Origin of the sequence: Rubripirellula tenax (assembly GCF_007860125.1) — a bacterium.
Taxonomy (GTDB): domain Bacteria; phylum Planctomycetota; class Planctomycetia; order Pirellulales; family Pirellulaceae; genus Rubripirellula; species Rubripirellula tenax.
Genome location: NZ_SJPW01000002.1, coordinates 1307139 through 1364809, shown reverse-complemented (window position 1 = coordinate 1364809; position 57671 = coordinate 1307139). Strand labels below are relative to the sequence as shown.

The window sequence follows — 57671 nt, the reverse complement described above, 5'->3', positions numbered from 1 at the left end:
CATCACCGATTCAAAATCGCCTTCGGCAAACCCGGTTCCTTCGAGCCAATAGATGCGACTAACCAAGTTGCTTTCGGCGGCCTCTTGCGTTGTCACGCTCAGGGTCTCGCCGTTGACTTGATACGTCAGGTCCAGGTCTCGCAACATCAGTCGCAGGAGCGTTCGCAGCTTGACATTGCCAAGAGTCAGCGTGACTGGCTGATCAGCGGTGATACCGATTTCCTCCAGTGCTCTGCGGTCGATCAGAATCGGGACCTGATGTTGTTCCGACAGTGTTGCGACTGCCTCGTCCATCGGTAAGTCAATAAATTCTGCCTCCGCTTTCGTATTTAGAATCTCCGATATTTTCTTTTCCGCTTCGGTGTCAACGTTGACCCATTGGTCTGTTCCGATTCCGCGATGAACCAGTACCGAAGGATCAGCCGTAATCATCAGCCCCTCGTCCTCGATCACGGCCTTCAAACCATACGGACTGAGCAGTCGTCGCAAGGCCGTGCGAAGTGGCATCCCACTGACCTCTAGGTCCACGTCGACATTCGCCAGATCCTGTTCCGCAAACTCGACTCCGCGAACATCCATCAAGACAGGCATGCCGATTGCTTCGGAAATAGCCTCCGGCAAAGCGACCAGTGCGGTGTGGATCTTAAAATCGATCTCTTCATCCAGGGTTTCGCTGAGTTTCAAGGCGATGCGACTGGTGACCGGTGGCGGGACCGTTTTTTGAGTCCATATCATTCCGTCTTTTGATGGCGGGCGACTTGGCTGCGGCGCTTCCAAGCCCCCGCCGCCCATCCCACTCCCTCCTGCGGCACCAAACTGCGCCGCGACGGGGGCCGATGAGCCTGCCGGTAAATTCACTTCCACTTTGCCGGTCGCTCCTTGTCCAGGGCTTTCACCCGCCATGATGGCAAGTGTAAGCAGCGTTGATCCAGCGAGAACTCCAGCGGCGGTGTACAGCGTGGGCATCAGACGAGTTCCTTGAGAGAGAAGAGAGTCGAGAAGACGAGGTTCGATCGGCGGGTTGGGCAGTTGAGGAGCGTTGGCAATTTCAACCATGGCCGATGCGGCGACCGATGCTTGTGATGTCGACACGATCCATGCGGAGGCAGATGCAAATGCGAAAGCGGGAATAATGCCACGATGTCGCAGTCGGCGAGCGAGCATTTGTTTTCCGCGTTGAAGCCGGCCACGGATCGATCCGATCGAAGTTCCAAAGTGGTCCGCCAACATTTGCAGCGGGCAATCATCAAAAAGATGCATCGCAATTGCGGCACGGTAGTGCTCGGGAAGCTCCGCCAATTCTTCATCGAGCACGATCGCTTCATGCCGCTGTGTGAGTCGATCGAGTGGATCGTCCGGTTCGACGGCGGGTTCAATCATCGGATCGGTTTGACGTTTTTCGGAAGGTAGGGTCGCCACCGCGGACCGCTGAGCGACTCGGTGCAGCCATCCAACCAATCGCTCGGGTTGACGGATCTTGTGACCATTTCGCGCGAGATACAAAAACGTAGTTTGATAGGCATCTTCGGCATCCGCTTCGGTGCGACATCGCCTTCGACAGACGCTCAACACCATGCGACTGTACCGGTCGATCAAAGCGGCCAGCGCGGCTCGCTGTTGATCGCGACACCAGGCATCCAACAGGTCGGCGTCGGAGACAGTACCCAACGCAATCTGCCGGGTGAGGCCGTCCGATGGAGGCGATTCGATAGATTTCGTGACAAATTTCATGGCTTCTACCAGGGTAGTGCGACGAAATCTGTCGGTGGCGCGCTGAAACTGAACTTTTTCGGAAAGAACTTTTTACGGCGAGCGAAAATTAAAGTCGGCGTGCAGTTCTCCGCTCGATCCTTACCGCGAATCCGGTCCAGGAAGTCCTTTCGATATCGCCGATTCATCGGTCGTTCCGATCGCCTGGTACAACTCCCATGCTCGCTTGCGCTGGCCATGCGGATAATCCTCCGTCGGCAGGGTTCGTAGTCAGGTAGGGTGCGTGCTCGTCACGCACCATCGAAACACCTCCCGCACACAAGTAGGCACGAGAAGCAAAGTCCCCGTGGGTGGTGCGTGGCAAGCACGCACCCTACTTGGCTTATTTTGTTCAGCCAGGCTCTACGAACCTGCCGTTCGACGTTTGATGAAGTCGACGACTTTGGCAACCTCGTCACTAAGCGGTTTGACCATCTGGGTCAACTCGGCTTTGCCAATGTCTTTCCCGATCTCCTGCAGAGCTTGACCTGCCTCTGCCACCCGATCCGCCCCCACGCTGCGCGACGCACCACATACGGTATGGGCAGCCCGACGCACCGCTTCGAGGTCACCTTCGTCGATAGCGGTGTCGATTTCGTTTAGCCGAACTCGGGTTTCGTCGACATAAATCGCTAAGAGTTCGTCAAGCAGGCTTTCGTCCCCGCGCACCAGTTCCAAAGCGTAGTCGAGGTTGTAGGCTTCGGTTTTCGCGTCAGCAGCATCACCGTTTTCAATCTCATCCATCTTAAAGTCGTCATCCTTCGGATGGACGTTGGCGGTTTCGTCGGCCACGGTGTCGGGTCTATCCCGAGCATCGACGTCAGGTCGGGCTTTCGACGATGTGGCTTTTGCCACCGCAGCTTTCGGAACTGCAGCTTTGGGAACTGGGATTTCCTCTCGAGCCAGGACGGAACCGTCCGGGTGCGGCTCGGCCTCGTCGTCGAAGATTGACGATGCGTTGTCGTCCATTGGCTCAATCAACGGATTTTCAATTTTGACTTCGACGTTGGCCTGAGCAGCCAAGTCGGCTCGTGGGTCTTTTGAAGGTGATTTGCGTTTTTTCGCGGAATTGTCCCTTCGTTCACCAGCATCGGTTTCGTTGGTTCCATCCTTAACGCCCATCGATTGCTCGGACAATTCGCGGTCTCGTCGCGTTGTCAAATACGACGAGTCCTCGAGGCCACCGAGCTGACTTTCGTCGCCCATGTCCAGTGGGGCGACGGAATCATTCTCATGCTCCTCGGCACGAGCGACTCCCATGACCAATTGCAGTTTTTCTTTCAGAGCAGCGATTCGGATCGGCTTGGGGACATATTCATCCATGCCAGCTTCCAGGCATCGTTCGCGATCGCCTTTCATGGCGTTTGCCGTCATCGCAATGATCGGGACGTGTCGTCCGGTACCGAGTTCGGCTTCTCGAATCTTCTGCGTCGCGATCAATCCATCCATCTCGGGCATTTGTACGTCCATCAACACGATGTCGTATGGGTGCTCGTTGAGTTTCTCGACAGCTTCTCTTCCGTTGTTGGCGATCGTGACCTTGTGCCCGCCACCGGACAACACGCCAACGGCCAGTTTCTGATTGATCAGGTTGTCTTCGGCCAACAGAATATCCAGATGCCCCAACGAGTCCTCTTCGTGATCGAACTGATCGGCCGAATGGGCATCTTCGACCGTGTTGACGCCCAGGCAGCGGGTGATCGAATCGAACAGTTCGGATTGCTTGATCGGTTTCATCAACCGCTCGTCGATGTTCAACTTCCTTCGCAATCCGTCTTCACCATCAAGGGTGCCGCTGGTCAGGATGATGACGGGTGTTTTCGAAATGGAAGTTTCATCATTGCGAATCTGCTCCACGAATTCGTATCCGCTTACCTGTGGCATGTGGACGTCGCTGACGATCAATTGAATGGGCTGGCCCATTTCATGCAAGTGACGCAACGACTCCAAGCCCGCTTCCGCTGAATCCGCTTGTCGCGGATCCATGCCCCAGTTGCCGAGCATGTCCTGCAAAATTTCTCGATTCGTTGCGTTGTCATCCACGACCAGCACGCGCGTTCCGCCGATGATCGTTGCACCATGCGCCGCGTGTGCCTGGGAATCACGATCGGCATGCGTAAGTCGTGCCGTGAACGTGAACGTGCTTCCTTCGCCCACTTCGCTATCTAATTCAATGTCGCCGCCCATCAACTGGACTAATCGCAACGAGATGGCCAAGCCAAGACCGGTGCCGCCGAACTTCCGCGTCGTCGATGTATCGGCTTGCTCGAATTCTTCGAATACCGCTTTGCAACGTTCCGGTGGGATTCCGATGCCGGTATCGCTAACCGCGAACTTCAGCACGATTTCATCTTCGGACTGTTCGACCACATCGACCGAGACGACGACCTCGCCGTTCTCGGTGAACTTGATGGCGTTGCCGACAAGGTTGATCAAGATCTGACGAAGCCGGCCGGCATCGCCGATCACGTAATAGGGGACGTCGCGACCGACCCGGAATGCGACTTCCAGGTTCTTAGCATGCGCTTTCATGCCGATCGTCTTCATCGTATCGCCGAGGTTTTCACGAAGCTCAAACGTTCTCGTTTCAAGCTCGAACTTGCCTGCTTCGATTTTGGAGAAATCCAAAATGTCGTTGATGATTGATAGCAGCGACTCGCCGGATTCTTGGACCATCGCCAAAAAGTTTCGCTGACTGTCGTCCAGTTGCGTGTCCAGCACCAAGTCCGTCATTCCGATGATCGCGTTCATCGGCGTCCGAATTTCGTGACTCATGTTTGCCAAGAAATCGCTCTTTGCTTGGTTGGCTTTGTCGGCCAGTTCTTTCGCTTGGACGATGTCCCTCAAGAAGTTCTTTCGCTCGGTGATGTCATGGCCGATGCCGACAATCCCGATCACCTCCTCATTGACATCTCGCAGCGGTACCTTGGTGGTCAGGATCCAGCGTTGGTTGCCAGTCTCGTCGACGAACGATTCTTCGTTGTCCACCAATGGTGATCCGCTACGCATCACGATTTGATCATCCGTGACGAAATTGCACGCCATTTCGGCCGGAAAAAAGTCATAGTCGGTCTTGCCGCGAATCTCGTCAAACGAATCCGCGGACAACATGTTCACGACCGCGGTGTTCGCGGTAATGAACCGGCCACTTCGATCCTTCACAAAGATCTGACTTGGCACATTGTTCATGATCGTCTGAAGCAGATCCCGCTCGCGTTCAAGCTCCTGCTCGGCTCGCATTTGCGACGAGACATCTCGCGAGATTCCGAACATGCCAATGATCTCGCCGGTACGATCGCGCAGAGGTACTTTCGTCGTGCTGCACCAAAGCGATTCGCGATTAGCGAACGCTTGCAGTTCGATCTTCGCTAGGCTCATTTCGCCAGAGGCCAAAATTTTCAAATCCTCGGCAATGGAATCCTTGGCGAACTGGCGCTCGAAGAAGTCCAGGTCGCTCTTTCCAATGCAATTGCGAGGATCGTCGACGCCCAGTCGTTCCGCGAAACTGCGGGACGTCCGGATAAAGCGACACTCGGTGTCCTTGAAGTAGATTCCGTCGGGAACGGTATCCAACAGGATCGAGAACAGGACGTGTTCAAAGTCATTCGTGTGACCATTCGTTTCCGATTGCGTCACATCCCAGAACATGATCTGGATCCCGATCGTTTCTCCGCTCTTTTCACGCAGCGGCGTCTTCCAAACTTCGACATGCGTTTCCTTGCCGTCCGCGTTGTGATGCCGTTCGACGTAGTGGTGAAGTTGGCCTTCCGTGATCACTCTCTGGTCGTCGGCGTAGTACTTTTTGGCGAGCGGAGCAGGGAATAGGTCGAAGTCTGTCTTTCCCAGCACAGCACTTTGCGCCAATTTCATAACATCGCAGGCCAGCGAGTTCGCATACGTGATGCGACCTCGCATGTCTTTCCGAAGCACGCACAACGGCAAGCTTTCAACCAATGAAGTCAACGCGGCATCCGAACTATCCAGCGACTCTTTGATCAAACTAGTTTTCGAAACGTCCCGGCTGACACCGCAAAGCCGGTTTTCCGATTCGCTGGTCTTCGTCAACGTGCAGCGATCAAGAATCTGACGCTCGCCGAATTCGCCCTGAATCCTGTATTCAATCTCTACCGATTCATTCGGGGTCATTCCACGAACCCTATTCAACACAGCGTCACGATCGTCCGGATGAATCAGCGAAACTCGTGATTCCGGATCAGAAATGAGCGTATTGGCGTCGATGCCGAACACGATTTCCGCCTCGGTATCGACCCACTGCCAAACCTCTCCGTCCGCTCGACAGACCCAAGCGCACTCCGATCGAAGCCCAGCTAGTGATTTACGCAGTATGGACTGCTCTGTCGCATCGGAAGAGTTGTTCATCGCGAAGTGGTGTCAATTGAGAAATGCGAGTAGAGGCGAGGATTCCGAAATGGAAAATCCAATGCTGGACGGCCGGCTGAATTCAAAACGGGCGGTGTCACGCACCCCCCAATGATACCTGCGGCTCGCCCCCGTTCCATCGAAACGACTTTAAGAACGAGGGTGCAGTCCAGTTTTGGCGTAAGAACACTTGGTATCCTGGTCGATTCGACATTTTGGCCATTCAAACGCCAAAAACGCCGCAATTTAGACCGAATGCACCCGCCTTTCGGCGGAAAGTAGGATTCGGTTCACTCCAGCTTGGCGCTCGTCTTGCGGCTCAGCCCCCAGTCGCGGTATGTCAGAGTGATGAGTCTTGCGTTAGCCGTGTACCGAGTGTTCCTACTATCCCTCGCCGGGATTTTCGTGAGCGTGGGATCCGTGCGCGCAGCGCGACCCTATGGCGAAATGGGTGATCCGGCTCTCGCGATGGTCGAGAGCGGGGAACTGGAGAATAGGGAACTCGAGAACGGGGAACTTGCGAGCGAGGAACTCGAGAATAGGGAACTCGGCGAGCACGTCGAAGATTGGTTTTCGGCAACCGACAACGACCATGAATACTTCGTTGACCCTTTCGCGATCGACATTCCGTTGATTTTGGAGTCCGATCGGTCGATCCTCGGAAGCAGGAATACCGACGATGAGTTCACGGATCGCGATCGGCCAAACAGCGGTCGTTTTGTGATCGGGGTGGAGTTCTTGCTTTGCGATCGCAGCGGTGACCTAGCTGACCAATCTAGCGATACGTTCGGTGAAACCTACAGCGGATGGAAGGGACGAATACTGGAGGCTGGCGGTCTTAAAGTCTCAATGAATCGAGTGGATCGACTCGACAGTCCGACTTCGTGGGGCTGGGGCGGTTCAGTGGCTCTCATCAAATCTAGGCAAGAGGTAACAGCAACAAGTACGCGTTTTTACCTCTCTTACGCTCCTTTCGGATCCGCCCCGAGTGAAGTGATTCAATCGGATAGCGATCACTGGAAATACAACGCCAGTCTTCTGCATCTATCGCTGCATCGCTTCTACCGCGAGCAAAGCGAACTTGGTGCTCTGGACTACTGGGCAGGCATAGCAAGCGTCCAAAATATCGAAACCGTACGCGTCACAAGTTCGGGTTGGTCGGAGACTGATGGAGCGCGCGTCGACCGTAGAGTTCTTAATTTGTCGGGTTCAGCGTCGCGCGACGCGGATATCGAGAATCTGCTGTTTGGTCCCGAAATTGGGATTCGGCAAGCATCTTTGTTTGCGAATCGCATCGAGTTTGGTGCGTTCTTCAAAGCCGCAGCCCTGTACAACCGCGCAACGCTCGCTCGGAATCCCGAGGGTGTAGCACGCCTCGTCATCCCGAGTGAATTGAACTCGATTTCATTGCAGGATGGTCCTTCCACCTTTCATGAGTTCTCGCCGATGTTCGAAATCGGTGCGAGCACGCGACTGCATCTGACTCGCTTTGCCAGCGCGTACGCCGGAATCCAGCACGCTCGATACTACTGGCAACATACCTACCAAAGCGGCGAAGACACGGCCACGACCCAGTTCGCAACGCTTTCGTTGGGGCTAGCCGCGTCGTTCTAGCGACAGCGTCGCACCAAGATCGTAGAACGACTCGCTTGCTAGCGGTTGAAGAGGGAGCTACCCAAATTTTGGTTACTAAAATAGTCGACTGAGGAACCAGACAAGGGGGCAGGGCAGAGAACTACTCAGTGTAGATTGACGACGCCTTCAAGCAATGTGACAACTTGATGTTTAGCGTTCACATTGAAAGGCGGCTTGAGTGGTTTCTATGATCAGCACATCAATCCAGAACATCATCCGCCAGTCGCTCGCCGCCTTGGGGTGAAACCAAGGCGCGGAACACGGCCGGGTCGATCGTGTCGGCGATGAAGTGACCGCGACCGTCTGTGGTGACAACGGTGACGCCGCCGGTCGATAGTCCGCCGGGTTCGTTGCCCAGATTGGTCGAAATGTTTCCCTGCATCCGCGTGACATCCAAGTCGATCGGTTCGGTCCACATCTGAGACGTGACGACCGCTTCGGTTACCAAAATCGTTTGCGACAGGTCATCCGTTACGTCCGCCGGGCCGAGCGAACCGCGACTTGGGAAAAGCGTACCCGGGCCTGTGATCAAGTAATAACTTGATTGGCCGTAGAGGCCGTTCGCGTTTCCAGAGGGGTGTTGATAGACCGAGGGAGCACCGTAGCCGGCCGCCTCGATGTTGATGGGATGATCCCAAGCAAGATTTAAATCGAACCGGTTGTAAAGATCGTCTTCGCCCAGGTAGGGCAGCAAGAGAACTCGCCAAGAGTGCAGGGCGGCCTGTTTGGAATCGCGAAGGATCGCGGGCGGATAGGTACCCTGGTCGGCTGCGTAAGCGTTGATCGCCGACGCGATCCGTTCCAGATTTCGAATCGATGCCGTTTGCTCGCGGTTGCTCGCCAGTGTCGACATCGTTTGACCGCCGAAGCGAATCATGGCGAACAGCAGGCTTCCAATCAAAAGGAACGCGACAACGATGGCTGCGATCCAACCGACGGATTTCGTTTTGCTATTGGACGGGGGCGCCGACGGGGCAGGGGAGGGCGTCGAAAAACTTGGCATCTGGATCTTGGCGCCGCATGTCACGCATTGACCCGCCAAACCGCTGTAGCGATCATCGACTTGTGTTTTCGTTTGACACTCGGGGCAAGTAAACAAAAAGGGCATATTCAAGGTCCGCGTCAGTGATTCGTTGCCGGCGAGTCTATTTTAGCAAAGTACTGCTGGCGTTGTCGCTCGCCATCGGGGCTGCCAGGGTCAATGGAGGCATCGGGGAGCGAATCACATGCGGGCGCCGCGTGTTGAAAACCATCGTCCAGTCCAACCTTCAACCAAGACGATCGATAAATGCGAGTTGTGATCCAAAGAGTCACCCAGGCAAGCGTCCATGTCGATGGCACCGTGGTCGGCGAGGTCCAGGGTGGATTGTTGGTGCTTGTCGGGATAGGGCAGGGCGATACGCAATCGGAAGTGCGTTGGCTTGCTGAGAAAACCGCGTCACTACGAATTTTTTCCGACGGCGATGGCAAGATGAACCTATCGATCAAAGACATCGGCGGATCGGCATTGGTTGTTAGCCAGTTCACACTGTTGGCCGATTGCCAAAAGGGACGACGCCCGGCTTTCACCGATGCGGCCGATCCGGATATCGCGAAACGCTTGTATCAGCAATTTGCCGAAGAACTCGCCATCCTTGGCGTTCCTGTCGAGCGAGGTGTCTTCGCCGCAGATATGAAAGTCTCACTGGTCAATGATGGGCCGGTAACGATCGTCATTGATCGACACCCCAGTGCTCAAGTTGGTGCGTCAGCGCCACGGGGGCCAGCTTAAACCCTGGTTCATCGCCGGATCGGGCTGTGCGATGTAGTGACGTTCCAGCAAAGTACGCGAACGAATTCGTTCAACGATTCCGTGGTCGCCAATCGCCAAGTAGATCAACAGTCCCAGCTGAGCATAGACCGCCGTGTTCGCGACCATGTTAGGGCCGATGAACTTTAAAGCCGTGCCAAACGATTTCTTCAATCGAAACCCACGACGAACATCGATCGCCCAAATCTCATCCATGACCAAGTGGGTGACGAAGCCAAGGACGACGGCGATTGACTTGTATACGCGAATGGATTCACTAGGGCAGGGCATCACCAAGTAAGCCAACATGCCAGCGACCATTGCTGCCGGGATACTGTGCCACATCCCGCGATGCACCGTGTAGCGTTTAAAGAACTCGACGGCAACGAAACGAATGGCAATGTAGATCAGCATCGCCGCCAGCGCCATCGACTCGTGCGAGATTCCCAAATCACGAAATCGATCAATCATCAGCATCGGCGCGACCGCTGCCACGAACATGCTGGTTTCGCGAAGCGGCACTCCGGAATCGCTATCCAGGTCAGGAAGCATGCCGCTGACCGCGCAGAGTCCACCGGCCAATAGTCCGCTTTCGATGGACATGGATTGCGAGACAACACCCCAGTAGCCGTATCCGACTCCGACGAGCGTGCTTCCGGTTATGTGCGATTTAAAATCTGCCACTCGGTTGGCCAGGGCAGGGTAGTGGACGAAAAATTTCCAGCCCTTCGTAAATACTCAATTTAGGGTGGCCAACGCCAGCGCAACCCAGATTGATCTTCGAGCATTCGACGCCGATCGCTATGATCCGGTCACGGTGAGCCCGAAGGTTTTTGCTATCAACGCCCTTCCCTTGTTTTCACCCTGTCGTTTCGTTCGCATTTTCTCCCCGTCGCATGGATGTGTTTGATGGAGATTTATGACATCGTGATGTTGGTCGTGCTTATCAGCGCGACGCTTTACGGCGCTGTCAAAGGATTCGCATGGCAACTGGCTTCGATCGCATCGATCTTGGGCAGCTACATCGTCGCATTGAAGTTGCGTGAACCGTTCGCGCAATCGATCAGTGTCGAGGCGCCGTGGAATCGTTTTCTGGCGATGCTGATCCTTTACGTTGGAACGTCGCTGCTAATTTGGGTCGCGTTTCGAATGGTCAGCGGATCAATCGATCGGATGAAACTTCGCGAGTTCGACAACCACATCGGCGCGGTTTTCGGGCTGTTCAAAGGCGGCCTGTGCTGCATCCTGGTCACGATGTTTGCGGTCACGCTTTCTGGTGAGCGGGTTCGCGAAGCGGTCGTCAGCAGCAAAAGTGGGATTTACATCGCAAAAGTTCTTGACCGCAGCCAATCTGTGACCCCGCCCGAAATCCACGACATCATCGGTCCGTACATCGAGCGTTTCGAAAGTCAGTTCGCAGCCGGATCGACAGACGCGGGTGGGACCAGTCCCGGTGGTGGTGCGATCGAATCCGCCGCGTCCTGGTTGGCGTCCGGGCCAGTTTCACCAAGTACCCAATCGGGGCCCCAATCGAACTCTAGCTCGATCCCGTGGCAACCGTCGGCCGTCACGTCGGAGGACGCCCGAAATTGGGCCGCCCAGCAGGCTCGCCAAGCTGTCGAATCGACCTTTCAAAGATGACGCGTTAGCGTGCTTGGCGATCGGTCGCGATGATGTTTTGAAGCGTTGTTTCGAAGCCATGTTCGGAGTCGAAATCCGAGTCGAAATTTTGACGGTTGTCGGCGAGAGTTTCTGCACGAAATTCTGCCCGCTGACGAACGAAGCAAACGATCTAGGGCATGGCTATCGCACGTACCGTTGGGACACAGCGATCCGATGCAGGGTACGGTTCACGGGTACGGTTCACGGGAATGGTACGTCCCGGCACGGGAAAGAGCAGAAACGCGTCATACATGGGGATTTCGATACCTCGAATACAACATAAGAGGCATTATCGGACGTTGCGGGGCGGTCGCGATTGCTCGGTAATTGCCGCTCTTCCCACCTGCTGGTCTATGCCGGCAGTTCCATGAAGACGCCGATGCGACGGAACTTTTCGTAGCGGCTATCAACCAGTTCCTGGCCCGTTTTCGTTTCCAATTCGGTGAGCGTTCGCGACAGATAAGTCTTCAGCCGCGATGCCATTTGGTGGTGATCGCGATGCGCGCCGCCGAGCGGTTCTTCGAGCACGTCATCGACGACTCCAAGCTTCTTCAAATCGCGGCTGGTGAAGCGCAGTGCGGCGGCGGCTTTGGGTGCATGTTCATGACTCTTCCAGAGGATTCCGGCGCAGCCTTCGGGGCTGATCACGCTGTAGTAGGCATGCTCCAAAACCGCCACTTTGTCGCCGACGCCGATCCCCAGTGCACCGCCTGATCCGCCTTCGCCGATGACGACACAGATGACCGGCGTCTTCAGCCGGCTCATCATGAACATGCTCTCGGCGATGACTTGGGCCTGGCCGCGCTCTTCCGCACCGATTCCAGGGTAAGCGCCGGGTGTATCGATAAAACAAATTAGCGGCAGTCGGTACTTTTCGGCCAATCGCATTTTGACCATCGCCTTGCGATAGCCTTCGGGGTGCGCACAACCGAAGTGGCACGCGGCGCGCTCTTTGTACGTTCGCCCCTTTTGGTGTCCGAGCACCATCACCTTGAAGCGGTCCAGTTTGGCGAAACCCGAAAGCATCGCGCGATCGTCGCCAAAGTGTTTGTCGCCGTGCAGTTCGACAAACTCATCGAATGCCAAGTTCAAGTAGTCTCGCGTGTAGGGACGGTTCTTATGGCGAGACACTTGAACGGTCTGCCACGCGTTCAACGTGCTGTACGTTTCGCGAAGTTGTTTGACCAACTCGAGCCGCAGCGATCGCATTTCCGTTTCGACTTCGTCGGTCCGATCGGTCTGACGTTCAAGCGTTGCGATACGTTCTTCCAGAATCGCAATGTTCGATTCAAATTCTAGTCCAGGGCCGCCACTCATTATCGTCCTCCCGTTGCTTGTTGACCGCTGCCGTCGTCGTCATCATCCAGTAGTCCCTGGTCCTTCATCAACATGTCCTCGGCACCTCGGATGCCCGGCATGCTGTCAAAGACACTGATCTTCGGTTTGCGAGGCCGTTTGTTGAAGATTTCAATACCGCGCAATACCTTCAGAAACTCCCACATCGACGGCGGGCGACTGTCTGGTTTCTTGGCCATCATGCTTTTGACCAAGTCTGCAAACTCGCGGCTGACGTTGTCGTTGTGAACGATGGGGCTGGGGACCGATGCGGTCAAGTGTTTGTTTAGCAAGTCGTTGGGCGTATCGCCCGTATACGGCGGTTTGCCGGTTACCAATTCATAGAGGACGCAGCCGAACGCGTAGATATCCGTTCGCTCATCGCACACCTTACGACGAATTTGTTCGGGGGCCATGTAACTGCGTGTACCCCGAGCGACCTTCGAACTGTAGAGCAGCTTGCTCAAGCCCGTTTTCTTTTTTTCAGAAATCGTAAAGTCAATCAGCTTCACAACCCCTTCGCGGCTGACCAGAAAATTATCCGGCTTGATATCGAGGTGAATCCAATTCTTGGTGTGCATGTAATACAAACCCTCGGCTGCTTGTTCGACGATCTTGTCAAGCATGAAGGCGAGTGATTCAGGTCCGCGACGGAGCGCCTGCTTCATGTTCAGTTCGCTGAACAATTCGAGCACCAGGTAGACGCGTCCATTGTCTTCGCGATAGTCGATGACCTTGATGATCCGCGGACTGGCCAAATCCTTGGCGACGTTGTACTCGTGCTTCAGCAGCGCGATCTCTGCCTTGTCGGCCTTGTTCTCACGCAGCATTTTCAACGCAAAGCGGTCTTGCGTGTTTTCGTCAATCGCTTCCCAGATATCCGCTGTACTGCCTTGACGGATCAAACGGGCAAGTCGGTACGGGCCAAGGAAGTCGCGTGATTTCGACATGGATCAGATGGCTGGGAACGGAAGATGAAGGGCGATGCAATCAATATTGTCGGTCAGGTAATTCGACATGATAACGCAAGCTTTCACCACCCGGGTAGTTCGCCCGCCGACGCCCCTGGATTACGTTTGGGCCAATACCTGCTGGTAAAGACGGCGAATTTCGCGTGTCATGGTCTGGTGGCGGAATTGGTCGGTAAAACGCGACTGCCCTTCCCCGCCCATCCGACGTCGCATCGCTTCGTCCGCGGCCAAGGAAACCATCGCCTGGGCTAATCCGGAAATGTCCTGGGGATCGACCAAGAATCCCGTCTCGCCGTTGATCGCAACCTCACGGGCCCCGTCGACGTCGTAGCTAATGATCGGTTTGCCAGCGATCAAAGCTTGGGGAAGCGCGCGGGCAAGCCCCTCTCGATAGGACGTGTGGGCAAGCACATCCATTGCACCAATCAGCGACGGCACTTCTGCTGGCGGCACCAGTCCGGCAAACACAAAGTGATCGCCCAGGCCCATGGATGCGATCTGCTGCTGAAGTTCGGAGCGTAGGATCCCATCGCCGACCAGCAAGAATCGAACGTTCGGATTCTGGCGAACAACGTCTGCCGATGCCTCCACCAAATCTTTGTGCCCTTTCAGGTGAAAGAGTCTGGCAATCTTCCCGATCACGACATGGTCATCGGTGAAGCCAAAACGATTTCGTATCTCCGTTCGATGGTCATTCGCGTTGACGAACGGTTCCACGTCCATGCCGCTGTAGATGGTTTGAAACTTTTCTCGTGGTGCAACGCCCGCGTCGACCATCAGGTCGGTCATCGCATCGGCAACGCTGACCATGCGATGGCAACGACGGGCGGCCCAGCGTTCGCATCGTTTAAAAAACTCTCGCGCAGCAAATGATTGATAGGGATGAAAGGGGGCACCATGAACCGAGTGAATGACCGCTGGAACATGCTCGCCCCAAGCGACGGCGCGTCCAAGGAGTCCGCCTTTGGCGCTGTGGGTGTGAACGACATCGGGGCGGAAATCGCGAATCGCTGCTCGAATGTCTCGACTTGCTTTCCAGTCACGCGCCGGATGGATCGAACGACGCAAACTGTCCAACATGCGAATCGGCAACTCCCCTGCCCTACCCTCGCTTAACAGGTCTCCTTCGGGGCCCACCGCCGGCCCCGTGATCAAGAGCACGTCGTCCGCGTGATCGCGGATCAAGTCCAAGCAATTCAGTAGCGTATTCTCTTGCGCACCACCGATGATCATACGTGTGATGACGTGAGCAATTCGCACGACAAGTTACTCTTGCGACGAGTTTGAAAATGGCAATCCGTTAGAACGCTGTCTTAAAGCGCTCGGATGCGACGGATCAGTGCCATCGCCTCTTGAGCCTTGTCGATGCCGCCAGCCAAGCGAACGAACTCGACGGCTGCTTCCAAGAGTTCGATTCCCACAACCGCATCGGAATCGTTTGTGGGCGATGTGGCACGCGAACGTCGCGCCGAACGGATTGATGTTGTAGAGGAATCCAGCGACGCAGTGTTGTCGTCGCCAACAACTTTCGTTGCTTTCGTCTTCGACTTTGTCGATCCTTTGGGGCGGCCACGTCGCTTGGCGACGGGTTTTCCCGCTTGCTTGCGTTGCTTCACTTTGACGCTGGCGACGTCACCGACTTTGACTCCGTATCCGGACAAGGCGGCGACCACATCGATATTTCGGGCGCCCGGATTCGCTTCGAGGTAGTCACGAATACGCTGGCTCTTGCTGATCATCGGGTTCCCCTTGCCTGCTGACTTGTGCCGACCCGTCGAGCCTGATTCGACAACCGTTTGGTCATTTGAATCATCCAGTTGTTCCGATTCGTCATCGGGCTGAGGTGCTGAGTCAAACATAGTGCAGTTAAAAAAGATGCGAGTTTTCACTTTCGGCCAAGATCCGAAACAATCGACATAAGTTTAGGTCTTTGCCAGAAGAGTCGCGACCGTGTCCGACCGGGGCTTCGCTTAAGAGTCTTATTTCCAACGCCTTCTTTGGCTTTACGGCAGTATTATCTACAATCGCCACATGACCGAGCCTGCCGAGAACTACCCCAATCCGCCCTTCCCCGCCGCGATGGCACCTTTGCCGTCCGAGAGGTTGGCGATGGATCGATTGCCCAGTGTCGTTAACAGTGTCGTTACGGGGGCGATCGAGACCTGTGTTGTTATGTCGCCGGGACGTGGTCAAGCGGGAGCGATGGTCAAAGCGATGTCGCCCGACGCCACCGTGATCCAGTGGTACGTCGATTCATTTCGAGCCGCTCAATCGACAGCGATCGTTGCCCAAGGCGACATCAAGATCGACGTGGTTTGTTCTTCCGATCTGCCCGAGATTGCCGTCGATTTGGCCGTCCTGCCAGTGCTGAAAAACGGCGAAGCGGAAATGAATCGTGACCTGTTGCAACAGGCTTACCAGCGGCTTCGCGTCGGCGGGCACTTGATTGCCGCGGTCAATGCGCCGCGCGACAAGTGGTTGCTCACCCAGATGCAATCGATGTTTTCCAAGGTCCACTGCCACAGCGATCAAGACGGCTGGGCGTACGTTGGGAAGAAGCAGGGTGAGCTGAAAAAAGTGCGTTCGTTTGATGCGGAGATCGAGTTTCTTGTCGATGGTCGTGTCATGAAAACCTTCTCACGTCCATCGGTGTTTTCGCACCGATCAATCGACACGGCGGCGAGGGTGATGATCCGTGAAGTCGCGATACCGTCGGGCGCGAACGTGTTGGAATTGGGTTGTGGCAACGGCGCCGTCGCGATGGCCGCAGCCGTCCGGTCCGTGACCGGCCATGCGTATGCCGTCGACTGCAACGCTCGCGCGATCGAGTGCGTCACGCGTGCGATGGACGCCAACGAGATACGCAACATGACGCCAATCCTAAACCATGACGGTGTGTTGCCTGATGTTCCACCTTGCGACATTGCGCTGCTGAATCCACCCTACTATGGTGATTTCGCGATCGCCGCCCATTTCATTCGGACCGCATCGGCCAAGCTAAAGCCCGGTGGTGATGTTTGGGTCGTCACCAAACAGACCGACAAGTACGAAAACCAATCTTGGCCGGGACTCGTTTGGCACTCGGTCATCCAGGCACAAGGTTATGACTTGATCAACTATCGGAAGCCGGTTGCGTCTTAGACGAAAGCTCTTGGTAACAACGAAAAACGGCGGCTCCGTTTGGAGTCGCCGCTTTCGATTTTCAAGTGAGTTGATGCCTGGTTAGGCGCCGAATTCCAAGCGTCGATAGCCCAGTTGCTGCTGCAAGCGGTTCACGATCGACGTGTGCATTTGGCTGACTCGCGATTCCGACAGATCCAATGTCGCGCCGATTTCCTTCATTGTCAATTCTTCGTAGTAGTAAAGAATGATGATCAGGCGTTCGTTTCGGTTCAGACCCTTGGTGACCAATCGCATCAGGTCATTCTTCTGTACGCGAATCGTCGGGTCTTCACCCTTCTTATCTTCGAGTACGTCGATCTCGCGGACGTCTTTGTAGCTGTCGGTTTCGTACCACTTTTTATTCAGCGATACGACACCAACGGCGTTGGCATCCGATTGCATTTTCTCGATCTCGGCGATCGGAAGTTCCATGTGCTCGGACAATTCGGCGACGGTCGGAGCGCGGCCGTGTTTGGTCTCGAGCGCCTTTTTCGCAGCAGCCAACTTGCTGGCTTTGCTGCGAACCAAGCGAGGAACCCAGTCCATCGTGCGAAGTTCGTCCAACATCGCACCGCGAATTCGCGGCACACAGTAGGTTTCGAACTTGACGCCACGATCCATGTCGTACGCATCGATTGCGTCCATCAAGCCGAAGATGCCAGCGCTGATCAGGTCGTCAAGCTCGACACCGTCGGGGAGACGTTGCCAAATTCGCTCGCCGTTGTAGCGGACCAAGGGCATGTAACGCTCAACCAACCGATTTCGGAGGTCCTCATAATCGAGAGCATCCTTTTCCAGCTTCTTGAACTCTTGCCAGACTTGTAGGATCTCGTCGTCGGCTGTGGCTGTCGCTGCCATCCAATCCTCCGTGAAAGTTTATGTATCGCAGCGTCGTGCTGCACTGGCTTCGGCCAAGAGAAGTGTCTTCGCCGAAACCCACCGTTAATCCAACTGATTGTTCACCGAAAGTGAATCCGCTGAACAATCTCACATCCTTCGCAACGAGAATCCGTCGGCGTTCATGCCAGCATGGATCTTCGTCTCAACTTCATCCTCACTCGCCGATCGAGAAGACAGCCTTGTCATCTCATTCGCCACGCGATTCTGTACTCTTTGTTGCCGCGTCGGTCATTCCGCTGCGGTACCATTCCACTCGAGCCCGAAAACTTCTCTCGATCGAATCACGGACCAAATAGTCGGTGATCCAACCCGCGACGTATCCGAACGCTGCAAACGCGATCATTGCCACAATGGCTTCGCTTGTGACGTGTCCCGCTAGTTCGCCGTTGACTGCACCCCGCAGGACCACCAGGGCCATGGCGAGAGCACCAAGTGATGCGGCAAAACTTCGTGACACGTTACTGTTCGTTTCGTCAAAGTCGTCGTGTTAAGTGTTCTGGGTTGGTTCGTCCCGGCAAAAAAAGAATTGCTCAAGTCAATTTTGTTTTTCGCGAAACGCCTCAGTTTCAGTATCGGATGTTCCGGGGCGGATCATCAGTCTTTCTTTTTTAATTCTTTCACGCAGCTTCGATGCGATCGAGCGTCATGCGGGCTGGCAACAGCCGTGACAATAAATATTCACGTTCGGCCGTCGCAATGTCGTCGGGCACCTGTTGTCCGTTGGTGACATAGCTAAGTGGAATCCCTGCGAAGCCATCGTTCGCGGCGATCGCGGACAGCACACCGGCGGTGTGCGGTGTCTCGTCAAGCTTTGTCAGGATTGCCGATGTGGGTTGAACGGGCGCAAAGCCGTCCAGGGTTGTCTTGATGACGCTTGCCGAACTATTGCTGCTCAAGACTAAGTGAGTCTCGTCGGGCTGAGCGCTGTGTAGCATTTCAACCAGTTGATCGATGCGTGCATCGCTTCGCGGGCTGCGACCGGCTGTGTCAATCAGAATCAGGTCCACGTCGCCGAGTCGATCGAGGGCTGGACGCATCTGGTTCGCTGTCTCGACGACCTCCATCGGCAGATCCATGATTTCGGCGTAGGCCTTTAATTGTTGGACCGCTGCGATTCGGAACGTATCGATGGTCAGCAATCCGACGCGGCGGCGGGCTTCGATTCGAAAGCCTGCGGCTAGCTTTGCAACGGTCGTCGTTTTACCGACTCCGGTCGGGCCAACCAGGGCAACGATGCGTCGATCGCCAGGTTGAGTCAAAATCGGGTTTCCGATCCGCAGTTCTCGTCCGATCGTTCGCTGCAAGTGTTCGAGCCAGGGTGTGCCGGAGACAAAGTTCCCGCCCGGCGCGTCACCCAAACCGGCGGCAAAGCTGGCCGTCGCAGTCAACCATCGATCGGCGGTTCGCTGTGCGACACCTGCGCTAAGCAGTTCTTCGCGAAAGGCTTGCAGTGGGATCGGCAACGACGAGGTGCTGCTTGGTTGTTCACCAAAGTACCCTTCCCTGCCCTGATCCAGATTGGCCGGCGCGTGGCGGACTGGCGAGTTGTGGGTTGGCACATGCTGTGTCATGCGAATCGAAGCAACGTCCATTGCCGGGGCGGCAAGTTTCGTTTTGGTGGTGGCCACGGATTTTTCGTTGTCTTTCAAGCCCGCGGTAACTTCGACATAGGTTCGCCCGAGCCAGCCCATCCATCCGTCGCGGACCTGCCGCGTGTGCAGCACGGAGGCATCCGGACCCATCTGGTGACGGATCTGTTCCAAAGCGTCTTGCAAACTTGCCGCTCGAAAGGTGCGAATATGCATGGGGGGAACGTCGGAAAAATGGAAATGGAAAGTAAACCGTGGCGGCATCAGTCGATCCGCCATGGAAAAGGACTCTGGCGATCGAGCGTTATTGGTCGCTGATCACGCCGTGAGATTCGATTTTTGTGTCTTGTGTGATTTCGTTGTACGAAAGGACTCGCAGTCGCGGCAATGCCGACGCAGCAATTTGTCGGAGCCCCGGTCGAATTCGAGGACTGACCAGAACGATCGGTGGCCGACCCGCCGTGACTAGCTTCTTAACGCCTTCGCGAATCTTGTCGCAAGTCGTATCGATGGCCGCAGGACTCATTCGGATAAACAATCCGCGTTCGTTGTGTTCGATTCCGGCGGCAATGCGATCTTCCATCGCCGGATCAAGCGCCAGGACGTGCAGTCGGCTCTGCTCGTCGCGATACCGAGAGCTGATGGTTCTTGCCAAACGATGGCGAACGTATTCGCAAAGCCAAACGGGATCTTTCGTCCGGCCGGCAAAGTCGCCAAGCGTTTCCATGATGATGCCAAGCTGACGAATGGGAACGTCTTCGCGAAGCAGCAGATGCAGAACCTGTTGAACGTCACTGATTTTCATCAGGCCCGGGACCAGTTCGTCCACCACGGTCGGGGATGCTTCGCGCAATTCATCGATCAAGTGTTTCGTCGCATCTCGCGACAAGAGTTCGTCGGCGTGTCGACGGGCCAGTTCTTGCAAGTGCGTCGCCAGCACCGCGCCCGGTTCGACCGTTGTGTATCCATAGATTGCTGCTTGTTCGCGGCGCATCGGATCGATCCAGACGGCCGGTTCGCCGAAGGTTGGATCGCGAGTGGGTTCGCCGTCGATGACACCCGTCGTGTGGCCGCTGTCGATCGCCAGCAAACGATCGGGAAGCAATAAAGCCTGTCCGATCGGATTGCCTTGGATTCGAATTTCGTATTCGAACTGGCCCAGCGTCATTTCGTCGCGAACGCGTACCTTGGGCAGGATAACGCCGATGTCGGCGGCGATCGCATTGCGGACGCCCGTGATTCGCTGCATCAGGTCGCCACCGCGCGCCGGATCGGCGAGGCTGAGCAATCCCAAGCCAATGGAAATCTCCATGGGATCGATCGACAAGAAATCTTCGACGCGTTTTTCGGGCGGCGCTGCTGCGGCAACGCGTTTCGCTTCGGCGGCGCTCGCGTCGTCGACGCCCTGCTTGGCCGTTTGACGATTCATCACCACTGCCAAGCCGATGCATCCGATGCCAAGAGTGGCCATTGGGATCGCAGGCAAGTTGGTGATGATCAACAGCATCAGGAATCCGCCAGCAACGAACAGAGCTTTGGGATTGCCGAACAATTGTTGCAGGAACTGAGTTGGCAAGCTCGCCTTCTTTGCGCTCCGTGTGACCAGCAAGCCAGCGGCCAAAGAGATCAAGAGAGCAGGCACTTGGCTGACCAGTCCGTCGCCAATCGTTAACTTCGTGAATAGGGCTGCGGCTTCGGTCACGGTCATGCCCGCGTGCATGACGCCGATGTACAGACCGCCGATCACGTTGACGAACGTGATCACGATGCCGGCGACCGCATCACCGCGAACAAACTTACTGGCACCGTCCATCGCCCCATAAAAGTCGGCTTGGCCGGCAACTTCTTCGCGACGTGATTGGGCTTGTTTTTCGTCGATCAAACCAGCATTCAAATCGGCGTCGATCGCCATTTGGCGACCCGGCATCCCATCCAATGCAAATCGGGCGGCGACTTCACTGATCCGGGTAGCACCTTTGGTGATCACGATGAATTGAATCAAGACGATGATCACGAAAATGATCACGCCGACCTCAATTCGGTCTCCAGCGACGAATTCGCCAAAGCTCTCGATCACTCCCCCGGCCGCGCCCAGCCCTTTGCCATCGGCACCCGTCAAAATCAATCGCGTCGTCGCAACGTTCAACACCAACCGCGCCAATGTTGTGGCGAGCAGCAGGGAAGGAAAAACGCTGAACTCCAACGGAGTGGAGATGTAAATCGTCGTCACCAAGACGATCACACCAATCGTGATGTTGGCAGCCAGCAACAAGTCCATCAGCGCCGGTGGCAGCGGAACGAGGATGACGACCAAGCAACCGATGATGCCCAGGGGCAACACCAGGTCGCGGTACTTCATCAAGAACTGCATCGGGAATCCTTTCCGCTTACCAACTTTGTTGGCAATTTCTATTGCCAGCCAAGTTCGGAAAGTAAAGGAAAGGTGGAAACCGGTCCAGAGAAGTTAGTCTCGCGATCGGCTCGTTGCAGTTTCACGCTGGACGGTGTGTTTGTTTCACGGCCTTTGACTTCGGCGGTGACGGCGAATTATGAGCGGAATCGAGCAAATGTTCGGATGCTTGTACGGTGGTATCAGGAGCATCGAGCAGCGGCAAAAGTTTTGCCCGAATCGCTTCGATCGAAGGCAGGTCGGAGAGTTCGATTCGCATCGTGGGGACGCCGACCGTTTCTAAAGCGGACCTCAGAAAATCAGCTTGCGCGCATTGGCGCCGTCCCGAGAGCATTCCAACTTGGACTGCACAAACTGACCGCCCCGTTCGTAGTTCAACAACCAAAAAACTGATTCGCTTGAGGTTCAATCGAACCGCGTCCGCAATATTCGCGGATGCGTTTGTGATTTGTACAACATCGCTGACGCGTGTCTTTGGGCAAATGATCGCTCGACCATTCACGGCGTCGACTAGATGTTGATAACACTTGATTTCTTCCGCACTCAAAAACACTGAGCGTCGTTCAATCGGAAGCGTCTTCACCGAAGCCTTCGAGAAGTCCGTTCGATCACGCTTGATGAATTTAAATACCGCATCCACCCAATTCGTCTGGGTTTGGTTTGGCATGTCCCGTTTCTCCGTCCCACAAAGAAATTCGACATCAACAACGAAGTCTCCTGGGAGAGTCGCAACGTTTCTCGCGGCACGTTGTCGCGGTTGATCCATAAAGCCTACCCGCAACGCTGTTCATAATGAAGCGTATCCCCGCTGTAGATGGAGATACTGCGCGCATCGCCCCCTTGGCGGTTCGACCGTTGACCTGGATGGTGGCGTGACGGGCCGCACTTGCTGGGCCCGCAAAGGGGGGGCGCCCAGCGCCGTGCGTTTGACGGCAAGTCGCTTCGGCGGCGACTTGGCGTTCCTAGCGGGGTACTATCGTACCAGTTCGATCTACTCGCGGGGAAATTGTCTAAGCCTTCGACGGCAGCGTTCGCATCGAAAGAACGCCATTGATGCCTCGAATTGCCGCGACGGTTTCCTCCGAAATGTCGCCGTCCAAGTCAATGATGGTGTAGGCGATGTCGCCCCGCGACTTGTTCAGAAGGTCTGCGATATTTAATCCCGCGTTGGCTAGCAATGTCGAAATCTGGCCGACCATGTTAGGCACATTCGCATTCGCAATGGTGATCCGTGTGCCACCGTTTCGAGGCATGAAGGCTTCGGGGAAGTTCACCGCGTTGACGACGGTGCCGTCATCCAGAAAGTCGCGAACGCTGTCTGCCACCATGACAGCACAGTTTTCTTCGGCTTCGTTCGTCGACGCACCCAAGTGCGGAAACGCTAGCACCTTTGGGTGCTTCATCAGTTCGGCCGTCGGAAAGTCAATCACGTAGGTGCTGGTGTGTCCCTTGTTGAGTGAGGCTAGAACCGCGGTGTCGTCACAGATGCCACCGCGTGCAAGGTTCACGATAATGCCTCCCTTGGGCATCAGTTTCAGTCGCTCGGCACTAACGATGCCTCGCGTCGCGTCGATCAGCGGCACGTGGACGGTGACGGCATCGCACTGGGTGAACAAATGGTCCAGGCTGATTGCTTTTTCGACACCGCTGGAAAGTTGCCACGCGCTTTGCACCGAAATCAGAGGGTCATAACCGACAACTTTCATGCCCAGCGACAATGCTGCGTTGGCAACACGAACTCCGATCGCGCCCAGTCCGATCACGCCCAATGTTTTCGACGGAAGTTCCGATCCGACGAAATTCTTCTTGCCCGCTTCGACTGCAACGGAGATCGCTGCGTCGTCACCTTCGATCCCCGATGCGAACTTCATCGCGGAATTGATGTTTCGCGATGCCATCAGCAAACCGGCCAGCACCAATTCTTTGACCGCGTTCGCGTTTGCGCCCGGCGCGTTGAACACGGGAACGCCCCGACTGGACATCTGATCCACCGGAATGTTGTTGACGCCCGCACCGGCCCGCCCGATCGCTTTGACCGAATCGGGAATCACCATGTCGTGCATCTTGAACGATCGCAACAGGATGCCGTCGGGTTGGCTGATCTCGGATCCGATCTCGTAGTCTTCACGGGGAAGACGTTGCAAACCAAGCGAAGAAATATTGTTCAGCGTCAGAATCTTGTACATGGACAACAAAGGGCGTTAGGAGTGAATGTGAATGAAGCAATGGGGGCAAAAGCACTTCCCCGAAAGGCCAGCAACGCCAGGACGATTCCCGGCGTGGGCAAGATGCGACGGGACACTAGCCATTCTTCTTGGCGAAGTCGTCCATAAAGCTAGCGAGTGCCTGTGCACCTTCGCGAGGCATCGCGTTGTAGACGCTGGCGCGGATTCCGCCAACGCTGCGATGACCCTTCAGGTTCTGCAAGCCGTTTTTGCTCGCTTCAGCGACGAACGACGCCAGCAGATCTTCGCTCGGCAGGTTGAATGTCGCGTTCATCGTCGATCTGCAATCGACCTGTGCGTGTCCGAGATAGAATCCCGCGTGCTTGTCAATCACGTCGTACAACAGTTTCGCTTTCTCGCGATTCTGCGATTCCATCGCGGCCAGGCCACCGATGTCGTTGGTCAGCCACTTCGCGACTTTGCCTAGAACGTAAATCGGGAATGTCGGCGGTGTATTCCACATCGATTCATTTTCGGCGTGGTTGCGATAGAGCAAGTAGCCCGGCAACTTGTCACAGCCTTTGGCGAGCAAATCGCGTCGAATGATCACGACGGTAACGCCCGCGGGACCTGCGTTTTTCTGGGCACACGCGTAAATCAGTCCGTACTTGTCGATGTCCAAAGGACGTGACAGAAAATCGCTCGACGCGTCGCTGATCAACGGAACGTTGTCAGGACACGCGGGTTCGGATTGAAACTGAACGCCCTGGATTGTTTCGTTGCTGCAGTAATACAAGTAGGCGGCATCGTCCTTGACTTGATAATCGCTGCTGGTCGGCACGCGGTCGAAGTTCGATTCGGCGGCGGAGTAGATCGTGTCAACGGTGCCTTCTTTTTTGGCTTCGCCGATTGCTTTCTTGCCCCATGCGCCCGTCAGCAGGTATTGAGCCGACTTGCCGCTATCGCGAAGCAAGTTTGCGGGGATCATCGAGAACTGAAGTGCAGCGCCACCCTGCAGGAACAAGACCGCGTATTGATCTGAAATGCCCAACAGCGACCGAATCGATGCTTCGGCCTGTTCCATGATTTCGATGAAAACCTTGCCTCGGTGGCTCAGTTCCATGACGGATGCACCGGCACCAGGCAAACATAGCAGTTCGTCCTGGACTTCCTGTAGCACCGAAACCGGTAGCACGGCCGGGCCGGCCGAAAAATTGAAGACCCGCTCAGTGGTCGCGGTGGCACTCATGGTTTCTGAGTTTCCTAGAGGAAAGGGTATCATTGGGGATACGCGTCCCAGCCCAACGGTTTTTCAATCCCGATCGCGGGGCCGCGTTTGATCCGAGATTCTATGCTTCCCGCCAAAGGTGCGGAAGGTTGCGACTTCCCCCAACCCGCCACGAGACAGCAAAATGGTCCCTGATCCCGCGTCGACATCGGCCAATGCCGAATTTCGAGCCGATGCAACCACGTCGCAACGGGCGATCGAGTTGGCCGCGACGCTGTTGGATCAGGCTGCTGCGCTGCAAACGCCCCAGGAGCGTCGCCAGCAGGCCGAATTGGATCGGATGATCGGGCATCCGGCCGATAAAGCAACCTTGGTCGAAATGACGGACCAAGCTTTTCGAACGCACTCTCCCGCCCGCGTCGCGGACCAATTGACGCACTTGCTTGACGTCCAGGGCGTTCCGCGATTTTTCAATCCCATTGAACAGGCGATGTTGAGGGGCTTTCAATCGTTCGGCGAATACTTGCCCGGTGTGGCCGTTCCGTTGGTCAAAGAGAAGATGCGGCGGGAAACCGCCAACGTGATTCTGCCCGCGGAACCGGAGCTGCTATCCGAACACCTTCGCAATCGCCAAAGTCACGGCGTCGGTATGAACGTCAATCTGCTGGGTGAAGCCGTTTTGGGCGAAGGCGAAGTTCGCACTCGGATGCATCGCTATACCGAAGCCCTGCGTTTGCCAGATGTCCGTTGCATGTCGGTGAAGATCTCGACCCTCGACAGCCAAGTGTCATCCATCGCCCGGCGGCACACCATTGACCGAGTCTCCGATCGATTGGAATCGTTGTATCGAACGGCGGCTCGCGAAGTGGATCGGGCGACCGGCCAAGGAAAGTTCATTTATTTGGACATGGAAGAGTATCGCGACCTCTATCTGACAGCGGACATCCTTTGCCAAACGCTCGATAGACCGGGCCTGGAAAATGTCCGGGCCGGCATCGCGTTGCAAGCCTACATTCCCGATTCGTTTCATGTGATGAACCGTTTGATCGAATGGTCGGCGCGGCGGGTTGCAAACGGTTGCACCGGATTGACCATCCGTTTGGTCAAGGGTGCCAATCTGGAAATGGAGCGAGTCGAAGCATCGATCGCCGGGCACGCCCAGGCTCCGTATCGCACCAAGTTGGAAACGGATGCTAACTACAAGCGAATGTTGCGAAGCCTGATCGATGCGGCCCAACAGGGTTTTGTTCGTGTCGGACTGGCTTCCCACAATCTGTTTGACGTCGCGCTCGGATTGATTTGGTCCGATGCGATCAAGGACACCGAAGCGATTCAAATCGAAATGCTCGAAGGGATGGCCAACCATCAACGTCGGGCGATTGAAGAGCACGTTGGCGCTATGCTGCTGTATGCGCCTGCGTGTCTTCGCGAAGAGTTTCTCAATGCGATCGGCTATCTGATTCGACGATTGGATGAGAATACGGGGCCACAGAACTTTCTTCGTCATGCGTATCGACTGGAATCGAACAGTCCCGAGTTTCGATCCTTGGCCGACGATTTTCGCGACGCGCTGGATTCGGCTTCAACGGTTTCGTCATCGCCACGGCGAAACATCGACCGGCATGCGCAACCGCCCTGCCCTGCACCGGCCGATGATTGGTCGGCGTTCGTCAATGAACCCGATACCGATTGGGCTGTGCCTGCGAACTCGCAATGGGCGCAAATGATTCTCGATAATTGGATCGTTCGTTGTGACGACCAAGCGACCAATGTCGAACTGTGGATCGGTAACACCAAGGCGGATCGGGATCCTGGCCAAGTGCGGTTGTCCTACGATCCGTCGCGACCCCAGCGCGTGGTCAGTCGATATCAATCAGCCACGCTGGATCAGGTGCAAGCCGCCGTATCGCTTGCCCACGACGGGTTGGATTCTTGGAGTGCAACGTCGATCACGGATCGACACGAAATCCTGCGACGGGTCGCTCAATTGATCCGCCAGCGGCGCGACGACTTGATCGGCGCGATGGTAGCCGATGGCGGCAAAACGATCTTGGAAGCCGACCCCGAAGTCAGCGAGGCGATCGATTTTTGTGAGTTCTATCCGCTGACCGTCGCCGATTGGCTTCACTGCACCACCGTCCGATGCGAAGCTCGTGGTGTGGTTGCCGTGATCACGCCGTGGAACTTTCCGCTGGCCATTCCGTGTGGCGGGATCGCGGCAGCCATCGCGTGTGGCAATACGGTGATCTTGAAACCCGCTTCGGAAACGGTTTTGGTTGCCGCCCTGCTTTGCCAAGCGTTCTGGGACGCAGGCGTGCCCCGCGATGTGTTGCAAATGATTCCCTGTGAGGATGCGGACGCCGAATCCGGTTTGGTCGCCAACCCGCAAATCGATACCGTGATGCTGACCGGCGGAACTTCCACTGCCAAACGCATGTTGGTGGTGCGTCCCGATCTGCACCTGCTGGCCGAAACCGGTGGCAAGAATGCAACGATCGTTACGGCGATGGCCGACCGCGATTTGGCGGTCAAACATGTCATTCACTCGGCGTTCGGCCATGGCGGTCAAAAGTGCAGTGCCACGTCGTTGTTACTGCTAGAAAAAGAAGTCTTCAACGATCCCAAATTTCGGGCCATGTTGGCCGACGCGGTCGACAGCATCCCCGTCGGTTCCGCTTGGGAACTGTCTACGAAAATGGGGCCACTGATCGGTCCACCCGGGGAGACGTTGGCACGCGGGATGAAGACGCTCGAAGATGATGAAACTTGGTTGGTCGTCCCCGAGCACATTGTCGGCCAACCGAATCTGTATCGGCCCGGCGTCAAGTGGAACGTCCAGTCGGGCGGCTACACGCACATGAACGAATTGTTCGGGCCGGTACTTGGTGTGATGCCGTTTTCTCGGTTGGAAGAAGCGATCGAGATCGTTCGTTCGACAGGCTACGGGCTGACCAGTGGACTCGAAAGTCTCGACGAGCGTGAAATCGAATTGTGGAAGCAGTCCGTTCACGCCGGCAATCTCTACATCAATCGTTCCACCACGGGCGCGATCGTGCTGCGTCAACCGTTCGGCGGCGTCGGCTTGAGCGCGTATGGCCCCGGCGTCAAAGCGGGCGGTCCGCACTATGTCCTGGCACTGATGCGAATCAGCGACGAGGCAAACGTATCAGATGCCAATGACCTACCCGTCCACGATGAACCCTACCCGTCGTCGGCGCTGCGGGATTGGTTGTCGGGTTTGTCGGGCGAGCGTCTTGATGCCGATCTTCGGCCGATACTTTCGCGAATGATCACGGACAGTTGCGCGGCGATGGAGTCCGAATTTTCTCGCAGCCACGATACGGTACGATTGCTCGGTCAAGACAATTTGCGTCGATACCGCTGCGTGCCGGCAATGACCATTCGAGTCGAGGTGGACGATTCGCTTCGTGACGCGCTGGTCGCGTTGATCGCGGCGGTCTCGGTTGGGACACCCGTCACGTTATCCAGCGATCCCGACACACCCGATTCATGGAGCGAGTGGTTCGATGCGATCGCCGACGCGGTCCCCGGGTTGGTGGAACCGATCGACGAATCGGATGAAGCATTGGCCGATCGAATCGAATCGGGTGACGTCAAGCGAATGAGGCGATTGAACGCAAACAGATGCCAGCGAAGATCAGCGGTCGCTTGCGCGACAGAGTTCGTCACCGTCATCAGCGAACCCGTCCTGGCGGAAGCGAAAATCGAATGCCTGCGTTACTTGGACGAGCAGTCGATTTCACACGACTACCATCGATACGGCAACCTCGGTCGTCGCAGCGAAGAATCAAGGCGGCCTATCGCGTGATCGCCGCAGCAGATTTTTCGATCAGCTTTTCGACAAAAAAGTCTCGCGTCCGTTTCCGGCCGTAGGTGCCTCCGTCGCTGTGGCCCATTCCCGGGATCATCAGGAAATCGAATCGCTTATCCGCCTTGATCAGCGCGTCGACCAATCGCAGCGTGGATTCGGGCGGAACATTTTCATCGAGTTCGCCAACCAACAAAAGCAGATCGCCGCTAAGGTTTGCAGCGTTGTCGATGTTGCTGGATCGACCATAGTGCGGGCCGACCGGCACGCCCATCCATTGTTCGTTCCACGATGCTTTGTCCATCCGGTTGTCGTGGCATCCGCACGAAGCGACGGCCGCTTTGTAAAAGTCACCATGGAACAGCAGCGCGCCGCACGCGTTTTGTCCGCCTGCCGAAGTACCGTAGATTCCGACTCGTGAAAGGTCCATCGCGGGATGCTGCTTGGCGGCCTGACGCATCCATGCAATCCGATCCGGAAAGCCGGCATCTTTCAGATTGTGCCAACAGACATCATGAAACGCCTTCGATCGGTTTGCCGTCCCCATTCCGTCGATGCGCACGACGATGAAACCCAGTGAAGTCATCTCGCTATACCACGGCGCGTTCCGATATCGTTTCGGCACATGCGAATCGTGCGGTCCCGCGTAGATTGATTCGATCACCGGGTAACGTTTTTTCGAATTCGGATCATAGCCGTTGGGAAAACAGATCAGGCCCCAAATGTCGGTGGTGCCATCGCGTCCTTTGGCGACGAATCGCGTCGGGAGCGACATTGTCGAGTCCGTCGGCACGACGCGTTTCGCTTCCGCAAGCGTCGCAAGTAAGGCACCGTCGTCGGTCCGCCGCAATTGGTGAACCGGTGGTGAGTCCACGCGGCTGTGATTGACGATGACGTAGCGACGGTCGGGGGAGAACTGAAATTCGTGGTCGCCGTCACCGTCGGTGAGGTTGGTGACCTTGCCGTCGTCGATTCCGACACGAATCAGGTGCCGATGATAGGGATCTTGGTCGTCGTGATACTCGCCGACGACCAAATCAAGCTGTCGCCGCTGTTCGTCAATGTGAATCAAATCACGAACCAAAAAGTCGCCCGCCGTGATCGCACGCATCGGTGTTTGTTCACTGAGGTCAACAAGATACAGATGCCTATACCCGCGTTGTTCGGTGGCAAAGATCACTTCGTCGGTATCGTCCATATAAGTCACCGTCGCCACCGAAGGGCCATGCCGAGACCAGATGAACGTGTCAGTTGTTTCATCGATCGGCGTGGTGACTTTGTGTTCGATGGGATCGATCACGAACAGACGAAAGCGTTGATGTCCTCGATCGACTTTTTCAATCATCAGATCATGTTCACCTCGCCATCGTATTCGCGGGCGCCCGAAATCGATGACTGGAATCCCGGCAGGAATCAATTCGTGGTCATGGACGTCCCACATCACCAACTCGTACTGATCCATGGCGTCGCCGGGCAATCGATAACCTCGCTCGGACAATCTCACGCGGCCTCCGCCCTTGGGGGATGATTCAATCGTATATACCGGCATTGGATCAGCGGTTGTTTTTTTCCACGCTGCCAAGACCCGTCCATCGGGCGACCGCTGTGGATCAGCGATGGTGACGGACGGATCGTCCGATGTATTGACGGCTGCTTTGAGTTCTTTCCATCCGGGTTGGTCGGGATCCTTATCGTTTTTTCGTCGACGTTTTTTCTTCGTTGATTTCGTTTCAGGAATGGCAAACTCTTGCTGGATCACTACCACCGTTCGCGGTACGTCGGCAACGATATTTCCGTAGTACTTGCGGTCGTCGCCGATCGATTCCCAAACGTGCCCAGCGTAGGTGTGTTGGCGATGCGTCTTCCCCGCTGCAATTTTCGCGTAAGCAATCCGCTCGCCGCTGGTGCTGATCCAAAACATTTGAACGGGTTGCTCGGTTCGATTGACGAACTCGATTTCAGTTTCGTCGTCCGATGGCCCCGAATGGGGTGCGGGGCCGCCCTGGAAGCCAAGAGGAACCTTCGGGGATGCTTCCAGATCAGCAGCCGACTCGATGGTCATCGTTCCCGATGCAGCGTCGACGCGAACGATTTCCTTGTCACCGTCCGACGTTTCTCGCGAAAACCAACAATGATCATCATCCGTCCAACGAACCGTCAATCGATCATTGATCGTGCGTGGTGTTGGTGGGGGGCCGTCCGCCATCGCGGCGGAAGCAAAGGAAAACCCGCAAAGCAACGCCATCAGAATCATGGCTTGAGCTGCTCGATGGCTACACATGAAGAAACTCGCGATGAGGTTTGGAGTTGATTGGCGTTACAATTTCCACGCTCGCCCACTGAGCGATTCAGTCGGCATCAAATCCGAACTCGCGCATCCAATCGGTGACGTCGGAATCGGTCGGCGCGTCGGGTTTGGTTTTTGGATGTGGCAATGTGTCTGGGCGCGAGCGATCCACGGCCAAGTGAACGTGGCCGTCAAGCAGGTCGTCCAGCCATGGTTGCGACTCAAAGGCGAGTGATCCTTTGCGTTTTGCTGCGGTTTGGACTCTCGCGTCGGAGGACACGACGGCCAATGACTTGGGTGATGTGTGAGCGGCGATCAATTCTTCGATCAAGTCATCGGCTTCGGGGTAGTCTACGGCAAAGATCACTTCGATCTCGCTGATCGAAAAACGATGGGGTCGGTCGCGGGGCGGGTTCGCCGCGTCAAAGACGACACACGTCCGCCGGCAAGTTTCGGCATCAAGGTGTTCGGCCAATCGATGGATCAAAAGCAACCGTTCTTGGTGCAGCCAGTTTGCACCTGGGTTGCGTGGCGGTGCAGTCGGCGCAAGGACGTTGTACCCGTCAACCAACAACCACAGCGATGCCGACCCGTGGCGATCGAGTGGTTCGGTGTTCATGATGTCGTGGCCCGGTCACACGGAAACGGCGCGGCGAAAAGCCGCGACGATGCGTTCTGCGATTACTTTGTTTGAAAAACGATCGTACATCGCGTCGCCAATCGATCGGATCGTTGGCTCGTCGATTGAAAGCGCCCAGTCGAACGACCGCTCGAAGTCGTCGACATCGGTCAAATCAAACTCCCCTGCCCTGCCCCGTTCGTCGACGACTTCGCCGACGGATGTGCCGCGAACATAACACGTTGGCGTCCCCACGTAATACGCTTCCAACGCGGGCAAGCCGAAGCCCTCGATTTCGCTGGGCAACAACAAGGCTCGCGCTCGCCCGATCGTTGTTTGTAAATCCTCGAGTGGCTGCGGCGGATGTTGCACGAAGTTGCGCAGTCTGGTGGCGATCTGCTCGCCTTCTTTGTCCAGGCGACCGATCAATTCCAAACGTGGTAAGTCGCGGCCACGCGATTGGAGCGTTTCCCAGAACTTCAGTAATCGATTGGTGCCTTTATGGGGCGCTTGCGACGCCAGGTGAGTCACGCATTCATTTTTTTCGTAACGAACGTCGCGGACCGATTCCCATGAACTGCCTTCGTAGGTGACCTCGATCGGCGGCGGCGTGATCTGATAGCGATCGCAAAACTCTCTCAGTTGCCCGGCGGCATGTTGCGAGATCGTCAGCACGTACGAAAATTCTTGCAGGCTGCGTTTGGTCAGCTCGATCCAATATCGAAACGCACGCGGGCTTCGCGAATCGGGATAGTGGTCGGCGTAGTATTGGACAATGGTGTCGTGCATCGTGCCCACCGATGGATGATACGGTTTTACCGATCGCGGCGCGTAGCCCTTGGGGTAGTACCACAGATCCACATCTGGACGAGCTATCCAAGGATGGATGGCGTCGGCGATCAAACGACCCGCTCGACCATCGGTACGAAACGGAATCGAGCTGGTTTGGATGTTGGGTTGCGTTTGCCGATGCGAACTGCTGCTGACGATCTGAGTCAGACGTAGATCATCGCGAACGGCAAATTCGTCCATCAACGTCCGGGTCATCGACGTGATGCCTTGGCTGCGATCGCGATGGGGGTTTTGGTCGGCCATGTACACGGCGACGTGCATCGGCGTCGCGGCGGGCGGCAAAGGATTGTCCGTCGTTGTGCGGGGCGCCACGCTCATCGTTGCACCGGATCGGGCTGTTGACGTGATTCATTCTTTGAGTTGACGTGTTTGGCGGCGAGCGCAAATGCGACCGCATCGACGAACTGTTGGGCAGATGCCTCGGGAGTGCGAGTCTCGCCGACCTGGCGTGCTTGTGACGGCATTCGAGCATAGGCTTCATCCGACATCGCCATCAATCGGTCCAGTGCGTCCGCCAACGATGTCGGCACTTCGGGATCATAGACCATTCCTTCGATTCCATCGGTCAACAGCGTTGTGACCGACTGACTGTGAAGGCTGCCGATGACCGGCAACCCCGATTGCAGCGACTCGTCAACGACCAGTCCCCATTCATCGGCGAGCGTTGGGAACAGCATCATATCGTTGTCGCGGTACTGAGCGGCAATTTGGTCGGGACAGCAGTGACCGTGCAGGGTCATCGTCAGGTTTTCGGGTAAGGTTGCGGCCTTGATGGTTTCCAACTGAGGACCGTTGCCCACCACATTCCAATGCAATCGATTTTCCGGATGATCGATCGCCCATTTCGAAAGTTGTTCCAGCGCCGGCAAGATCCCTTTGCGCTCGCTCAGTTGTCCAACCGTCAACAATTGAATCGATGATCGATCGCCGCGCGGCGTCAAGGGCCCACGATACGCCTTGTTCGGATCCGCGGCGTAGTTCCACGGTGACATCCGGTCTGGATCGGCGCCAAACGATTCCAACAAACGTTTGCAACTGGGGCCATTGTACGTGACCCATGGAGCCCGGCGCAGCAGTCGGCGCCGAAGCCAGCCACGGAGGCGCCCGCGACCACTTTCGCTGCGCTCCGACGCATAAACGGTGGTCACGTGAACGCATTGGCGATGCAGGGTTCGGTACAAGGTTGACCAAGCCGTGCGGGCCCCCAATTCAAGTGACACGACCACATCGGGATTCAATCGACGAAGCTGGCTGAGCGTATCGAGCGGAATGTGGATGTAATTGACTTCTTGGTAACCACCGGGATGCTTGGGGTGGCGCGTGATGGTCCACGTTTTCTGGACGCGTACGTCGAGATCACCCCACTCGGTTTTCCAATCGCGATTGGATTCCATCGCGACCGATGAAAGGACCGTGAACTTCCCAACACGCGACGCAATTTGTTGGCATACCGCAATCAAATTGGGTGCAACGAAGTTGACTAAGAAAACGACGTGTGCGTCTTTGGGCGAAGGGATTGGGTCGGCTGATTTCATAGCTCAATGTCTTGATGCTGGACATCTGAATAGACAATGCTGGTCAGCCAAATCAGGCAGACCACCTGGCCTGCAAGTGCTGCCATGGCAATGGACAGGGTTCCATACGTATCGAACAGCGCCCATGTCGATCCGACCATGACGGCGATCGCCAAAAAACGAGCTCGAATGGGTGCGAGCGGTCTGCCGCGACCTTTCAAATAGCTGTCGAGTCCTTGCAGCACACCCTTGATCGCCGATGCCGGCGCTAACCACATCGCGAACTGGATCGCTGGTTCAAAGTCATTGCCGTAAAAGAGCTTCACCAACGGTCCGATCAACACCATGAACGCGATCGTGCTCGCACCTTGCACGGCAAGTGACGAACCCAGGATGCGGTGGATGTCTCGTGTGACAAGGCGACTGTCTCGATTGGCAGCTGCATTGAACAGGAACAGTCCTAAAGTGTTCGGAATGACGGTCAACGGATACACCGCCGGAACCATCGCTGCGTAAAAGCCTTGTTCGATCAATGGTGCCAACCACAGCACCATGAACAAATCGAGGCGTTCAAACAGATCGGTCACCAGCATCGAATAGCCGTACGGTCGGCTCTCGCGCACCAGCGTCTTGACGCTGGGCGCCGACTCGCCACGGAACGGTTTGGGAACACCGATCAGACATGCCGCCATCGAAATCACGGACGCCAGAACAAAAAGTGTTGCCGTTGTCATGACATCGATCGGCATCGTCATCGCGGCGATGACCAGCATCAACGGAAACGCAGCCGCGGCAATCAATCGGCGCAGGTTGTATTTTCCAAACTCGCCGCTGCCGCGATCGACGGCTGTCATGATCAACATCGCATGTTGGCCAACGATGCTGAGCGAGCACAGGATAGCGATCGGAATCAAATAGCGTTTGTCGCCGGGCAACGCGACCAGATTCAAAACGATCGTGATCAGTGATGTGACGGTGCCGGTCGTGATCCCCAGCCACAGCGCCGCGCGTCGCAATTGAAATCGATCGCCGGCGTGTTCATCGTCGGCGGCGCGGCGGCAAATGACTTCCAAGCCGCCGAACAGTCCGACGTACAAAAACATCTGTGCATACAAAACGGCCGCAGCATATTCGCCCCGGCCGACCGGACCGAGCAACCGCGCCAACAAGATGCCCTGGCCCAGTTGCAGCCCGACGATGGCGAACGCGAATCCAACGGTCGACGCAAATTGGAGTGCTTTCCGCTTGATCGTTCCGCTGGCCCGACCCGAACCGGATTCTAAATCAGCAGCGACGTCCTCGCACGCCGGCGGCGGCGGGGCCGTCGGCGTGTCGGGTTCGGTGAGGGTGGATTCAAGCTTCATCGTAGGGGCTGAGTATAGTTGGGGTTCAATACCCCGCTAAACCCGGTGGCCTGGAAACCGTCGAAATCGATTGAAAATTCGACGATCGAATCGAATCTCGACCCGCTTGGGAACTCAGTCGATTTGGTCGATCACGCGAACTTCAGGCCCAGATGAGAACTGATAGAGCTTCCAGCTAGCTAGCCCCAGGATCGTAACGGTGGCCAGCATGGCCGCAGCGAGCTTCAATGTTCCCGAATCAGCCGAAGTGAGCAATCCGCTAGGCCAGCCCAGTACACGGAGGGGCGAGGCCGATTTCGGCGCGACCGTTTTTCCGAGCCGCATCTTGGTCGGTCGGTCGCTCCGAATCGTCGTGGATCCTGATTCGATCAACGCGACCGCACCGGCTGCTGGTTCGTCGTCGATGTCGTTGTGATCGATTTTGCTGTCGTCGAGCCCTTGGTCGTGTCGGTTTTCCCTTTCGACCAGAGCCGCGTTCTTGGATCGGATTTGGCTGTAGCGTTCCTCGCGGTCTTGGTCGTCTTGCGATTCCAAGAACCCGGCGATGTCGAAGGTCTCCCATGCGGCGCCGCTTACCATGGTTTGTCGCAGTTGCGGCGATGCCAAAGGTTGGCCCTCGGGTGACCGCTTTGAATCGTGGGTCGTCGGCCGATGATTGGGTGCCGGTGGTGGTGACACCCGCGACGTGACCAGTGATCGCCCGCTCGCGCGTCGGTCGATGGCCATCAACTTGTCGCCTGTCGCGGCTTCCGAGGCCAGGCGGACGCGAAAGGTGACCTTCCCGAAACGGACGACATCGTTCTCTTTCAGGTCGAACCAGGTCTTATGTTCGATCGGTTCTTCGTTGACGTGAGTGCCACTGGTGCTGCCAAGATCCATCAGTCGCACGCCGTTGTCATGGCAATGAATCAACGAATGCCGTCGGCTGACCGAGCGACTCTTGGGGCGAATCTGGCACTCGGCGTGACGGCCGATCATGTAGTAACCGTGCATCAACGGCGCCTCAATTCCGGCGAGGCTTCCCGTTAACAGGATCAATCGAGCGGATGTCATGTCGGGGGCTGCTGGCCGAATCAATGGATCGCGATGCGTGAACGCATCTCCTTAGAAAAAAACAGTATTGGGCTTCAACCAAGCCATCGCGTCGAGCGATGTTGAAACCCCTTGGTGTTGGTTGATATCCGAGTAAAAGTGTACTTAGCCTTTTTCGACAAACACGATCGAGCCACCTTTACCGTCTTCGGTAGCTTTGATTTTGGGTTGAGTTTTCGGAAGCGGCTTCGACATGGATGCCACACCCATTCCCACGACGGTGATCAGTGCCAAAACGGCAACGGTCAATCCGATACCCAACAGCAGTTGTTGGTTGCCGGTGGCGGCGACCGTCGGATTCGATGGGGCTTGAGCCCTCGGTTTCAACGCGTTTGCCGGACGGGCCGTGTTGCCAAGCTGAACTGGGCGACCTGGCATCGCCGTCCCCAGATCGACGGGCGGCAAGGAACTGAAATCGAACTCTGTCGCTTCCACCGCAATCTCCACTTCACCGTCAGCCGAAAGCGAACTGTCGTCGATGGTGGCTTGATACGTAACGTCGTCAACGGCGGTGTCGCCGACGGGAGCGACGTGACGCAACGTGTTCGCGACGCCTTCGCCAGCGATCGCGCCGAGTCGTTTTAGTTGGGCGATCAAATCGACCGCCGAATGCGGGCGGTCTTCGGGGCGTTTGGCCATCATCCGTTGAAGCAGGTCGGCAACCGCAGGCGGGCAATCACTTCGCATTTGACAAACATTGGGAACCGGCGCTGTTTGGTGCTTTGCCAATCGCTGCGATACGGTTGTGCCATCGAACGGGGTGCGACCGGTCAGCAAGTAATATAACGAGCACCCCAGCGAATAGATGTCCGCGCGGGCGTCGACTGATTGGCTGTTGATGGCTTGCTCGGGAGCAACGAAGTCGGCGGTTCCCATCAAGCGACGACTCTCGGCGTCTCCACCGGCCCACCCGATTCGCGCCAGACCCAAGTCGCTGACTTTGATCACCCCATCGGTCCGCAGCATCAAATTCGACGGTTTGATGTCGCGATGGATGATACCACGTTCGTGAGCGTGCGCCAGTCCCGCCGCCGCTTGAGCCAAAGCGTTCATCGCTTGGGCGACTGACATGGTTCCGTCTCGCACGATGGCTTGGTGCAGATCGATGCCGTCGACATACTCCATCACGATATACCGCTTGCCTCCGGCTTGGGCAAAGTCGTAGGCACGCATAATGTTGGGGTGATCCAATTGTGCCGATGCTTTCGCTTCCTCTTCGAATCGCTTGATCCGTCGCGGGTCGGCATTGGCGTCCAGCGGCAGAATTTTCAGCGCCATCAAACGCTTCATAACATGGTGCTCGCCCAGATACACCATTCCCATGCCGCCGCGACCCAACGGCCGAAGCAGACGGTAGCTGCCAAGGTAGAACCCTTTGCTTTTGCCGGCCAGCAATTTCGTCGCTTGCCATTTCGTCAGGATTCCCGCACCGATCAAACCTTCGGCCAGTCTCGCGGGCGTGAAAACAGAATCGTCTGCCATCAACGAAACGACGACCTTCTTCAAGTCATTCACATCAACCAAGCCAGCGGCCATGGATCGCTTGACGAATGAACGAGTCGCCTCGTCCAAAATTGGCTGAGGCGGCGGCGAAGCTTCGGAACTGGGCACGGGCGTTGTATGCATTGGAATTTTCTATCGATCGTCGTAACCGCCGACGAGTTCCGGTCGTTCTCGAGCGACCGAAACAAGTGGAACCGAATTAGACCGCCTCCACTCTTTCGCATAGCATACGCGTCGAGGGCCAGTTGATTCGATGAAGATTCCGTGAGCATTTTGCGAGCAACGCTTCACATTAGCCAAATCACCCGTAGATCGGCGTCCAACGGCGGTACCGTTCACTTAAACGGTGCGATTGGACAACAGTCTTGTGGTCTGGAACGTTCCCGTTTTCAGGCCGTGCCGACCTCGTCGGGCTGCGGGTAGTCGACTCGAATCAAAAACAGTCCGTGCGCCGGTGCGGTTTGCGCGGCCTTGGTTCGATCCTTGGCCGCAATCACTTCGTCGATCCACTGCGGTTCGCGTCGGCCGATTCCCACGCTGACCAGTGACCCGACGATGTTACGGACCATGTTGTAAAGAAACCCATCTGCTTCGACTTCAATGGCGATATGTTGTCGATCTTCGTTCGTCGTATCTTGAATGAAAATATCGCACGCGCGAACGTCTCGCGTGGTCGTCTTGCGAACCGAGCCGGCGCCTTGGAAGCTGGCGAAGTCCTTTTTGCCGACGATCCGCGTGGCTGCGTCGCGCATCGCATCCAGATCCAGTTGCATGTGATGGTGCCATCGATATCGATGGTCGAACGCGTCACGCATGCCCCCAATTTGCAGCTGATATCGATAGCGTTTGCCGACTGCATCGCGGATCGGATGAAAATCATCGGCGGCGTCTTCCGCATCAATCACGGAGATCGTGTCGGGCAATCGCACATTGATCGCGCGTATCAGGGTCTTGGCGGGATGCCGCCACTGGGGAATGCGAACGCTGGCGACTTGCGCGATCGCGTGAACGCCGGCGTCGGTTCGGCCGCTGCCGGTGACAATTGCATCGTCGCCGGTCACTTTCTTAACCGCCCGCTGCAGCGCACCCTGGATGGTTCGCTTGCGGGTATTGGATTGAACTTGCCAGCCGGCGAAATCGGTACCGTCGTAGGCGACGGTCAGCTTGAAGGTGCCGGGCACGAGTAAGTTCGTTTGCTTCCGTTAGACCGCGGCGGCTTTACGCATCAACAACTCGGCGATTTGTACCGCGTTGGTCGCCGCGCCTTTGCGCAGGTTATCGCTGACGCACCAGAACGCGATTCCACCCGATCCGCTGATGTCATGACGAATTCGACCGACAAAGACATCATCCTTGCCGTCGCAATCCAGCGGCATCGGATACTGCTTGGCCGCCAAATCATCGACGACGGTCACGCCATCGGCGCCACGGAACAATTCGGTGGCTTCCATCACGGTCAACGGCCGTTCGGTTTCGACCAGAATCGACTCGCTGTGTCCGATCAAGACGGGGACGCGAACGCACGTCGGACACACTTGGATATCATCGTCGCCGAGGATCTTGCGCGTCTCGTACACCATTTTCATTTCTTCGCTGGTGTAACCGTCTTGCTTCTCCGATCCGATCTGGGGGATCAGGTTGAAAGCGATGGGGTGCGCGAACGTTTTTGGCGGATGAGTCTTGCCCGCCAACGAATCACGAATGCTGTCGCGAAGTTCTTCGTTGCCGGCCAGTCCCGCACCGCTGGTCGCTTGATACGTGCTGACGATGACTCGTTTGACACGAGCGGCTTTGTGCAGCGGCGCAAGTGCGACGACCATCTGAGTCGTGCTGCAGTTGGGACTGGCAATGATCCCGCTGTGATGATCCACCGCGTCGGGATTCACTTCGGGGATGACTAACGGAACCTTCGCATCCATTCGCCAAAAACCGCTTTCGTCGACGACGACAGCACCGGCGGCGACCGCCCAGGGCGCGAACTCGGCCGCCACTTCGTCGGGCGTGCTGCCGATGACCAAATCGACGTTCTTGAACGCATCGGGTTCAAGCAGTTCGACCTTGATCGTTTGATCGCCGACGCGAACTTCTTTGCCGACCGAACGCTCGGACGCCAAAAGCTTCAATCGCTTGTAAGGCAATTTTCGCGAGACGATTTGGTCAAGAACGATTCGTCCAACGGCGCCAGTAGCGCCGACCAGGGCAATGGTTTCGTACACGGTGGAATAGGTTTTAGGTTACAGGTTTTAGGTAACAGGGAATTCTACGGATCGGACTACTTCATATCTCTGATTGCGTCGGGCAGCGTTGGATCGACCAAGCCGTATCCGCCGCGTCCGCCTTGGACTCGCGATTCGACATCGCTGATCACTTCTTCGGCAACGGCTTCATAGAAGTTCGTCACTTTATCAGCCGGGATCGGCGTATAACCTCGGAACAATCGAAAGCCTACACCGCGTGCGGGATCGCTGGTGAACCACCAAGGGCTTCGGGGGAAGTTCGGGTCTTCTTCCTTCCAAGCTTCATCGTCGCTGAAGATTCTTGCAGCACTGCGGACCTGTTCGGCGTCGCTTTCCCAGCTTCCACCGCGGGCGACAACGCCCGATGCTGACTCGGTGCCCCATTTCAAAACATCGGTCGCGTTGATGGGTTCTTGCGATTTGTATTCGTCATAAGTTTCAGTGTGCATGTTGACCGTCAACTCGGCAACGTTGCCGTGCATGTCGTGCAAACCGAAAGCGTTGGGCTTCTTGGTGCCGACGGGCATTTGGCCTGAATCGGCGTTGTCGAAGTACCACGCGTAGTCATCGATTGCGCCCTCGTCGTCACCCCAGCTATACGGGGTGGTTGAACCGGCGCGAGCTGCGTACTCCCATTCGGCTTCGGTCGGCAAACGGTATTGGATTCCCGTCACGCGGCTGAGCCACTTGGTGAATTGTTGGGCTGAATAGAGGGTCATCGTGACGGCGGGTTGTGCCGGATCTTCGCCGTACTCGAATGTGTAGCTCGGTTCATACAGTTCAGTCGGCGCCGTGATCGCGTCGACTCGATTGTCGTCGTTGACGGGGCGCTGGCCGGAAGCTTCAAAGCTTTTGAAGATCGCATACAAACGCATGAACTCCTTGAATTGAGCCCAAGTCGTTTCGGTCTTTGCGACCCACATCGGGTCAACAATGACGTCGACTTGAGGGCCTTCGTCGTCACCACGGTCGGCTTCGTCGTCGGGGCTTCCCATCAAGAATTTGCCGCCGGGAACGGGCACCATTTCGATGGTCACGTCGGTTCCGGGAATGGTGGACGTGTAAGGCACCATATATCCGCCGTCGACTTTGACCGATGGCCCCGATTCGGGCTGAGTCGCCGAAATTCCGAGGGTGTCTTGAGCCGCCACTGCGGTGGTTGCGGGGGCTTCAGCTAAGACGGGCGTCGCCGAAATAGCGATTGCGATAGCGGCGATCACGGAAGACGTGATCGCGGACGACAAGACACGTCGACGAGTCGATGTGGAAGGGTTGCTCAATCGCATCAAATAAATCTCTAGAGAGTTCAAACTTCAAGAACGCAGGCCCCGGCGTCTGGACGCCCGGGTCCGCGGCTATGTCACAGCAGTATACGTCGCCGAATCGATTTATTCGACGGCCTGGGCGTCGTCCCCAGGCCCCTTCGACGACAGTATGATCGCCGGATACAGCAAAACGACGAACCACAGCAGTGTCGACGGGGAGGCAAATGTGTCAAGCACCGTGTCCTCGAAGATACAGGAAACCAAAACGTAGGCGGAAATCGCGCGGGTGATCGCCAGCGTGCTGGAAAGCCCCGAAAACAGGTTCCAGCCCAATAGCAAAACGGTCAACAGCCCGGCCATCACTCCACCCGAAAACGTCGCGTGGAGTAGCAGGTTGTGCGTGTGCATCGAAAAATTCTGCATCAATTTGGGAGCACTGTTGAGCCCCCATCCGATCAATGGCCGTTCGGCAATCAATCGGATCGCTTCGGCCCAAATCTCGGTCCTCCCGGTGGCTGACGTCAGCTCTTCGACCTCGCCGGTCTTGGTCACGACCAGGGCGATCGAGTCGCCCTCGAATGCTCCACCGCTGGTCAGTTCGACGCCAATCACGCCGACCGCAATCACCGCCGCCATCGCAAGCCCAAGAAGAACGCCACCTCGCGTCAGCAAGCGGTCGACCATCAAGAACATGGCACCGGCACATCCGGCCACGAAGGCGCTGCGGCTGAACGTGGAGATCGCGGTCATGATCCCCAGCACGATCAAGGCGATAAGAACGGCGCGTTTGTTTTTTCGCGAATCGTCGCGCAGCATTGCCATGCTGATCAGCACCGTCAGGACCCCGATCCGAGCGATCGCGTTGGGGTGTCCCAGGCCGCCCATCCGATTGATAAACGTTTGGTTGCCAAGTTCTTCTTCGAATACGCCTACCTGGGGTACCCCTAGGTACAGTCCCCAATTGATCAACAGGTTCGCCACCATCCCGATCAAACAGGCGATCAACAGACGACGTAGGCCCAATGCGGCCAACGCGGTCGGTACGAACAGCAGGTAGGCGACGTTGATCAACGCAGCGATCCGGGACACCGTTGCGACTTCGTCATAGGCAAACGCCGACGTCACAACAAAGACGGATGACAGAGCGATCAAGACGAAACCGGGAAGCGTTAGCAAGCTGCGCCGAACGCGGGCGCTGAAAGCTAGACCACTGGCGCCCACGAAACCGGCGATCGCGGCGATTGCCAGCTTCACCATGACCGGCCAATCGACGCCGACGTGGTCTTCCGTGCTTTCGAAGCTCGCGTTGATGTCGATCGTATTGAAGAGCGTCGCCAAGCCGATCACCGCAAAACAAAGCGTCGGCATACTCACGAGCGACTCGGCATCGGTGGCCCGCCGCGCAGTCAATGTTCGGTGCGGGAAAGAAGTGACTGAGGCGTCCATGAGCGATGGTTGGGACGTGAAGAGGGGTTCTTTGATTCAATCGTTCACGGCAAATCCGCGAAGCCCCCAGCTTAGTTCGATGGGCCACAATTCCTATCAAAGTCCGCTAGATCGCACGCGAAACCTGTTTCATGCCGTCAAAATACGACCTTCGGACCCAATGCTTTCTGGTGGTCATTCGATGCGACCGACCCAGCGAAGATTGACAGGTAAAACGATCGCGGCGCGCTCGTCCACACTTTCGGACGCAACCGACAAACCAGAATCGCACCATACGATCTAGTGGACGATCGCTTCGGGGCGGATTCCCAGTACGACCGACAAATCCTTCGATTCGCCGTCCCGATGAATCTGCAAATCGACTTGCTGGCCCGAACTGGACTGGCCGATCAGTTGCATCAAGTGCGTCTTGTCGCGGGCCTTTTGACCGTCAACACTCAGGATGACGTCGCCTTCGATCAGCCCGGCCGCGGAAGCCGGCGAGGCCGGCACCGGCGGTTGTGTCACCAAGGCGCCTCGCATCCGGGCATCATTGCCCATCAAACGGTCATCCGGAACTTCGTCCAGCATGACGCCTAAGAATCCTCGTTCGACTTTTCCGAACGCCTTCAAGCGATCATAGACTTGGCGAACAACATTGCTGGGGATCGAGAAACTGACGCCTTGGTAGGTATCACCCACGATGGCCGTGTTGATGCCGACCAATGCGCCGCGGGCGTCGACCAGCGGTCCACCGCTGTTGCCGGGATTGACGGCCACATCGCTTTGCATGAAGTCTTGATACTGAGTGCTAGCACGCACCATTCGGTGTTTGCCGCTGAGGATGCCAAATGTCACCGTTCGATCCAGGCCGAAAGGGCTGCCGACGGCCCAGACGGGTGAACCGACTTTGCAGCGATCGCTATCGCCCCAAGCAATCGGGATCAAACGATTCGTCGCGACCTTCAACAACGCCAAGTCGGTCAACGGGTCAGTGCCCAAAACGACGGCCGTCACTCGCCGGCCATCGCTCAACGTGACGGTGATGTCTTCCCCGTCGGCGATCACATGCCGATTGGTCAACAGGTATCCGTCGGCATCCACGACCACGCCGCTTCCCTGGTCCGACGCAGGCATTGAACGGTTGGAAAGTAAAGCCGAGATGCCGGCATCGTTGATCGGAGTCCGCCGCTGGACATCGATATGAACGACGCTCGGACCGACCGCAGCGTTGACCATTTGATAGGCGTCGCTAAGGGTGTCGAGCGATACGTTTTTCAGCCCCACGGTAGCCATTTCGTGCTCGGCCCTCAGGTTGCCGCGTTGCCATGCGTAGCGAACCTCTTCCACAATTTGCGGAACGACGAATCGAGCCGCCAACAGCATCGCCGACATCGTCGCCAACAGCATCAAGCTTTGCATCAGTGGGTCGGGACGTCGTGATCTGCGTTTGGTCGATCGAGCTGGTTTCGACGGGGTGACCGTTGTTGACGCTTGCAGTTCGGTTTCGACGATCGGCTGTTGCGGCATCACCGGTGCGTCCATTGCCCCGTCGATCGGTGGCTTGACGACGGCATGCTCGATTCGATGCGTGCCAACATCGATCCGCCGCAACGTGATCTCGTACGGTTCGGCCGTCGGTTCTTCCATTGGTATCGACGGCATTTCTAGCCGATCGTCGCCAACGGGCCGAAGCGAACCTTCCGCCGTACGCTTGCGATTGGTTGACGTGGGATCATTCATCATGATCTTCGGCGACTCCCTGAATGGGCACGGACTAGACGATTGGCCCATTGTAGCGCAGGCGACTAGGAAAGGGGCAAGCAAATTCCATGTAAATGAAGTAAGGATTGCCGTTGCTGGGCGTCACAACCCCTTCGCGGGGGACTAAATTTCGGCTGTTCCAGGTCGGGCTGAAGGTGAATCGCGGCGCCAGACCGACTATCTTAACGGTCGTATCGTAACAATCGTGCCTGTCTCCCGTTCGACCCGTGTCCCGGTGGGCAGATGAGCGTCGGTTCGCACACATCCGCCTCTTTCATTTCTCTCGTCGATGACGGCCCGTTTGCCCATGTCTGACTCTGCACGCGAATCCATCTACGAAGCCATTGCCTCGATCCGCTTGATCGATCCCCATACGCACATCAACCCCCACGCGGCCGGGTCCACAACGTTGGCGGACCTGCTGGGCTACCACTATTACACCGAATTGGCCCATTCGGCCGGGATGCCGAAGGATCAAATCGAAGAACCCGGCATCCAGCCACGGGAACTGGTTCGCCGCTTGGTCGAGAATTTGTCGCCGCTGGAGAATACGGCGCAGTATCGATGGTTAGTTGAGATCTGTCGCATGTTTTTCGGGTTCGACGGTGATCGCATTGACGCGTCGAATTGGGAGTCCCTTTACGAAACGGCCGAGTCGCAAATGGCGTCGGCCGAGTGGGCCCAAATCGTCTTGGATCAAAGCAACGTCGAAGCCGTCTTTTTGACCAATGATTTTGACGACGATTTAGCCGGCTTCGATACGGACACTTACATCCCTTGCCTTCGCACCGACGACTTGGTGTTCCATTTGGCTAAACCGGAAGTCCGCCAGCGATTGGCTGGCTGCTCGGGCATCGAATTGGACGGGTCGCTGTCGTCGTTAAGAGCGTCGCTGCGGCAACGTTTCGAACACTTTGTCGGTCGTGGAGCTCGCGCTTGCGCCATTTCGCTGCCACCATCGTTCGAGCCGACTAGGGTCAGCGACGGGCGTGCGTCGACCGCGCTGGACCAAGTGCTTAAACGAGGCCTGCTAGCAGACGATGCTCACAAGCAATCATTGTCACGGCGAATCTTTTGGACGTTGGCCGAGCTGTGCGACGAATTCGGGTTGCCTTTCGATTTGATGATCGGCGTCAATCGTGGCGTCTACGCCGGCGGTGTCTATCAGGGACAAGACTTGTACGACAGCCGCGTGTCGTTGATTCAATATCGTGAACTCTTCAACGCGTTTCCCGGTGTCAAGTTTCCGATCTCGGTCTTGGCCAGCGTCACCAATCAAGAATTGGTCAGCTACGCGTGGATCTTTCCCAACGTCATCACGAACGGGCACTGGTGGTACAGCAACACGCCGTCGTTCATCGCCCGCGATACTGCGGCGCGTTTGGAAGCCGTGCCGCAAACGAAACAAATCGGCTACTACAGCGACGCATACAAGTTGGAATTTGTGTGGCCCAAGTTTGACATGTACCGAAACGTCTTGTCGGACATTTTGGCCGACCACTTCGTTCACAAGTGCGGCTGGTCCGAAGAACGTGCGATCGAATTGGGGCGGCGTGTCCTGCGCGACAATGTCGACGAGATCTTCCCGCGGCGAACGACTGCATCGACGACCGATCCGGATGAACCAACGGCCTCGGCCGTTCGCGTCGATCCCTTGGCTGACACTTGGGCGGATGATTCGGCGGCGGGTCTGGACGACGAGCCGGGCTCGGAAACGGTCGCAATGGACTGGGGTTCCAAAGCAGCCGCCGCCGCAGCAGCAGCAGCAGCAGCAGCAGTCGGCATGGGGTTGGGAATGGCCAAACCCGATTCGGATGAATTGGATGACTTAGAAGAAGTCGACGAATCGGAAGAGGTCGACGACGGTGAGCCGTTCGATTCGAATCCTGTCGAAACGTTGTTCGAAGAAAAAGATAGTTTTGATACCGTCGCGATTGGCGACGCGGACCAGACGGATGACGATTTGTTTGAGGTGCCGGAATCCATTGGCGAAGACCCGGCAAGTGACGACCTGCCCGATCGCCCAACGCTGGTCGAGAGCGATTCGGGCGACGACTCGGTCGCTATCACCGACGTCAATGACACTATCCGGATTACCGACGACGACGACGATGACGGGCTCGGTTCTGTGGTCGCGTTCATCGATGAAGATGATGTGAGCGAAGATGAAGCTGATCAGAATGCAACCGTCGTCATTGTCTCGGACTCGGACGATGAAGAAGCGACCCTCGACCCGTCACCCAGTGAAGATGAAATTCAGCTCGTTGAGGTAGCGGATGTTGAGTTGTCCGGCGCCGGGCCGTCGCGCGCCGCCATCGATAGCGATGCGATCAAAGACGAACTGGACACGGAACCACTCGACTTGGGCAACATGTTTGGCGACGACGATGATAGCGGCGACGAAAACAACGGCGACGATCCGGCACCAAAAATCCAGATGCTCCGCAGCGAAGACTCCTTCGAACCCGACGAAGACTCGCTGCAATTGACCCCGGACCCGACGACGGGCGAGCTGACGTTCCAAGTCGGCGATGACGACGATGATGAGCTTTCGCTTGAACCCGAGTCACCGGTGCGCGTCCAGCCGAATGCTCCATCACCTGCGAACGAAGACCTCGAGATCACCCTCGAAATCCCCGCCGATGATGAGGAATTCGAAGGGTTCACTGCGTCCGATGACGATTCAGATGATTAGGGAACGAAATCTCTAACGCGATGTCTTTGGTCGGTCGGCGATGATTCGGTTGATCGCATTTAGCATTGCCATGATCGTGCTTTCGACCGTGTCGGTGCTGGAGCCGACACCGCGATAGGTGCGGCCTTTGTAGTCGACTTCCAAATTGACTTCGCCGATCGCATCGCGGCCGAGCGTTGCGCTGCGGACTCGATAATCTTTGCAGACCACTTCGATACCGGTGATCTTTTCAACGGCCCAAAACGCCGCATCGATCGGTCCATCGCCCTGTTCGACCTTCTCGGTGAAGTTCTCATCGCCGCTGCTGAGGGTCAATTCGACGCTGGGGCCCCTGCCCTTCCCGCTGCTGACGATGTAGTCCACTAGCGACCATTGTTCTTCGACGCTGCCGCTGATCTGTTGTTGCACCAGCGCGACGATGTCTCCGTCGTACATCTCCTTCTTCTTGTCGGCCAAGACCTTGAACTGTTCGAAAACGGTGTTCAGTTGCTCGGCGGTCAATGTGTAACCCAGCGTTTTGGCGCGATCGGCAAGCGCCGCGCGGCCGCTATGCTTGCCCAACACCAAGTCAGTTTTCGAAAAACCGACGTCTTCCGGTGACATGATCTCGTACGTGCTGCGTTCCTTCAGCATGCCATCCTGGTGGATTCCCGATTCGTGCGCGAACGCGTTGCGACCGACGATCGCTTTGTTGCGTTGGACTTGGATGCCGGTCGTCTTGCTGATCAAGCGGCTGGCGGGAACCAATCGCGTGCTGTCGATGCGAGTGTTGCAGTGGAAGAAATCTTGACGCGTCTTCATCGCCATCACTACTTCTTCCAACGCCGCATTGCCCGCCCGTTCGCCGATGCCGTTGATCGTGCATTCGATCTGCCCCGCGCCGGCGGCGACGGCTGCCAAACTGTTGGCGACCGCCATCCCCAGGTCATCGTGACAATGAGTGCTCAAGACGGCCTTGTCCATATTGGGAACGCGGTTGCGCAGCATCGTGAAGCGATCAAAGACTTCATTCGGCGTCGCATAGCCGACCGTGTCAGGAACGTTGATCGTTGTCGCACCCGCATCGATGGCGGCTTCGACGACCCGGCACAAAAAATCGTGCTCGGTTCGACAAGCATCCTCGGGTGAAAACTCGACATCGTCACAGTAAGCTTTGGCCCGTTTGACACCCGCGATCGCCCGCTCGACGATCTCGTCGGTCGACATCCGCAGTTTGAATTCACGATGGATTGCGCTGGTCGCCAGGAAGACGTGGATGCGCGAACTGCGCGCGCCTTTGACGGCTTCCCAAGCGGCATCGATGTCTTTGTCACTGCATCGGGCCAATCCGCAGATCGTTGAGTGATGGACGGTGGACGCGATCGCCTTGACGGCCGCGAAGTCACCCGGCGAAGCGATTGGGAATCCGGCTTCGATGATGTCGACGCCCATCGACTCCAAAAGCTGAGCCACTTCAAGCTTCTCGGCCAAGTTCATGCTCGCGCCCGGCGATTGCTCGCCGTCGCGTAGCGTCGTATCGAAGATACGAATCATGCGAGGTTCTTGATGGCCCGATGCAGGTGCATCACTTTCGGTGGTCGTCGTGGATTGCGACATCGCTTTGAGAAACCTTCGTGAGACGAATGGTGAGGGGGGGTGGGGAAAACCGGAGCATAAAAAAACCCGAGTCGCTGGAGGCGACTCGGGTTCGGTGTCTTTCTTTGGTGGACCCAATGTTTGGTCCGGACAAACCCTCATCACCCGCCGATTCGGCGTCGCAAAAGTAATAGCGATCGGAGAAGGGATGCGTTGTTCATGAGCGTATGGTAGCCACGGGCGACTTTTCAGGCAAGCCAAGAAGGGAATCCAGAACAGCGGGAAATCTCCACGATCCTTTGCGTACGCCTTGCGTGAGCAGTGCGTGCGGTGTATGATGGCCCTGTTCCATTCAATTACTCCGCACGGAAAACAAACATGCCCTATCTGATGATCAACCTGGATGACCTGAGTGACTGCCAACGAGGCCACCGACAACTCGGCGGTCGCCTGCACCGCGCCGGTGTCGATCCGCTGCCGGAAGGTCGCGAAGGTCGCGGTGGCCCATGCGGGCCCGGGAAACGAGGAAAGCAGAATCGAGGCGGCGATCAGCAAGACGCCGTCAAAGAAGGTCCGGCAGGATTGCCGCTCAAACAGAAGCTGAACCGGATCAGCAAACGAGGCGTTTGGCGGTTCGTCGCCGGAATCGCCAAGCTGGACGAAACGCCGCGATCGCTGGCCGAACTGGACGAAGCGCTGTCGCTTCAGCCGAACAAAATGCGATCGACCAAAGCGATCTTCGCAAAGCTTGAAAATCGATTCGACATTCGATTCTTGAAGCTGGCCGAAGACGCGGGCGATGATGCGGCGGGGAACCCGCGTTACATCATGCCGCCGCGCATTCGCAAATTCGTCCGCGAGATGGTCGTCTAGGCGGCTGTCGCTTTGGGGATCTCTTTGCCCTGCAGTTGGTAAACATACCGCAGCACTTCCGCGACCGCTTGATATTGCTCGGTAGGAACGACTTGTCCGACGTCAACGTTCTTGTACAGGAATTGAGCGAGCGGTTTTCGCTCGACGACGGGAACTCCGTTTTCGAGCGCGATGCGACGAATTTTTTGAGCAAGTAAGCCCGCGCCCTTCGCCAACACGATTGGCGCCGGCATGGTTTTGGGGTCGTACTTGATCGCGATTGCCAGTTCCGTCGGATTGCTAACGACCACGTCGGCCTTGGGCACTTCCGACTCGGCCCGCTGCATCATCATTTGACGTTGGACTTGACGACGGCGAGCGGCGACTTGCGGATCGCCCTCCGTTTCTTTCATTTCGTCGCGCATTTCTTGGTCGGTCATCATCATGTCTTGTTCTTGCTTCCACCATTGGAACGCGTACTCAAGAATCGCAAGCACGAACAGCGCCACGCCGATCCAAACGCAGGTCCCGATCAACGATCGGAACAGCACGCTTGCAATTTGCGGAATACTCATCTGAGCAAGGCTAAGGATCGGATCGCGATAGTGCCGCACCGCGAAGTATGCGACGGCTGTGATGATCATCAGCTTGAAAATGCCGAACCCCAGACGCATCACGCCTTGCAGGGAAAGGATTCGTTTCGCGCCGGATAGCGGACTGATGTTGCTGAGTTTCGGTTCCAGCTTGGAGCTCGAAAAGATCAGTCCGGTTTGCACGACGTTCACCAACACGCCCGCGATGAACATCGCAATCAGCATCGGCACCGCGGCAATCGCGTAGCGTGCCGCGCCCGAGAGCAGCCAGTTGGCCGCATCGCCTGTTCGAAGCGGCGCCGTCCGCGGCGTCGAAAGGGCATCGGCGATCGCACCGGCCAAAGCTTCGCAAGCCGGTTCACCTAGCATCCAAAGTGCTGCCAGCGCGGACAGCAGCATGCCGGCCGAGGTCAAGTCCTGGCTCTTGGCAACCTGGCCCTGCTCGCGTGACTGGCGTCGCTTTTTCTCTGACGCTGAGTGCTTCTTATCGCCACTGCTTTCTGACATCGGTTAGCTCACCACAAGTCCCCGATCCGGCCGGCGACTGCTGCCAGTTCGTCTTGGAAGATCAATCCGGCCGAACCGATCGTCAGCGCCAAAACGATCAGCATCGCCAACGCGTTGATCGACAAGCCGATCGCCAGCACATTGATCTGGGGCAGCGTTCGGCTGACCAAGCCGGTTACCAAGTTTGCCAACAATAGTGCTGCAACCGCAGGCGCCGCAAATCGCAGTCCGGCGACCATCCCGGCCGTCAATTGATTGACGATCAACGCCATCATCGAATCGTCGAATGTGACATCGCCGGCTGGCATCGCTTTAAAGCTGTCCAGCAAAATATTCAGCAGCAATCGGTGGCCGCCGACGCAAAGCATCACAGCCGTGACGAGCATCCCGACGACGCGTGCAACGGCTGGCATGCTGCTTCGTGTTGTTGGGTCGATCGCGTCGCCCAATTGCATCCCGCCGGTGCTGGTCACCGCTTCGCCGCCCAGCTGAATCCCCGTGACAATCAACTGAACCGTCGCTCCGATCAGCATCCCGATCATGGCTTCGCGCGCCATGGCGATCACCAAATCGATCAGGTTGTCCATCGTCGGCAACGCGTCCGAGGGTGTCACTTCGGCGACAGTCGGCAGCATCAATAGCGTCATCGTCAATGCTAGGAACGCACGAACTCGGTTCGGAACTCCCACACCGATCGCGGGCATCGACATCAACAGCGTGCTCAAACGGGTCAGCACCAAAACGCCGAGCATCAGATGGTCGATCATCCATTTCGCCAAGTCGGTGGCGACACCGGGATCAGCGGCGACTTCCATCAGGGCATGCCCGCATGTTCAAAAGCGTGCCGCGTGAACTCGACCAATCGCGTCAGCAACCAAGGCAAACAGGCGACCATGGCGGCCGCCATCGCCAACAATTTGGGCACGAACGAAACCGTTTGGTCCTGGATCTGGGTCAGTGCTTGCAGCAACCCGATCGCCAAACCCGCCGCCATCCCAACCAACAAAATGGGCGCGGCAATCACAACGGCGACCATCAAGGTCGCACGGCAAAGATCAATCGCGGCAGGTGCATCCATGAGGGTAGGTCTTAGCTAACAGGTAACAGGTAACAGGTAACAGGTAACAGGTAACAGGTAACAGGTAACAGGTAACAGGTAGGTGATAGGTGATAGGTGATAGGTGATAGGTAGGTGTCGCATTTTTCCTGCTGCCGGTCACCTATTACTTACTCCTATCCAAAGCTGTCCATCAGCATCTTTACGACTAGGTGCCAGCCATCGACTAGCACGAACAGCAACAGCTTGAACGGTAGCGAGATGACTTGAGGTGGCAGCATCATCATGCCCATCGAGATCGTGACGCTGGCAACGACCAAGTCGACGATCAGGAACGGCAAATAGATTTGGAAGCCCATCAAGAACGCGGTCTTCAATTCGCTAAGAATGTAGGCCGGCAACAGCACTCGCAGTGGCACTTCTTCATAGCCCGTCGGCAGCGGCGCGTCCTTGTCCATGTATCCGTAGAACAGCAGCACGTCGTCTTCGTTTCCGGCCATGTCGATTTGTCGTGACATGAATTCGCGGATCGGGATCGCGCCGGCCGTGTACGCATCTTCCAACGTCATCGGTGACGCCGGATCGGTATACGGTTTGACGGCGTCTTCGTAGACTCGCGTCCAAACGGGCGTCATCACAAACATGGTCATGAACAACGCAATGCTGGTCATCACTTGGCTGGGCGGCAACGATTGCAATCCGATTGCTTGACGCAGCAAACCCAGGACGATGATGATGCGGACATAGCAGGTCGTCATCAGTAAGATTGCTGGCGCCATGCTAAGGACCGTCAACAGCAGCAGCACTTGCAGGCTGCTGGCCATACCCTCGGGGCTGGTCCATTGTTCCGGTCCGCCGGCCAGCATGTCCAGCGAGTTCGCCGGGAGCGTGACGGGCGACCGCGTCACGATCGAGGGCGCGTCGGATGCAGATTCCGTGTCCTGAGCGCGCAGCGATTGACTGCTGCTAAGCAGAAATATCAAGAACATCGCTAGGCTGCACAACCGACTCAAAACCACGTCGCTCCATCGACAAAGAATGTGTCTTCATCGACGAGCTTAGGAGAACCGGCGACTTGAACGAAAGATCACAATTTCGCAAAATTGTTCCGCCCGCTATGCAAGCATTTTTATCCCAGCAAGTTCATCACAGTGTCGTGAAGGCGTCCGTTCGTCCCGACGCCGTCGCCACCGCGGCACGTTTCCACGCCCTTCCAGTCGGTGAATCGCCCGCCCGCTTCGACGACGATCGGTAAGATGGCGGCAACGTCCCACGCATTGCAGATCGGATCGACCATGATGTCGGCCCGGCCGGTTGCCACCATCATGTACCCGTAACCGTCACCCCACGACCGCGTCAGCCACGATGCCTTTTCGAGTTTCTGGTAAGCGTCGGCATTTCCACGTTTGGCGAACGAGTCGACTTGGCTGACCACGAAAACGGCTTCGGCGATGTCCGTTTTCTCAGAGACGCGAGCCCGTTTCCAATCGTCGGTTTCGCTGCCGCGGTACCAGCTTCCACGACGCGTTGCGGCGACGATGATTTCGTCGCTGGCCGGGATATAGATCACGCCGCCCAGCGGATGGCCGTCGCATTCGAGCGCTAACAGCGTCGAATACAATGGCACGCCGCAAACGAACGACTTGGTTCCGTCGATCGGATCGACGACCCAACGATACCGGCTGGTACCGGTTTGTTCGGCGAATTCTTCGCCTTGGACGGTATCGGTGGGGAACTTGGCGGTGATCAGTTTGCGGACCAATTGTTCGGCTTCGCGGTCCGCGATCGTGACGGGCGACTCGTCCGATTTCGCGTCAACGACCAGGCTGTCGCTGCGGAAGTACTTCAACGTGTGTTTCCCGGCCGCCACCGCGACCTCGGTCATCGCGGCCAGCCGTCCTTCGTGTTGGTCGGCCCAAGCATCAGGAGTGTCCGGCGAATCAGGTTGGTGCGTCATGGAGTCGGTCGTTGTTCTGCGATGTTGAATCGGATTCTGTGCCGGTTTCTTCACTGGGGTCACTACCGGGGAAGAACGATTGATACATCAACATGCCCGCGCCGACTACCAATAACGAATCGGCAATGTTGAAGTTTGGCCAGGGGCTCAGCCCAGGGACCCCGTCGATTTGGAACAGAATCCAGTCGCGGACGCCGCTCTGCCATTGGGCGGGATAGCCGTCGATCCACCACATTCCCAGCCGATCGTAGAGGTTTCCGATGATGCCGCCGGTGATCATTCCAAGCGCAACGGTCAACCACAGCGACTGGGCGGCTCGGAAATAAAACAGCCAAACCAGGATGGCGATGGCGGCGATGACAGAAAAAGCCGCGAAAAACAGGCCTTTACCCGCACCAAGTCCGAACACGGCGCCGATATTGACAGCGGTCTCGATCCCCAGCACCCCGTCGATCACCCAAAACGGATCGCTTTCACCGGGCAATCCACGCCACTTGAAAATCGCCGATTTTGTCCATAAGTCAGCGATCGCTCCAGACGTCGCCAAGGCAATGAAGCAAACGACGCGGGAGGTGGGAATGGCGGGCGACAACGTGATTTCTCGCTTGGAGGTCGGTGCTGGGCAGATCCATGCCTGCCCAATCGACGGGTTCATGGGCGGTGGGTTCATAAGTGTCACGTTAGAATCAGGTCGCGGGGTTGCCCAGACCGGTTTTCTTCGTCGACTTCGCCCTTTGCCTGATCGGCAACGATGAACATAATGTAGGTTCCCCGAAAATTACCAGGATTTCAATCAATGTCGTCAGTCGCAGAGCCCCAGTCGGATATCGCAAACCAAACGGTCTATTTCCGATGCGTTGCAGGCTGTACCGGCAGGCATTCGATTTATGACGTCATCTACACCTGCCCGTCGTGCGGCGGGCTGTTGGAGGTCCACCACGAACGCGAACCGCTGATGAAGCGAAACGCGTATCAATGGCAGCAACTTTTCGATTCGCGCGCCAGTGTCAACAGTTGGCCCTACGGCAGCGGCGTTTGGGGAATGCGAGAGTGGGTCATCCCTTCGCTGGCTGACGAAAACGTGGTCAGCATGTTTGAGGGCAACACGAATCTGTTCTGGGCGGAACGGCTCGGCAAGCAATTGGGCGTGCCCGATTTGTGGATCAAGTTGTGCGGCAACAGCCACACCGGCAGCTTCAAAGATCTCGGCATGACGGTACTCGTTAGTGTCGTCAAGCAAATGATGGCGGCCGGCAGCACGGTCAAGGCAGTCGCATGCGCCAGCACCGGTGACACCAGCGCGGCCCTGGCCGCCTATGCCGCATACGCGGGAATCCCGGCGATCATTTTCTTGCCGGCCGGCAAGGTCAGCACCGCCCAATTGATCCAGCCCGTCGCCAACGGCGCACATGTCCTGGCGCTCGACACCGACTTCGACGGCTGCATGAAAATTGTTCAAGAAGTCACCCAGGACAATTCGATCTACCTTGCCAACTCGATGAACAGCCTTCGTATCGAAGGCCAGAAGACGGTCGGTATCGAGATCGTTCGTCAATTCGAATGGGAAGTCCCGGACTGGATCGTCATCCCCGTCGGCAACTTGGGCAACATCAGCGCGCTGCACAAGGGTTTTCAGTTGATGATGGATTTGGGGATGATCAATCGCATGCCGCGTTTGGTTGCCGCGCAAGCCGAGCGGGCCAATCCGTTCTATCAATCATTCAAGAACGGCTTCAAGGAAAAGGTCAGCGTCACGGCCAGCGATACGCTTGCCAACGCGATCCGAATCGGCGACCCGGTCAGTTATGTCAAAGCAGTTCGCGCTGTTCAAGAAACCGATGGCATTGTGGAACAGGCCAGTGAAGACGAATTGGCGGCCGCATCGGCACACGCCGACTTGACTGGCATGTTCACGTGTCCACACACGGGCGTGGCGCTGGCGGTATTATCGAAGCTGATCAAACGCGGCGTGATCAAGTCGTCGGACAAGACCGTCGTGATCAGTACCGCGCATGGGTTGAAGTTCACGGACTTCAAGGTCGGCTACCACGAGTCCACGCTGGAAGGCGTCACCAGCCAGTTCGCCAACCCGGCCAGCCACCTGCCCGCCGACGCATCGGCGGTGAAAGACGAGATCGCCAAGCGGCTAAAGCTGTAAGCGGCCGGTCGCCCTGCCCTGCTCAAACCGACGAAACCTTTGTAAATTTGTCGGTATGAGCAATCAAATACAACTTGCCGTTCACGGCGCCGCGGGTCGAATGGGTCGTCGCGTGGTGGCGCTTGCCGCCGAAGATAAAGACATTCAAATCACCGCTGCTATCGACCATGCCGACAACGGCTTGATCGGGCAAGACGCCGGGCTGGTTGCGGGTATCGCCGCGTTGGACGTCTTGCTGTCGCCCGACTGGCCGAATTACGCCAGCGTGATGATCGATTTCTCGTTGCCCGTCGCCGTCGATGGCTGTGTCGCCAAGTGCGTCGCGGCCAAGATGCCGTTGGTGATCGCGACAACGGGGCTCAACGATGTGCAAAAAGAGGCGATCGCCGCCGCCGCGAAACTGATCCCGATCGTGTGGGCGCCCAGCATGTCGACGGCGGTCAATTTGACGATGAAGGTGGCTCAGCAGATCACCGAAACGTTGAAGCATGTCGCCGGCGGCGTCGACATCGAAATCATCGAACGGCATCACCGCTTCAAAGCCGACGCGCCCAGTGGCACGGCGCTGCGATTCGGCGAACTGATCGCTGAAAAGATGGACGGCGACGTCAAGCACGTCCACGGTCGCGAAGGCGAAACCGGTCAGCGAACGCGAAACGAGATCGGCTACCACGCGGTGCGTGTCGGTGACAACCCGGGCGAACATACGATCGTCTTCGGCATGATGGGCGAGCGAATCGAAATCAATGTCGCGGCCAGCAACCGTGATTGCTACGCATCAGGCGCGATCGCCGCAGCCAAATTTTTGCAAGGCAAACCGGCCGGGCTGTACAGCATGTTTGACGTACTGGGATTGTCGTAAAGTAGCGATCGGAAACCGATTCTTCCAATCACTCTCCCGCGATTGCGGGAGAGTCGAGCGTCAGCGAGGGGAACGTTTTCCGCTGGCGGGGATGTTCCTTTTTTCTTGCGGCGGCTCACAGGTGACGCGATGGCCAAGTGTGACGAAGGTTATTTGTGCGAAGTCTGTGGCAACGACGTTGCCTCGATTGTCGATAGCGATTTGTACCTTCGTTACGTCATTGGCGAACTCGATCCCGAAGTGCTGCACACGCGGCCCGAACGCCACATCCGCTGTAACCCCGTCATGGCCCAGTTCATCGAGCATCCAGGTTTTGATGCTGTGGCGGTGGAAGGTGATTTCGCTAAGGCCGGTTTGGACGATGGCTATTGTGCCGCAAGAACGAAGCTGGTCACACGCGGCTATGAACGGTTGTTGGAGATCGCCGCCACCGAGGGTGATCGCGACGTGACGATGTACCCGCTGCCCGAGGCGATCGCAAAATATCGATCCGGCTGATCTGATAGACTCACGCCAATTGAGCCCGGCCGATTTCCCTTGACGTAGAGAACCCGTTGACGTGACCAGCAAACTTTTTCAACGCGGTTTTCTCAGCCTGCTGACGGCCCAGTTTTTCGGCGCGATGAATGATAATGTGCTCAAGGGCATCTTGACGTTCATGGTCATCGACGGGGCTTGGGCAGGCCAGC

The 57671-nt window shown here is 56.8% G+C and carries 45 protein-coding genes (2 of these 45 cut by a window edge); 11 read left to right on the top strand and 34 right to left on the bottom strand.

Going from position 1 to position 57671, the window contains the following annotated elements; translation table 11 throughout:
* On the bottom strand, window positions 1–1731 hold the 5' portion of the coding sequence (locus tag Poly51_RS10815; RefSeq protein ID WP_146457095.1) for an RNA polymerase sigma factor. It extends 264 nt beyond the left edge of the window; only the first 1731 of its 1995 coding nucleotides appear in the window; its start codon is at window positions 1729–1731; its stop codon lies off the left edge, out of view.
* 381 nt (window positions 1732–2112) lie between these two features.
* Entirely contained in the window at window positions 2113–6129 is a 4017-nt protein-coding gene (locus tag Poly51_RS10810) for a PAS domain-containing protein (RefSeq protein ID WP_146457093.1), read from the bottom strand.
* A gap of 405 nt (window positions 6130–6534) precedes the next feature.
* Here Poly51_RS10810 and Poly51_RS10805 point away from each other — a divergent pair, with 405 nt between their 5' ends.
* Window positions 6535–7743: a hypothetical protein gene (locus Poly51_RS10805; protein ID WP_186775467.1), complete on the top strand. Its 1209-nt coding sequence runs from the start codon at window positions 6535–6537 to the stop codon at window positions 7741–7743.
* A gap of 220 nt (window positions 7744–7963) precedes the next feature.
* Here Poly51_RS10805 and Poly51_RS10800 read toward each other — a convergent pair whose 3' ends face one another.
* The gene (locus Poly51_RS10800; protein ID WP_146457088.1) at window positions 7964–8872 is read right to left on the bottom strand and encodes a DUF1559 family PulG-like putative transporter; all 909 of its coding nucleotides are present in this window, start codon (window positions 8870–8872) and stop codon (window positions 7964–7966) included.
* A 180-nt stretch (window positions 8873–9052) separates the two neighbouring features.
* Here Poly51_RS10800 and dtd point away from each other — a divergent pair, with 180 nt between their 5' ends.
* On the top strand, window positions 9053–9535 hold the full coding sequence (dtd, locus tag Poly51_RS10795) for a D-aminoacyl-tRNA deacylase (RefSeq protein WP_146457086.1): 483 nt from the start codon (window positions 9053–9055) through the stop codon (window positions 9533–9535).
* Here dtd and Poly51_RS10790 read toward each other — a convergent pair.
* Window positions 9512–10237: a metal-dependent hydrolase gene (locus Poly51_RS10790; RefSeq protein ID WP_146457084.1), complete on the bottom strand. Its 726-nt coding sequence runs from the start codon at window positions 10235–10237 to the stop codon at window positions 9512–9514. The two genes, dtd and Poly51_RS10790, sit on opposite strands and share 24 nt — an antisense overlap.
* Window positions 10238–10462: 225 nt before the next feature.
* Between Poly51_RS10790 and Poly51_RS10785 the strand changes: the two genes are divergently transcribed.
* The gene (locus tag Poly51_RS10785) at window positions 10463–11194 is read left to right on the top strand and encodes a CvpA family protein (protein ID WP_146457082.1); all 732 of its coding nucleotides are present in this window, start codon (window positions 10463–10465) and stop codon (window positions 11192–11194) included.
* Window positions 11195–11566: 372 nt separating this feature from the next.
* Here Poly51_RS10785 and Poly51_RS10780 read toward each other — a convergent pair whose 3' ends face one another.
* From Poly51_RS10780 to Poly51_RS10765, 4 genes are all read right to left on the bottom strand, one after another.
* Entirely contained in the window at window positions 11567–12532 is a 966-nt protein-coding gene (locus Poly51_RS10780) for an acetyl-CoA carboxylase carboxyltransferase subunit alpha (RefSeq protein ID WP_146457080.1), read from the bottom strand.
* On the bottom strand, window positions 12532–13500 hold the full coding sequence (locus Poly51_RS10775; protein WP_146457077.1) for a serine/threonine protein kinase: 969 nt from the start codon (window positions 13498–13500) through the stop codon (window positions 12532–12534). The genes Poly51_RS10780 and Poly51_RS10775 overlap by 1 nt, the downstream gene beginning before the upstream one ends.
* 120 nt (window positions 13501–13620) lie before the next feature.
* Window positions 13621–14781, bottom strand: coding sequence for a glycosyltransferase family 4 protein (locus Poly51_RS10770; RefSeq protein WP_146457075.1), 1161 nt, complete (start codon window positions 14779–14781; stop codon window positions 13621–13623).
* Between the two features lie 53 nt (window positions 14782–14834).
* A complete protein-coding gene (locus Poly51_RS10765; RefSeq protein WP_146457072.1) occupies window positions 14835–15380 on the bottom strand; it encodes a hypothetical protein in 546 nt (181 codons plus the stop codon).
* A 172-nt stretch (window positions 15381–15552) separates the two neighbouring features.
* On the opposite strand from Poly51_RS10765, the gene Poly51_RS10760 reads away from it, so the two are divergent.
* The gene (locus Poly51_RS10760; protein ID WP_146457070.1) at window positions 15553–16662 is read left to right on the top strand and encodes a methyltransferase; all 1110 of its coding nucleotides are present in this window, start codon (window positions 15553–15555) and stop codon (window positions 16660–16662) included.
* Window positions 16663–16743: 81 nt separating this feature from the next.
* Here Poly51_RS10760 and Poly51_RS10755 read toward each other — a convergent pair whose 3' ends face one another.
* The 7 genes from Poly51_RS10755 to serC all read right to left on the bottom strand — a co-directional run bounded on the left by Poly51_RS10755 (window position 16744) and on the right by serC (window position 24996).
* The gene (locus tag Poly51_RS10755; protein WP_146457068.1) at window positions 16744–17541 is read right to left on the bottom strand and encodes a FliA/WhiG family RNA polymerase sigma factor; all 798 of its coding nucleotides are present in this window, start codon (window positions 17539–17541) and stop codon (window positions 16744–16746) included.
* 229 nt (window positions 17542–17770) lie between these two features.
* On the bottom strand, window positions 17771–18040 hold the full coding sequence (locus tag Poly51_RS10750; protein ID WP_246114402.1) for a hypothetical protein: 270 nt from the start codon (window positions 18038–18040) through the stop codon (window positions 17771–17773).
* Window positions 18041–18200: 160 nt separating this feature from the next.
* Window positions 18201–19388, bottom strand: coding sequence for a flagellar biosynthesis protein FlhF (flhF, locus tag Poly51_RS10745; RefSeq protein ID WP_146457066.1), 1188 nt, complete (start codon window positions 19386–19388; stop codon window positions 18201–18203).
* A gap of 88 nt (window positions 19389–19476) precedes the next feature.
* Window positions 19477–21531 carry a flagellar biosynthesis protein FlhA gene (flhA, locus tag Poly51_RS10740; RefSeq protein WP_146457379.1) on the bottom strand — a complete coding sequence of 685 codons (2055 nt, stop codon included), beginning with the start codon at window positions 21529–21531 and terminating at the stop codon, window positions 19477–19479.
* A 133-nt stretch (window positions 21532–21664) separates the two neighbouring features.
* The gene (locus Poly51_RS10735; RefSeq protein WP_186775466.1) at window positions 21665–22249 is read right to left on the bottom strand and encodes a DUF2726 domain-containing protein; all 585 of its coding nucleotides are present in this window, start codon (window positions 22247–22249) and stop codon (window positions 21665–21667) included.
* 343 nt (window positions 22250–22592) lie between these two features.
* Window positions 22593–23768, bottom strand: a complete 1176-nt coding sequence (locus Poly51_RS10730; protein ID WP_146457062.1) for a phosphoglycerate dehydrogenase — start codon at window positions 23766–23768, stop codon at window positions 22593–22595.
* Between the two features lie 115 nt (window positions 23769–23883).
* Window positions 23884–24996 (bottom strand): 3-phosphoserine/phosphohydroxythreonine transaminase, encoded by a 1113-nt coding sequence (gene serC / locus Poly51_RS10725; RefSeq protein WP_146457059.1) that lies wholly within the window; start codon window positions 24994–24996, stop codon window positions 23884–23886.
* A gap of 163 nt (window positions 24997–25159) precedes the next feature.
* Here serC and Poly51_RS10720 point away from each other — a divergent pair, with 163 nt between their 5' ends.
* Window positions 25160–28804, top strand: coding sequence for a proline dehydrogenase family protein (locus tag Poly51_RS10720; protein WP_146457057.1), 3645 nt, complete (start codon window positions 25160–25162; stop codon window positions 28802–28804).
* On the opposite strand, the gene Poly51_RS10715 is transcribed toward Poly51_RS10720, so the two are convergent.
* The 12 genes from Poly51_RS10715 to Poly51_RS10660 form a co-directional block, all read right to left on the bottom strand.
* Window positions 28794–31085, bottom strand: coding sequence for a prolyl oligopeptidase family serine peptidase (locus Poly51_RS10715; RefSeq protein ID WP_246114401.1), 2292 nt, complete (start codon window positions 31083–31085; stop codon window positions 28794–28796). The genes Poly51_RS10720 and Poly51_RS10715 overlap by 11 nt on opposite strands.
* A 67-nt stretch (window positions 31086–31152) precedes the next feature.
* A complete protein-coding gene (locus Poly51_RS10710; protein WP_146457055.1) occupies window positions 31153–31710 on the bottom strand; it encodes an NYN domain-containing protein in 558 nt (185 codons plus the stop codon).
* Window positions 31711–31725: 15 nt separating this feature from the next.
* Window positions 31726–32880, bottom strand: a complete 1155-nt coding sequence (locus tag Poly51_RS10705; RefSeq protein ID WP_146457053.1) for a glycosyltransferase — start codon at window positions 32878–32880, stop codon at window positions 31726–31728.
* Window positions 32877–34097 (bottom strand): glycosyltransferase family 4 protein, encoded by a 1221-nt coding sequence (locus Poly51_RS10700; protein ID WP_146457050.1) that lies wholly within the window; start codon window positions 34095–34097, stop codon window positions 32877–32879. Before Poly51_RS10700 ends, Poly51_RS10705 begins: the two co-directional genes overlap by 4 nt.
* Entirely contained in the window at window positions 34094–35440 is a 1347-nt protein-coding gene (locus Poly51_RS10695) for a lipopolysaccharide biosynthesis protein (RefSeq protein ID WP_146457048.1), read from the bottom strand. Before Poly51_RS10695 ends, Poly51_RS10700 begins: the two co-directional genes overlap by 4 nt.
* Before the next feature lie 114 nt (window positions 35441–35554).
* A complete protein-coding gene (locus tag Poly51_RS10690; protein WP_146457047.1) occupies window positions 35555–36493 on the bottom strand; it encodes an FHA domain-containing protein in 939 nt (312 codons plus the stop codon).
* A 144-nt stretch (window positions 36494–36637) separates the two neighbouring features.
* On the bottom strand, window positions 36638–38158 hold the full coding sequence (locus tag Poly51_RS10685; protein WP_146457046.1) for a serine/threonine protein kinase: 1521 nt from the start codon (window positions 38156–38158) through the stop codon (window positions 36638–36640).
* 266 nt (window positions 38159–38424) lie between these two features.
* The gene (gene truA, locus Poly51_RS10680) at window positions 38425–39216 is read right to left on the bottom strand and encodes a tRNA pseudouridine(38-40) synthase TruA (protein ID WP_146457045.1); all 792 of its coding nucleotides are present in this window, start codon (window positions 39214–39216) and stop codon (window positions 38425–38427) included.
* Window positions 39217–39237: 21 nt separating this feature from the next.
* On the bottom strand, window positions 39238–40251 hold the full coding sequence (locus Poly51_RS10675) for an aspartate-semialdehyde dehydrogenase (protein ID WP_146457044.1): 1014 nt from the start codon (window positions 40249–40251) through the stop codon (window positions 39238–39240).
* Window positions 40252–40307: 56 nt separating this feature from the next.
* Window positions 40308–41558: a formylglycine-generating enzyme family protein gene (locus Poly51_RS10670; protein WP_146457043.1), complete on the bottom strand. Its 1251-nt coding sequence runs from the start codon at window positions 41556–41558 to the stop codon at window positions 40308–40310.
* A gap of 102 nt (window positions 41559–41660) precedes the next feature.
* Window positions 41661–42905: an O-antigen ligase family protein gene (locus tag Poly51_RS10665; protein WP_246114425.1), complete on the bottom strand. Its 1245-nt coding sequence runs from the start codon at window positions 42903–42905 to the stop codon at window positions 41661–41663.
* Between the two features lie 357 nt (window positions 42906–43262).
* Window positions 43263–44708: a S1C family serine protease gene (locus tag Poly51_RS10660; protein ID WP_186775464.1), complete on the bottom strand. Its 1446-nt coding sequence runs from the start codon at window positions 44706–44708 to the stop codon at window positions 43263–43265.
* A 325-nt stretch (window positions 44709–45033) separates the two neighbouring features.
* Between Poly51_RS10660 and Poly51_RS10655 the strand changes: the two genes are divergently transcribed.
* The gene (locus Poly51_RS10655) at window positions 45034–47421 is read left to right on the top strand and encodes a glucuronate isomerase (RefSeq protein ID WP_390621768.1); all 2388 of its coding nucleotides are present in this window, start codon (window positions 45034–45036) and stop codon (window positions 47419–47421) included.
* Between the two features lie 12 nt (window positions 47422–47433).
* Here the strand turns inward: Poly51_RS10655 and Poly51_RS10650 are convergent, their stop codons facing one another.
* On the bottom strand, window positions 47434–49017 hold the full coding sequence (locus Poly51_RS10650; RefSeq protein WP_146457036.1) for a 2-isopropylmalate synthase: 1584 nt from the start codon (window positions 49015–49017) through the stop codon (window positions 47434–47436).
* A gap of 357 nt (window positions 49018–49374) precedes the next feature.
* Between Poly51_RS10650 and Poly51_RS10645 the strand changes: the two genes are divergently transcribed.
* A complete protein-coding gene (locus tag Poly51_RS10645) occupies window positions 49375–49869 on the top strand; it encodes a hypothetical protein (RefSeq protein ID WP_146457034.1) in 495 nt (164 codons plus the stop codon).
* Here Poly51_RS10645 and flhB read toward each other — a convergent pair.
* The 6 genes from flhB to Poly51_RS10615 form a co-directional block, all read right to left on the bottom strand.
* Complete coding sequence (gene flhB, locus Poly51_RS10640) at window positions 49866–50948, bottom strand: flagellar biosynthesis protein FlhB (RefSeq protein ID WP_146457032.1); 1083 nt, start codon at window positions 50946–50948, stop codon at window positions 49866–49868. The two genes, Poly51_RS10645 and flhB, sit on opposite strands and share 4 nt — an antisense overlap.
* 8 nt (window positions 50949–50956) lie before the next feature.
* The gene (locus Poly51_RS10635; protein ID WP_146457030.1) at window positions 50957–51763 is read right to left on the bottom strand and encodes a flagellar biosynthetic protein FliR; all 807 of its coding nucleotides are present in this window, start codon (window positions 51761–51763) and stop codon (window positions 50957–50959) included.
* Entirely contained in the window at window positions 51763–52026 is a 264-nt protein-coding gene (locus tag Poly51_RS10630) for a flagellar biosynthetic protein FliQ (protein ID WP_146457028.1), read from the bottom strand. The genes Poly51_RS10635 and Poly51_RS10630 overlap by 1 nt, the downstream gene beginning before the upstream one ends.
* A 155-nt stretch (window positions 52027–52181) precedes the next feature.
* Window positions 52182–52994, bottom strand: a complete 813-nt coding sequence (gene fliP, locus Poly51_RS10625; protein ID WP_146457025.1) for a flagellar type III secretion system pore protein FliP — start codon at window positions 52992–52994, stop codon at window positions 52182–52184.
* A 140-nt stretch (window positions 52995–53134) separates the two neighbouring features.
* Window positions 53135–53962, bottom strand: coding sequence for a histidinol-phosphatase (gene hisN, locus Poly51_RS10620; RefSeq protein WP_146457023.1), 828 nt, complete (start codon window positions 53960–53962; stop codon window positions 53135–53137).
* Window positions 53946–54617 carry a signal peptidase II gene (locus Poly51_RS10615; protein WP_246114400.1) on the bottom strand — a complete coding sequence of 224 codons (672 nt, stop codon included), beginning with the start codon at window positions 54615–54617 and terminating at the stop codon, window positions 53946–53948. The genes hisN and Poly51_RS10615 overlap by 17 nt, the downstream gene beginning before the upstream one ends.
* Before the next feature lie 141 nt (window positions 54618–54758).
* Here Poly51_RS10615 and thrC point away from each other — a divergent pair, with 141 nt between their 5' ends.
* The 4 genes from thrC to Poly51_RS10595 form a co-directional block, all read left to right on the top strand.
* Window positions 54759–56120 carry a threonine synthase gene (gene thrC, locus Poly51_RS10610; protein WP_146457019.1) on the top strand — a complete coding sequence of 454 codons (1362 nt, stop codon included), beginning with the start codon at window positions 54759–54761 and terminating at the stop codon, window positions 56118–56120.
* A 55-nt stretch (window positions 56121–56175) separates the two neighbouring features.
* On the top strand, window positions 56176–56982 hold the full coding sequence (gene dapB, locus Poly51_RS10605; protein ID WP_146457017.1) for a 4-hydroxy-tetrahydrodipicolinate reductase: 807 nt from the start codon (window positions 56176–56178) through the stop codon (window positions 56980–56982).
* A gap of 129 nt (window positions 56983–57111) precedes the next feature.
* Window positions 57112–57480: a hypothetical protein gene (locus tag Poly51_RS10600; protein WP_146457015.1), complete on the top strand. Its 369-nt coding sequence runs from the start codon at window positions 57112–57114 to the stop codon at window positions 57478–57480.
* 61 nt (window positions 57481–57541) lie between these two features.
* Window positions 57542–57671, top strand: the beginning of a protein-coding gene (locus Poly51_RS10595; RefSeq protein ID WP_146457013.1) for an MFS transporter. 1235 nt of this gene lie beyond the right edge of the window; the window shows 130 of its 1365 coding nt (coding positions 1–130); its start codon is at window positions 57542–57544; its stop codon lies beyond the right edge, outside the window.

Excerpts from the sequence above, each read along its gene's own strand:
- Poly51_RS10810 (WP_146457093.1), bottom strand. The coding sequence starts at position 6,129 with ATGAACAACTCTTCCGATGCGACAGAGCAGTCCATACTGCGTAAATCA.
- Poly51_RS10800 (WP_146457088.1), bottom strand. The coding sequence starts at position 8,872 with ATGCCCTTTTTGTTTACTTGCCCCGAGTGTCAAACGAAAACACAAGTC.
- dtd (WP_146457086.1), top strand. The coding sequence starts at position 9,053 with ATGCGAGTTGTGATCCAAAGAGTCACCCAGGCAAGCGTCCATGTCGAT.
- Poly51_RS10785 (WP_146457082.1), top strand. The coding sequence starts at position 10,463 with ATGGAGATTTATGACATCGTGATGTTGGTCGTGCTTATCAGCGCGACG.
- Poly51_RS10780 (WP_146457080.1), bottom strand. The coding sequence starts at position 12,532 with ATGAGTGGCGGCCCTGGACTAGAATTTGAATCGAACATTGCGATTCTG.
- Poly51_RS10775 (WP_146457077.1), bottom strand. The coding sequence starts at position 13,500 with ATGTCGAAATCACGCGACTTCCTTGGCCCGTACCGACTTGCCCGTTTG.
- Poly51_RS10765 (WP_146457072.1), bottom strand. The coding sequence starts at position 15,380 with ATGTTTGACTCAGCACCTCAGCCCGATGACGAATCGGAACAACTGGAT.
- Poly51_RS10760 (WP_146457070.1), top strand. The coding sequence starts at position 15,553 with ATGACCGAGCCTGCCGAGAACTACCCCAATCCGCCCTTCCCCGCCGCG.
- Poly51_RS10755 (WP_146457068.1), bottom strand. The coding sequence starts at position 17,541 with ATGGCAGCGACAGCCACAGCCGACGACGAGATCCTACAAGTCTGGCAA.
- flhF (WP_146457066.1), bottom strand. The coding sequence starts at position 19,388 with ATGCATATTCGCACCTTTCGAGCGGCAAGTTTGCAAGACGCTTTGGAA.
- flhA (WP_146457379.1), bottom strand. The coding sequence starts at position 21,531 with ATGAAGTACCGCGACCTGGTGTTGCCCCTGGGCATCATCGGTTGCTTG.
- Poly51_RS10735 (WP_186775466.1), bottom strand. The coding sequence starts at position 22,249 with ATGCCAAACCAAACCCAGACGAATTGGGTGGATGCGGTATTTAAATTC.
- Poly51_RS10730 (WP_146457062.1), bottom strand. The coding sequence starts at position 23,768 with ATGTACAAGATTCTGACGCTGAACAATATTTCTTCGCTTGGTTTGCAA.
- serC (WP_146457059.1), bottom strand. The coding sequence starts at position 24,996 with ATGAGTGCCACCGCGACCACTGAGCGGGTCTTCAATTTTTCGGCCGGC.
- Poly51_RS10720 (WP_146457057.1), top strand. The coding sequence starts at position 25,160 with ATGGTCCCTGATCCCGCGTCGACATCGGCCAATGCCGAATTTCGAGCC.
- Poly51_RS10715 (WP_246114401.1), bottom strand. The coding sequence starts at position 31,085 with ATGTGTAGCCATCGAGCAGCTCAAGCCATGATTCTGATGGCGTTGCTT.
- Poly51_RS10710 (WP_146457055.1), bottom strand. The coding sequence starts at position 31,710 with ATGAACACCGAACCACTCGATCGCCACGGGTCGGCATCGCTGTGGTTG.
- Poly51_RS10705 (WP_146457053.1), bottom strand. The coding sequence starts at position 32,880 with ATGAGCGTGGCGCCCCGCACAACGACGGACAATCCTTTGCCGCCCGCC.
- Poly51_RS10700 (WP_146457050.1), bottom strand. The coding sequence starts at position 34,097 with ATGAAATCAGCCGACCCAATCCCTTCGCCCAAAGACGCACACGTCGTT.
- Poly51_RS10695 (WP_146457048.1), bottom strand. The coding sequence starts at position 35,440 with ATGAAGCTTGAATCCACCCTCACCGAACCCGACACGCCGACGGCCCCG.
- Poly51_RS10690 (WP_146457047.1), bottom strand. The coding sequence starts at position 36,493 with ATGACATCCGCTCGATTGATCCTGTTAACGGGAAGCCTCGCCGGAATT.
- Poly51_RS10685 (WP_146457046.1), bottom strand. The coding sequence starts at position 38,158 with ATGCATACAACGCCCGTGCCCAGTTCCGAAGCTTCGCCGCCGCCTCAG.
- Poly51_RS10670 (WP_146457043.1), bottom strand. The coding sequence starts at position 41,558 with ATGCGATTGAGCAACCCTTCCACATCGACTCGTCGACGTGTCTTGTCG.
- Poly51_RS10665 (WP_246114425.1), bottom strand. The coding sequence starts at position 42,905 with ATGCCGACGCTTTGTTTTGCGGTGATCGGCTTGGCGACGCTCTTCAAT.
- Poly51_RS10660 (WP_186775464.1), bottom strand. The coding sequence starts at position 44,708 with ATGATGAATGATCCCACGTCAACCAATCGCAAGCGTACGGCGGAAGGT.
- Poly51_RS10655 (WP_390621768.1), top strand. The coding sequence starts at position 45,034 with ATGTCTGACTCTGCACGCGAATCCATCTACGAAGCCATTGCCTCGATC.
- Poly51_RS10650 (WP_146457036.1), bottom strand. The coding sequence starts at position 49,017 with ATGTCGCAATCCACGACGACCACCGAAAGTGATGCACCTGCATCGGGC.
- Poly51_RS10645 (WP_146457034.1), top strand. The coding sequence starts at position 49,375 with ATGCCCTATCTGATGATCAACCTGGATGACCTGAGTGACTGCCAACGA.
- flhB (WP_146457032.1), bottom strand. The coding sequence starts at position 50,948 with ATGTCAGAAAGCAGTGGCGATAAGAAGCACTCAGCGTCAGAGAAAAAG.
- Poly51_RS10635 (WP_146457030.1), bottom strand. The coding sequence starts at position 51,763 with ATGGAAGTCGCCGCTGATCCCGGTGTCGCCACCGACTTGGCGAAATGG.
- Poly51_RS10630 (WP_146457028.1), bottom strand. The coding sequence starts at position 52,026 with ATGGATGCACCTGCCGCGATTGATCTTTGCCGTGCGACCTTGATGGTC.
- fliP (WP_146457025.1), bottom strand. The coding sequence starts at position 52,994 with ATGTTCTTGATATTTCTGCTTAGCAGCAGTCAATCGCTGCGCGCTCAG.
- hisN (WP_146457023.1), bottom strand. The coding sequence starts at position 53,962 with ATGACGCACCAACCTGATTCGCCGGACACTCCTGATGCTTGGGCCGAC.
- Poly51_RS10615 (WP_246114400.1), bottom strand. The coding sequence starts at position 54,617 with ATGAACCCGTCGATTGGGCAGGCATGGATCTGCCCAGCACCGACCTCC.
- thrC (WP_146457019.1), top strand. The coding sequence starts at position 54,759 with ATGTCGTCAGTCGCAGAGCCCCAGTCGGATATCGCAAACCAAACGGTC.
- dapB (WP_146457017.1), top strand. The coding sequence starts at position 56,176 with ATGAGCAATCAAATACAACTTGCCGTTCACGGCGCCGCGGGTCGAATG.
- Poly51_RS10600 (WP_146457015.1), top strand. The coding sequence starts at position 57,112 with ATGGCCAAGTGTGACGAAGGTTATTTGTGCGAAGTCTGTGGCAACGAC.